This is a genomic window from Peribacillus sp. NPDC096622 (genome assembly GCF_044762665.1).
In the GTDB taxonomy this organism is placed as follows: domain Bacteria; phylum Bacillota; class Bacilli; order Bacillales; family DSM-1321; genus Peribacillus; species Peribacillus frigoritolerans_B.
Genome location: NZ_JBIWES010000002.1, coordinates 357,706 through 415,376 on the forward strand (window position 1 = coordinate 357,706; position 57,671 = coordinate 415,376).

The following is a 57,671-nucleotide window of genomic DNA, read 5'->3' on the forward strand; positions in this document are numbered from 1 at the left end:
CGGCGGTGCATCTCTTGAGTTCATGGAAGGCAAAGAGTTGCCAGGCGTTGTGGCCTTGAACGATAAATAAGATTAAACCGTTACATATTTCAACATTAGAAGGGATGAGAAACCAAATGCGTAAACCGATTATTGCAGGAAACTGGAAAATGAATAAAACACTATCTGAAGCGACTGCCTTTTTAGAAGAAGTGAGCAATTTGATTCCGAAGCAAGATGTAATCGATACGGTTGTATGTGCTCCAGCTTTATTTTTGGATCAGCTCGTTCAAGCAGCCAAAGGAACCGATGTGAAAATCGGGGCGCAGAACATGCACTTTGAAGAAAGCGGCGCTTTTACAGGAGAAATCAGCCCAATCGCATTAGCTGATATTGGGGTATCCTACGTCATACTTGGTCATTCTGAGCGCAGGGAAATGTTCAACGAAACGGATGATGCCGTTAATAAAAAAGCCCATGCAGCTTTTGCCCACGGGTTGACTCCGATTGTTTGCTGCGGTGAGACACTTGAGCAAAGGGAAGCTGGCGTAACGAATGATTTCGTAGGCAGCCAGATTGAAAAAGGCCTAGCAGGACTATCTGATGATCAATTGAAACAAGCCGTTATTGCTTATGAGCCGATTTGGGCGATTGGAACAGGAAAATCTTCATCTGCTCAAGATGCTAATGAAGTTTGTGCGCATATCCGCTCAGTTGTTGCCGATAAATTTTCAAATGAAGCAGCTGCAGCCATCCGGATTCAGTACGGTGGCAGTGTAAAACCTGAGAATATTAAAGAGTATATGGCACAACCTGATATTGACGGTGCGTTGGTCGGCGGTGCAAGCTTGAAATCCGATTCATTTTTACAATTGCTGGAGGCTGGTCACTATGAGTAAGTCGCCTGTGGCACTTATCATCTTAGACGGTTTTGGCTGCCGTAACGAAGAAAAGGGAAATGCTGTTTTTCATGCGAAAAAACCGAACTTTGACCGTTATTGGGATCAGTATCCGCACTCCCATTTAACGGCAAGCGGGGAAGCGGTCGGCTTACCTGCCGGTCAAATGGGGAACTCTGAAGTGGGCCATTTGAATATCGGGGCAGGACGGATCGTTTATCAAAGCCTGACCCGTGTGAACCTGGCTATCCGTGAAGGTGAGTTTGCACAAAACCCAACTTTGGTCGATGCCATGAGCCATACCAAGAAAAAAGGCACGGACCTTCATCTTTTCGGTCTTCTTTCAGATGGCGGCGTCCATAGTCATATTGATCATATGTATGCCCTTTTGAAATTGGCCGCTGAAGAAGGAGTTAAAAATGTATATGTACATGCATTTTTAGATGGTCGTGATGTCGGCCCGAAAACGGCGCAAGGTTATATTAAGGAAGCGGAAGCGAAAATGAAGGAAATCGGTGTTGGCCAGTTTGCCACCATCTCCGGTAGATATTATTCGATGGACCGTGATAAGCGCTGGGAACGTGTGGAGAAATCCTACCGTTCGATGGTGTATGGTGATGGCCCTGCTTACTCTTCTGCTATGGAATGTGTCGAGGATTCATACGAACATGGTATTTTTGACGAGTTCGTGATACCTTCAGTCATAACGGCGGAAGACGGTAAACCGGTGGCAACGATTAAAGATGATGATGCGGTAATCTTTTATAATTTCCGTCCAGACCGGGCGATCCAGATTTCAAATACGTTCACGAATGAGGATTTTCGCTCATTTGACCGCGGTCCTGGACATCCGAAGCATCTCCATTTTGTCTGCTTGACACATTTTTCAGAAACAGTTGACGGATATGTTGCATTTAATCCGACAAATCTTGATAATACATTAGGGGAAGTACTTTCCCAAAACCAGCTTACCCAGCTTCGTATCGCTGAAACTGAAAAATATCCGCATGTGACGTTTTTCATGAGCGGCGGACGTGAAGAGAAGTTTCCTGGTGAAGAGAGGATTTTAATTAATTCTCCGAAAGTAGCTACATATGATTTAAAACCGGAAATGAGTGCTTATGAAGTTACGGATGCATTGGTGGAACAAATTGAGGCTGACCGCTTTGATGCCATTCTCTTGAATTTTGCCAACCCGGACATGGTTGGTCATTCAGGGATGCTTGAGCCTACCATTAAAGCGATTGAAACAGTGGATGAATGCCTAGGCAGGATTGTCGATTTAATCGTCTCAAAAGGCGGCACAGCAATCATCACAGCTGACCATGGGAATGCTGATGAAGTCGTAACGCTAGAAGGCAACCCGATGACAGCCCATACTACGAATCCCGTGCCTGTCATTATCACTAAAAATCAGGTAACATTAAGATCAGGTGGTATCTTAGGCGATTTAGCTCCAACGATGCTTGATTTGCTTGGAGTCGAAAAACCTGTTGAAATGACAGGGAAATCCCTATTATCTAAATAAAATTGTGAATAGGAAAAGGAGAGATTTATAATGCCGTACATCGAACATGTATATGCACGCGAAGTGCTAGATTCCCGTGGTAACCCAACAATAGAAGTAGAAATCCAAACAGAGTCCGGATACTTCGGACGTGCAATCGTACCATCAGGTGCTTCAACAGGAGAACACGAAGCGGTTGAGCTTCGTGACGGGGATAAATCTCGCTACCTGGGTAAAGGGGTACAAAAAGCAGTCGATAATGTAAATGATATCATTGCTGAAGCTGTCATCGGTTTGGATGTAACGAACCAAGCAGGCCTTGACCTTACTATGATTGAATTGGATGGCACTGAAAACAAAGGAAACTTGGGAGCTAATGCAATCCTTGGCGTATCAATGGCTGCTGCCCATGCCGCTGCGGAATTTTCAGGTTTACCATTGTATCGTTACCTTGGAGGGTTCAATGCGAAACAACTTCCGACTCCAATGATGAACATCATTAACGGCGGATCGCATGCCGATAACAATGTTGACTTCCAGGAATTCATGATCCTTCCTGTAGGAGCTCCTAGCTTCAAAGAAGCAGTTCGTATGGGTGCAGAAGTATTCCATGCATTGAAATCTGTCCTTTCTGCCAAAGGCCTGAATACGGCAGTCGGCGATGAAGGCGGCTTTGCGCCAAACCTTGGTTCAAACCGTGAAGCGCTTCAAGTCATCATCGAGGCAATTGAAAAAGCTGGCTACAAAGCAGGCGAAGATATCTACCTTGGCATGGACGTGGCTTCTTCTGAATTCTATAACAAAGAAACAGGCAAATATGATCTTGCAGGCGAAGGCCGCAATGGTGTTACATCCGAAGAAATGGTTGCTTTCTATGAAGAGTTAGTGAATGAATTCCCTATTATCTCCATCGAAGACGGCCTGGATGAAAATGACTGGGATGGCCACAAGCTATTAACGGAACGCATCGGTTCTAAAGTTCAACTTGTTGGTGACGATCTTTTCGTAACGAACACGAAAAAATTGGCGGAAGGCATCGAAAAAGGCATCGGTAACTCCATCCTGATCAAAGTGAACCAAATTGGTACACTGACTGAAACGTTTGATGCAATCGAAATGGCTAAACGCGCAGGCTACACTGCAGTCGTTTCCCACCGTTCCGGTGAAACGGAAGATGCAACGATCGCTGATATCGCCGTTGCAACAAACGCAGGACAAATCAAAACCGGTTCCATGTCCCGTACAGACCGTATCGCTAAATACAACCAACTTCTTCGCATCGAAGACCAGCTTGGTGACTTGGCTGTATATGGCGGCTTGAAATCTTTCTATAACTTGAAGAAGTAATCTTTGCTGGAAGTTCGATTACAGTGATTTCCCCTCCTATTCAATGTGGCCATCCACATTGAATAGGAGGTTTTTTATGCCCATAAACCAGTCACTGCTTCCAACAGAAGGATTTAATCAAACGTTTGATTAATAAAAAAAAGGTGCCGCATCCGGGCACCTTTTTTTTATTTATTCGACACAGCTTCCACTGGTACGGCATTATAGTATTCTTCTAATGTAATTTTCGCTTCATAGATTTCAGTTGCGGTATCAACACCAACATAGCGGATATGCCATGGTTCGTATTTATAGCCTGTGATGTTTTCTTTGCCTTCAGGGTAGCGGATGATAAATCCGTATTCATGTGCATGTTCAGCTAGCCAGGCCGCTTCATTCGTATCACCGAAGCAGTCTTGGGCAGCGCATGCCCCATCGTGGGTCGTGACATCAATCGCCAGGCCTGTTTCATGCTCGCTTGTCCCAGGCATTGCACTGTAGGTTTTCGCTTTTTCTTCCCCGTCCTTAGCCACATAGTTATTAAAGACCGTGATTTGTGTTTGGTGTGAGCGGTACGCGGAAACGCCGGCAAAGTGCATATTGTCTTTTTCGGCAGCTTGGAACATTGCTTCAAGAGCCTTTCCCGCTTCTTCGCGCATCATTCTTTTTTCGATTTTATCTTCAAAGATGAAATCCACATTTGGGTAGATGAGGTCATCGGGTTTGTAATCTTCAGGCAGGCTGTATTGTTTATTGACAAGTACAGGTATGCTTTCCGGATGGGCTAACGTCTGAAGGCCAGCCTGTGCGGGTTTAGCCGTTTCATCAACCTCCACCTGGCGTTGGGCAGACTCCTTTGGATCATTATTCTTTTCAGTCTCCGTCTCAGTCTCCGTCTCCTGGGAGCTCGGTTGTTCTTCTTTTTGCTCTTTTTCATGCTCGCTTGTCAGGTCGGATGAACAGCCAGCCATCAAAATGAAAGATGATAGAGCGGTTGCTGCAAATATAGGTTTTAACATATGAAAGGCCCCTTGCTTTTAATATAAGATTTCCAATAAAAGTAGTTTTGAAAAATTATCGTGATAAGTAATCCCTTGTTAATTCACTTTGATATTTATCAAGAAATAAGCCAATCCAGACGACCATCAATAAAAATGGATAATCGTTACGGACTGCGGTTTCCACGACGGGATCAGACCAAAAGCCCGAAAGGAAACCAGATGACATCCTGATTGTCTCGAATGTGACAAGGGTGTGAAGCGATAACCAAAGAATCGTAAGAGTATTGGTCCCAAACCCAATGACCGCCGCTATGACGCTCAGCAAGGCGGCTGCAGCCCCGATCAGGAGGACATTGAAGCTTGATTGGAAAAAGTCGATACCGCTATTGGAAAGTCCATTATAAATAATAGCAGTAAAATAAACGGTTGTCGTGATATATGCAGCAAATAATAAGTATCGATTTCCGTGATACTTTGCCAGCAGCAATAAAAGCGGTGATAGGATGATTAATAGGACGCTGATAAAATTGCTTCCGCCTGTCCATAAAGAATAGCCGGCAACCGCCGAGAATAGGATGGTCAGGAGATCAAGAATCCGTAGTATGGACTTAAACATGTTGACACCTCTTCCTCTATTTATGCAAATTATCTCAAACTTTGATTCAAAAAGAAATGAATGTCCATCGGTTTTTAGGAATTCTTACCATCATAGTATAACAAAGATTGTGGATATTTATTGGGTGTGGTAAAGTTAAAGTAATTGTTTATTGGTTCTTCAGGAGGTGTAATTGCATGCATGCATTTCTCATAACGCTTTTAGTGATTGTCAGTATCGCCCTCATTGTGACGGTATTGCTTCAATCAGGTAAGAGTGCAGGTTTATCAGGTGCGATTGCCGGCGGTGCTGAGCAGTTATTCGGAAAGCAAAAGGCACGCGGTTTGGACCTGGTTTTACATCGTGCGACAATAGTATTGGCGATTTTATTCTTTGCTTTAACTTTACTTGTTGCATACTTTGATGTGTAATGGATCAAAAATGAGTCTAGCTAAATAGCTAGACTTTTTTCTTTGCACAATAGTTGCATGAATAGATATAGTGATTTTAGTACTTAATTATAGGATAGGGATTTTTTTAAAATCTATTTACTGATAAAGGAGCTTAAGATCATGAAAATAAAGCTGCAGCAGCCCTTTACTTTTGAAGGCGGAAAAAGGGCTGTCTTACTTTTACATGGATTCACGGGGAATTCAGCGGATGTACGGATGCTGGGCCGTTACTTGGAGAAACAGGGATACACCTGCCATGCCCCGCACTATGAAGGGCATGGCGTTCCCCCAGAGGAGCTGGTGAAAACGGGTCCGGAAGATTGGTGGAAAGATGTCATGATGGCCTACGATTTCCTGAAAAGCAAAGGCCATGAAGAAATTGCTGTTGCCGGACTCTCATTAGGAGGCGTATTTTCTCTTAAATTAGGTTACACTGTACCTATAAAGGGTATCGTATCAATGTGTGCGCCTATGTATATCAAAAGTGAAGAAATGATGTTTAAAGGAGTATTGGAGTACGCCAGAGAATTTAAGAAGTATGAAGGAAAAACTCAAGAGCAAATAGAGCTTGAAATGGACCTCCTTGCCGATAAACCGATGAATACATTGAAAGCCCTTCAGGAATTGATAACGGATGTACGAGAGCACGTCGACCTTATTTACGCTCCGACATTTGTCGTGCAGGGCCGGCATGATGATGTTATCAATCCAAAAAGTGCCGATATTATTATTGATTCCATTGAATCACCGGTCAAAAAAATCAAGTGGTATGAAGAATCCGGCCATGTCATAACCCTTGATAAAGAAAAAGACCAGCTACATGAAGATGTATTGGGATTTTTAGAAAGCCTGGATTGGTCCGAATAACAAAAATATACCCTGAATAGGAGGGTTTTCATGGAAGATAACATTCAAGAACATATTAATAAGCTTCTGACATACATGACGGATGAAGCGTATAAGCCGTTAACGGTACAAGAACTGGAAGAGGCTTTGAAAATCGAAGACTCGGCAGATTTCAAGAATTTCGTTAAGGCTTTAGTAAAGATGGAAGAAAAGGGATTGGTGGTCAGAACGAGGAGCAATCGTTACGGCCTGCCGCAAAAAATGAATTTGTTCCGCGGTAAATTAACGGGGCATGCAAAGGGATTTGCCTTTGTCACACCTGAAGATAACCCGGGAATGGATGATATTTTCATTCCGCCAAATGAAACGGGCACAGCGATGCATGGAGATGTCGTCATGGTACGAGTATCTTCGGAAACATCGGGCTCAAGGCAAGAAGGCACGGTCATCAGAATACTTGAACGCGGAATTACACAAGTGGTCGGTACATACTCCGAAAGTAAAAGTTTTGGTTTCGTCATCCCTGATGATAAAAAGATCGCAAACGATATCTTCATTCCACAGCATGCTTCACATGGAGCGGTAGAGGGACATAAGGTTGTCGTCAAGCTTACTTCTTATCCTGAAGGACGGATAAGTGCTGAAGGTGAAGTCATTGAGATTCTTGGCCATAAAAATGATCCTGGTGTAGATATTCTTTCAGTGATCCATAAATATGGTTTGCCGATGGAGTTTCCGGATGACGTCATGGAGCAAGCCAATGCCGTTTCGGATACCATTCAAGAAAGTGAAATTGGCAACCGCAGGGATTTGCGCAATGATGTTTTGGTCACGATTGATGGAGCGGATGCAAAGGACCTTGATGATGCCGTCACTGTTTCCAAACTTGAAAATGGCAATTACAAGCTGGGTGTTCATATTGCTGATGTCAGCCATTATGTGAAGGAAGGATCTCCAATCGATAAGGAAGCCTTGGAAAGAGGGACGAGCGTTTATTTGGTGGACAGGGTCATCCCGATGATTCCGCATCGTTTATCGAATGGCATTTGCTCCTTGAACCCACAAGTCGATCGTTTTACACTCTCATGTGAAATGGAAATCACGCCAGATGGAAAAGTCGTCAACCATGAGATTTTTGAAAGTGTCATTAAGACGACGGAACGTATGACATATGGCAATGTGAACAAAATCCTTGTCGATAAAGATGAAGAACAGCTCGAACGTTACGAAGCGTTGGTGCCGATGTTCCAGGACATGGAGAAGTTAGCGGCCATCCTTCGTAAAAACAGGATGAACCGCGGTGCGATTGACTTTGATTTCAATGAAGCGAGAGTCATCGTTGATGAAGAGGGCCATCCGACTGATGTGGTTTTACGTGAAAGGTCGGTTGCGGAAAAACTGATTGAAGAGTTCATGCTTGCAGCTAATGAAACCGTTGCTGAGCATTTCCACCGTCTTGAGGTTCCGTTCATTTACCGTATTCATGAAGATCCCAAGCCGGAAAAACTGCAGCGTTTCTTCGAATTCATTACGAACTTCGGATATATTGTACGGGGATCGGCGAATGACGTTCATCCTAAGGCGTTACAGGAAATCATTGAGGCGGTTGCCGGTAAACCGGAAGAAACGGTCATATCCACGGTCATGCTTCGTTCCATGCAACAGGCGAAATATGATCCGGAGAGCTTAGGTCACTTTGGTTTATCTGCTGAGTTTTATACACATTTCACATCGCCGATTCGCCGTTACCCGGATTTGATCGTGCACAGGTTGATCAGGACCTACTTGGTGGAAGGTAAACTGGATGAAGCTACGAAGGAGAAATGGAATGCCAATTTACCTGAGATTGCCGATCATACATCGAAACGTGAACGTCGCTCAGTCGATGCTGAACGGGAAACGGATGATCTGAAGAAAGCGGAATATATGCTGGATAAAATCGGCGAAGAGTATACCGGGATCATTGGTTCGGTCACGAATTTCGGGATGTTCGTCGAGCTGCCGAACACGATTGAAGGACTTGTCCATGTCAGCTTCATGACGGATGATTATTACCGCTTCGATGAGCGTCAGCTTGCAATGATAGGGGAACGTACCGGTAATGTGTTCCGGATTGGCGATGAGATTGACGTACGTGTTTCCAACGTCAATAAAGAGGAACGCGCAATCGATTTTGAAATTATCGGCATGAAGGTAAGCCGTCCGCGTCCATCCGGCGAGAAGAAAATATTCAAAGCCAATTCAGGTGAACGCAAACGTGGCCGAGATGGCAATGGTGGACGTAAGGAAGGAAAAGGCGGCGGCCGTAATGGAGATTCGCCTTCTACTGGGAGAAAACCGAAAAAGAAGAAAAAATTCTTTGAAAATGCGCCAGCAGCGAAGCGCAAGAGAAAACCAAAAAAGAGATAAAGATTGAGGCGGGGGATGATCATTTCATCCTCTTGCCGCGATTGGATGTAAAAAGGGGAGAGTTAGATGCCAAAAGGCTCAGGTAAACAACTAGCACAAAATAAAAAAGCTTATCATGATTTCTTTATTGAACAAACGTTTGAAGCGGGAATCGTTTTGAAGGGGACCGAAATCAAGGCCATCCGTGCGGCCCGAGTGAATTTGAAGGATGCCTTCGCTAAAATAGAAAATGGGGAAATCTATCTTTATAATATGCATGTAAGCCCTTATGAGCAGGGAAACCAGTTTAACCATGACCCGTTGCGGACACGGAAGCTTCTTTTGCATAAGAAGGAAATCAGCAAACTGATCGGTGTAACAAAGGAAACAGGTTACACGATCGTTCCGTTGAAAATGTATTTGAAAAATGGCTTTGCCAAGGTTTTAATCGGTCTGGGTAAAGGGAAGAAACAATATGATAAGCGTGAAGACCTGAAGAAGAAGGAAGCGAAGCGTGATATCGAACGTGCTTTCCGTGATCGGCAGAAAATGTAGAACTGCCAAGACCTTACAATTGATTTTTTGAACCAATCTGTTATAATTAATCCTGTACCGATGACAATTGAATATCAGCCAACTTGCTGACTATTCTTCTCTCGTACGCTCCATTTCCATCATGGGGACGTTACGGATTCGACAGGGATAGTTCGAGCTTAAGTTGCGAGTCGAGGGGATCGGCCTCGTTAAAACGTCAACGCCTATAACTGGCAAACAAAACAACAACCTAGCTTTCGCTGCTTAATAACAGTCGATAGCTGTTCCTCCCTCCATGGCCCACGTGGTAGGGTAAGGGACTCACTCTAAGTGGGATACGCCGGAATCCACCGTCTGAGGATGAAGGAAGAGACCAATCAGACTAGCTGCTCTGCCGCCTGTCGATAGGCTAATGAGTTCGCGAAATGCGAATATATCGACTACACTCGTAGAAGCTTAAGTGCCGTTATGTCTGGACGTGGGTTCGACTCCCACCGTCTCCACCAATACATATATTGGTGGTTTTTTATTTGTTTTTTTAGTTGTTTTTGTCGAAAAATCGATAAATCGTATAATTCGCAGATAAATCAGGAGTTATCGCTGATATATCTCCATTTTCGAAGATATATTCCCGATTTCGCAGATAAACTGTACAATTTCCATCATTTAATGTAGAATCCTTTTGGAGAAACTAGGATTGGAGCGATGAAATTGATTGTAAAAGAGCGAAAAGTTCCTCTTGCCATCCGCAAATTACGTGCATTAGCGTGCAGGCTTCCTCCGAATCACCCTAAAACGTCTTTAATCATGAACGATCTCAAAAAAAGGGAAGCGGGCTATAAAGGGGAATGCTCCATTGATTTTCCATTAAGCTTTCTTGAACCAAAAAGCTATTTCATCCTTCACGATTTAAGGCTGCAGGTTCAATCACGATTTTTTCAGCTGGACACCTTATTAATCTCCAAGAAATATGCGCTTATCATTGAAGTGAAGAACATTGCAGGGGCGATCTATTTTGATCCGCATTTCAATCAGCTCATTCGAACGATAGAAGGAAAAGAAACGGCATTTCCTGATCCCATCATACAAGTCAGCCGCCAGGAATCACAATTGACCAATTGGTTCTTGAAAAACGGTTTTCCCTCACTGCCCATCCTTTCATTGATTGTCATCAGTAATCCCCAAACAATCATCCGTACAGCTCCTGAAAACCATGAACTCCACTATAAAGTTATCCATCGCGATGCACTTCCCGCTAAAATTGATCAAATCGAGCATTCCATAACAGAATCCTGTTTTAGTGAAAAACATTTGAAGAAAGCAGTTCGCGTATTGAATAAAAACCATATCGATGCGGACTTTTCCATCCTGGAACGATATAATCTTACCGAAAAGGACCTAATAAAAGGAGTGATATGTGAGAATTGCAAGGGCAATCAGCTATTTAGAAGGCATGGCACATGGCATTGCAATCAATGCCAACAATCCAGTAAAACTGCACATATCCAGGCTATACGAGATTATTTTTATCTAATTGGCTCGACTATAACGAATCGGCAGTTGAGGGATTTTTTAAGCATTTCCTCTTCATCCAGTGCAACACGGATTTTGCAATCATTGAATCTAGCAAGCAGTGGTGCGAATAAAGGAAGGGTGTACAGCCTTTATTTTGATGAGTGATCTTAAATCATTTTTCACTGGAAAAACACCATCAGCTTGATAAGCTAATAAGATTTTTTTACTGAGGCAATATGTAATTCTTCAATTTTTTATATCCGCCATATTATCCACTCCAATACTAATCTTATCCAATACGCTGCACTTTCAGCAGCTTTGCAGCAACAGAGACTTAATGATAGAACAAAGACTCAAAAGAAGCTTCTCTTGAGTCTTTGTTCCGATCCTATTCTTTTAATTCCTTGCCCATTCCCTTCAGGAAGTGGACGCCAAAGCCGATTGCCCGGTTTATGTCTGGATCATTCAATGTTTTCATTAAATCCAAAACGCCGATCTTCTTATCGGCTTGAAGGAATTTGTTTCCTTCATCGATTCCTGCAAGTGCACTGTTCAGCAGTTTCGTGGATTGTGCGGCATCGGCGTTCATCAAGGCACCTGTTGCCCCCATAAGGGTATTGATCAGGTTTGTGACAGGTTGCCTTGTGATTTGTTGAAGGGCGATTTTCGCAATTTGTTCTTTTCCTTGAAGCATGGAGGTCGCGGCTTCGAATATTCCCGAGTCATTCAGTTCATTGACGATTTTAAACATATTGTTCAATGCATCTTCATTATCGGTGATCAACGTTTTCAGTTCTTCCAGTTTTTGTAGCTTTATTTCTTCCTCAGTAATGGGATTATGGATTTCCGTTATAGGAGCTGCCATGATCTTCACCCTCCTTGTTTATTTATCCGTTAAGTGAACATACCCTGGACGGGCCCACTTACGTTCGACCTCGACACCATTTTGAGGATGACGTTTTTTGTTCCGTGGATTGGTACCCGGTAATGGAATGTCTCCGCTTGCGCTTAATACTTCCATGCGGACCATCGTCTGTTTGTAAGCAGGCGTGCTTGTGCGTCGATCATAGATGGGACCGGTCAGGAAGTTGATGGCAGAGTCTTTATCGACGGAGTTCATCGGTAAAAATAGCTCATTATTTTTAACGCGGTCTGTGATCAGGGCTTTTAACTTAACTGCCCCAAAAGGAGACACTAAGCGAACGAGACCGCCATCACTGACTTTTCGTTCTTTGGCAAGTTCCGGTGAAACCTCAACGAAAATATCAGGTACTTTCGATTGGATTCCGTTGGATTTGTTCGTCATATTGCCTTCATGGAAATGCTCCAGCATGCGTCCATTATTGATATGAAGGTCATATTCTTCCGGGAATTTATGAGGTTCCACCCAGTCCGCCAGTGCAAAGCGCGCTTTCTTATCAGGGAAGTTGAAGCCATCCACATAAAGTAGCGGCGTACTTGATCCATCATGGTTTCCCCAAAGGAAGCTGTTCCATCCTTCCAGCACTTCGTAATTCGCTTGGCTGAATATTGGTGACAGACTTGCCATTTCGTCATAGATTTCACTAGGGTGAGTGTAATTCCAATTCGCACCTAAGCGGTTGGCGATCTCTTGAGTGATCTCCCAGTCCGCTTTAGAATCTCCCATAGTGGGAAGAGCTTTATATAAACGCTGTACACGGCGCTCTGTATTGGTGAACGTTCCGTCTTTTTCAAGAGATGGAGCGCCGGGCAATACCACGTCGGCATACTGGGCTGTCCTTGAAAGGAAAATATCCTGGACAACAAAGAAATCCAATCCGGATAACACTTTATCGACATGGTTTGCATCCGCATCAACAAGTGCCATATCTTCACCTACAAGATACATTGCCTTCATGTCGCCTTTTTCTATCGCTTTAAGCATTTCAATATTGTTCAAGCCTGGTTTGGCGTCGATTTTCACTCCATAGGCTTTTTCGAATTTAGCACGTGCGACGTCATCGGTAACATGCTGATATCCCGGAAGCCATGTTGGAAGGGTACCCATATCGCAAGCGCCCTGTACATTGTTATGGCCGCGGAGCGGATAAGCTCCAGCTCCTGGGCGACGGTAGTTACCTGTAGCTAATAACAGGTTGGAAATTGCAGCCGAAGTATCGGAAGCGCCGGTGTTTTGTGTAACGCCCATTCCCCAGAGAATGCATGTTCCGTCAGCATCACGAATGGTCTCAGCTATTTGGATCAATGTTTCTTTTGAAATACCTGTGTGTGTTTCTGCATATTCCAGGGTATATTTCTCAAGTACTTCTTTATAATCGTCGAAGAAGTTAACATTTTCATTGATGAAACCTTGATCATGCCAGCCTTGATCGATCATATATTTTGTAACCGCCATCAACCAAACTTGGTCTGTTCCTTGTTTTGGACTGATATGGATATCGGAACGCTCGGCCATTTCGTTTTTGCGAATGTCAGCTACGATCAGTTTTTGTCCTTGAAGCTTGTGTGCCCGTTTAACGCGTGTCGCCAGTACGGGATGTCCTTCTGCCGGGTTAGCCCCAACGATGATGACAAGACCTGCTGCGGCGATATCCTTGATCGTACCAGCGTCTCCGCCCATGCCGACTGTACGGAACAGTCCGTCTGTTGCCGGGGATTGACAGTAACGCGAGCAATTGTCGACGTTATTCGTTTCGAACATTTGCCGTGCCAGTTTTTGAATTACATAGTTTTCTTCATTCGTGATCTTGGAAGAGGAAATGAAACCTACTGAATTTCCGCCGTATTGCTGTTTGATCGAACCCAGTCTGGATGCAACCAAATCAAGTGCTTCATCCCAGCTTGATTCAACGAATCTTCCATTTTTTCGAATCAGGGGCTTTGTCAAACGTTTTTCAGAGTTTACGAAGTCCCAACCGAATTTCCCTTTGACACATGTGGAAATCGCATTGACGGGTGCTTCATGAGTAGGTTGGATTTTAAGGATTTTACGGCCTTTTGTCCAGACTTCGAATGTGCATCCTACCCCACAGAACGTACAGGCCGTTTTTGTCTTCTTCGTCCGTGTCTCACGCATTGCCGCTTCAATCTCCGAAATGGCAAAAATCCCGCTGTATCCAGGTTCCACTTCTTTGACAAGGTCGATCATTGGCTCAAGCATATCGTTTTTCAAACCTGACATGAAACCAGCCTCGCCAAGCATCGATTTTTCCATTAATGCATTACATGGACAAATGGTTACACACTGTCCGCAGCCTACACAAGATGAGTTATTGATTTCCGTTCCTTCATCCCAGATTACCCGAGGCCGTTCTGCTTCCCAGTCGATGGACAGCGTCTCGTTGACCTGAAGGTTTTGGCAGACTTCGACACATTGCCCGCAGGCGATGCATTGATTGGCATCATAGCGGTAAAATGGATGGGACATATCGACGGCACCCAATTCCACTTTCGGTGTGTAAGGATATTTTTGGTGTTCAATTTCCATTAATTCTGCTGTGTTATGCAGTTTGCAATTTCCGTTATTATTATCACATACAGTGCAGTATAAAGAATGGTTTTCCAGGATCCGGTCCATGGCCTCGGTTTGGGCTTCTTTGGCCTTCCTTGAGTCCAAGGCTATATCCATGCCGCTCACTGCTTTTGTCGAACATGACCGGACGAGTTTCCCATTAACTTCGACGATGCATGTGTCGCATGTTTGGATCGGGTCCACCTCAGGAACATAACAAATCTGTGGATGAGCTATCTCATTTTGGTTGATGACCTCCAGTATTGTAGCTCCTTCATTAGCGGTATAATCCTTCCCGTTGATTTTGATGGTGATGTTTGAATCGATCATTATATTTCCCCCTTTTATAGCCAAAAAGACGCAAAAAAACCACCATGATTACACCTCCGGCTCTTAACGGAAATGTAGGTCATGGTGGAATAGTTTAATAGCAAAGCTTGCCAATATACCAATCCATACCATAATGGATAATGTTAAAAAAGATAGGACACAACAGTACACTATTATGCTCCCAACTTTCATCAATGATATTATACCTTTAATTATTAAAAGAAACAATCCTGGAAAGAGGATATCATTCCCAAATTCCTTTCGTTTTTCTTCGCGTTGATTTATGATAAGAAAATTGAGAACTTAATTTTCTTGAATTGGAGTGACGCAACGGTGTCTAAAGTTATCCATGAATTCAATGATATGATTCGTAAGCTTCGCAAGGAACTATTCGGCAAAGGACCGGAACGCATACACACGGTTTTCGTGGAAAATATGGCCGTTTCCACGTTATATGGGAATTTGACTCCTACGGAAATGTTCATATCAAGATCAGAGGAAGGACGGGATATGGTCCATTCTGCACGAACCAAAATGGTTCAGGATGTATATTCGGAGAGTCCTCCTGATGGAATGGAAGAACTGGTCGGAGCTAAACTGCTCCATTTGTTTTCAGACATAAAAATCAAAGAAAACATAGCGATTTCCGTATTCGTATTTGATAAGAATATAGCGGACAAACTCAACGGGCATTGACCATGTTCCTTACATATTGGTCAATTGGCTCCTGGATATTAAAAGGAGTGGGAACATGAAAGCGATTGAAATCAAGAGGGACATCATCCGGATAACCAAAGGTAACATCGAGCGGACGGAAGATGCGATCGTAACGGAGCATCCCGTTACTGTCAAAATAAATGGCCCAGAATTCGTCACGATGGTTTGTACACCTGAATACATCGAGGATATGGTGATTGGTTATTTGGCTTCGGAAGGAATCATCAAAAAATATGATGAGATAAAAGAAATCTGGGTCCAGGAAAAAGAAGGCTTTGTTCATGTGAAGACGGATAAAGTGAATCCCTATTTCCAGGAATTTCAAAATAAGCGGTATATTACATCTTGCTGCGGAATGAGCAGACAAGGTTTCGTCTTTGTAAATGATGCATTGACTGCCAAGAAAATGGATCATGTTTCGGTGAAACTGACTCCTGATGACTGCTTCCGCTTGATGAAGGATTTACAAAATTCTGCCGTCACCTTCCAGAACACGGGCGGAGTCCACAATGCCGCTTTATGTGATGTCGATGGCCTCGTCTTAAGCAGGATGGACATCGGACGGCATAATGCCTTGGACAAAATATACGGCCATTGCTTGAAAAATGGTATTTCGATAAAAGGGAAGGCTATCGTTTTCAGCGGCCGGATATCATCGGAAATTCTCTTGAAGGTGGCGAAAATCGGCTGTGAACTGATACTCTCGAAATCCGCTCCAACTGAATTGGCCTTGGAGTTGGCTGAAGGATTGGGAATCACGACGGTCGGGTTCATTCGTAATGATTCACTGAATATCTACACATGCCCTGAAAGAATTCAATTGAATGACTGAGCGTCCTCCGCTAGAAAGATGCTTATCGGAAAGTCCTGCCGGTTTGGCCTGGGCTTTTTTTGTATTTGTAAAAGGATATATCCAACATGCCATTTATGGTACAGTTTTTATAAAACATTCAAGGGAATGCGTATCGGGGGAAGGTTTATGAACGAAAGGGATTGGCATATCTTAAAGGTGTTGCATGAACACAAGAATATTACTAAAACGGCGCAAAGTTTATATATCTCACAACCTTCTTTAACGAAACGGATTCAACAAATAGAGAAGGAATTCAATCTAAAGATTGTGGAGCGGGGAACAAGGGGGGTGCAGTTCACCCCTCAAGGGGAATATTTGGCCATCTGTGCAGATGAGATGCTGATCAGGCTCCGGCAGATAAAAGAGACAGCATTCAATATGGGTCAGGAAATCAGTGGAACATTACGGCTGGGTGTTTCCAACTATATTACGCTGCATAAATTGCCAGGCCTGCTGAAATTATTTCGTGAGCGATTTCCTAAAGTGGATTTCCATGTGACAACTGGATGGAGTAAAGAAGTGCTGAACCTCATTTATAACGAAGAAGTGCATGTCGGGATTGTTCGGGGGGACTATCAATGGTCAGGATCAAGGCATCATCTTTTTGAGGAAACGATTTGTATTGCTTCCAAGGAAGAAATCGAAGTCCAAAACCTGCCTTTCCTGCCGAGGATCGATTATGGGACAGATGCTCTTTTGAAAACAATGATCGATAACTGGTGGAGAGACAATTTTTCTGGACCTCCTTTGGTGGGGATGGAAGTGGACAAAGGTGATACATGCAAGGAAATGGTCAGGAATGGCCTGGGATATGGCATCCTCCCCAGTGTTTTATTGGAGAAAGACCAACATCTCCGTCAAATGGACATTAAGGATAAGCAAGGTAATCCCCTTATCAGGAATACGTGGATGTTATATCATGAAAAGTCGCTGGAATTAAAGCTGGTCAAGGAGTTTGTCAAATTTGTCAAAGGCGTCGATTTCATGAGGGATATTTAACTGGAAGCGCAGAAACCTCTGTGCTTTTTTTGTCATTCCTTTTTCGAATGGATAACGATAATTTATTGGTATTTTAATTATGGTTATTACGGCATTATGATAGATGGGAGATGTAAATCATCAGGAATTTGCCTAAGGAATGGAGAGGAAGTCAAGTGAGTGTCCTGTTTCTGATCGTATTGAATGTCATTGTACCGGTTTTTTTCCTTATAGGGGCGGGGGCCATCCTTCATCGTAAATTCAAGCTGGATATGAATACACTGTCTAAATTGAATCACTTCCTGCTCATGCCCGCCATTAGTTTTGTCAATATCTATCAAAGCAAAATGGGCGGGGGGATGATCGTTCAGATATTCAGCTTCCTTGCTCTTCAAGCAGTAAGCCTCATCATAGTTAGTACAGTGATTGCTAAACTAGCCAGGTTTGATCAAAGCCTTTCGGCCACGTTTAAAAATAGTGTAGTCCTGAATAACTCGGCCAATTTCGGGTTACCGGTCAGTCAGATGGTTTTTAATGGAAATCCTCTTGGCCTGTCGATCCAAGTCATCGTGATCATTTTTCAAAACCTGCTGACCTATACCTATGGATTGATGAATTCCGTTTCCGTCCATACAAAAAGTGCAAAGGGTGCCATTCGCGAGTTCTTGAAGAACCCCGTCATTTATGCTTTATTGCTCGGTTTAATATTACAGGCAGCTTCTTTCGAAATCCCTCTGTTCTTATGGACCCCGATTGATAATATCGCGAGTGCCTTCATAGCCATCGCCCTGATTACATTGGGTGCACAGAGTGCCTATTTGAAAATGACGCATTTCCCGCTTCCGCTTATCCTAAGCTTGGTGGGGCGATTAATACTCTCACCATCCATCGCCTTCCTGATCATCCTCATCTTGGGCTTGGAAGGGACTGTCGCTCAAGGGTTATTTATCGCAAGCTCATTTCCCACATCAAGAAACAGCGCATTATTCGCTTTGGAATATGACAATCATCCGGAGTATGCAGCACAGGCAGTCTTGATGTCGACTTTATTCAGCAGCATAACGGTAACGATGGTCGTATATCTATCAAAAATACTATTCTAGCAGGGCTACTTAAAAGTGCAGTCTCTGACTGTAGACAAACTCGATGAAAATCAAGTTTGTCTACAGTTTAAAGTGTTTGTAAAATCGAACCGTGATTGGAACGTAGGGCACTCGCTTTCCGCGGGCGGTCCGGGAGCCTTCTCGGCGTTCTTTACGCCTGCGGGGTCTCCCTTGGACACGCATTTCCCGCAGGAGTCTCGCACCTTCCGTTCCAATCACTTTGTTTAATTTAGATAGAACCCCTTTTGTCTACAAACTGGGACTGCTCTGAAGGAGCAGTCTTTTTCCCCTTTTCCTTCGAGAAAAACTTTATGGACAATATGGAGGTTTTGGAATTTATGCATTTTAGTTGGGCAATCAGTGAAAACGAAGATATTTTTGTAGAATTAAGAAAACGCTTTCAAAAGGGGGATTATTACTATGTTTTCTTGTAAAAAGATTTCAGCGTTACTATTGGCAGGTTCGTTAGCTTTAAGTTTAGGTGCATGCAGCAGTTCGGGTACATCAGGAGAAAAGAAAGAAGATACAGGTTATCCGAAAAAAGCGATAACAATCGTTGCTCCATCGGGCGCAGGCGGAGGATGGGATTTAACCGCCCGTTCATTTACAAAGGTTTTGGGCGAGACAAAACTGGTGAACCAGCCATTGACCGTCGAAAACAAACCCGGTGGCGGGGGCGCTGTCTTCATGGCGGATTATGCAACACAGCAAGCGGATAACAATGACATGCTGTTCGTGAATTCACCGCCTGTCATCATCAATAACCTTAAAAAAGAAGGCAACAGTCCTTATGGATATAAAAACACGACTCCTTTGGCGCAGCTGACAAAGGATTATGGGGCGATAGTGGTAAAGGCGGATTCTGAATTCAAGGATTTGAAATCAGTGCTCGAAGCGGTAAAGAAAGACCCGCGTAAGTTGACCTTTGCAGGGGGATCGGCTCCGGGATCCATGGATCATTTGATTTCCATTCTTCCAGCCTATGAATATGGCCTGAATCCAACTGAACTTAAATACGTCTCGTACGACGGCGGCGGGGAAGCAATTACGGCATTGCTTGGCGGAAATGCGGATGTGATCGGAACGGATGCATCCAGTGTCAGGGAATTTTTAAAAGCAGGAAAGATTAGAGTGTTGGCCGTTACCTCGAATGAACGTTTAGGTGGAGATCTAAAGGACATACCGACGGCAAAGGAACAGGGTGTTGATGCTGAATTCACGATTTGGAGAGGCGTTTTTGGACCCCAGAATATGTCTGGTGAAGCGAAAACCTTTTGGGACGGAACCATTGAGAAGCTAGTTGAAACTTCTGAATGGAAAAAGGAAGTGGAAGTGCAAGGATGGGAACAAGAATATAAAAATAGTGAAGAATTCAGCAAGTTTTTAGAAGAACAGGAGAAACAGGTGCAGCAATTGTTAGAAGCTTTGGGCATGGAAAAATAAAGAGAAGAAGGAGGTGCATTCACCTTCTTCTTATTTTCTGAAATGGAGGGATTATGATGGATGTTAAATTTGATCGCTTTGCTTCTGTAGCCTTTCTGGCTGTCGGAGTGCTGTTCATGATAGGAAGCAGGAAACTGGACACTTCTTCTTATGGAAGTTCGGTAGGACCGGACATTTTCCCTTTTGTATTGGGGCTCGTTCTTTCTCTTTTAAGTGTTCGCCTGTTCTATGAGGCATTTCGGGGCAAGGGGCAGGAATCACATAAGGAAAAGCTGCAATATAAATCCTTTATCATCATTCTGCTCTCCACCTTGATTTATATTTTGACATTGGAAACGATAGGATATGTCATTACGACCTTTTTGTTTTTATTTGTTTGCTTTCAAACGATGGAACGAAATAAGTGGGTGAAATCGCTCATCATTTCCGCAGGGTTTTCCGGGATCATTTATTATTTATTCGTGAATGTACTAAAGGGAACACTGCCGGGTTGGCCAATCTGGTTTTCATAAAAGGAAGGGGGATGTGAAGTGGGCACTTTTGATTATTTAATGCATGGATTTGAAACGGCACTAACTTGGTATAACATACTTTTTGCATTTGTCGGAGTATTGATCGGTACGGCTGTCGGTGTTTTGCCGGGGATCGGGCCGATGAGCGGTGTGGCTCTTTTAATTCCGGTAACCGCTTCGATTACAGGTGGGCTTCCTCCAGAGCAAGCGGCCACAAGCGCCATCATTTTACTTGCAGGTGTTTATTATGGAGCGATGTATGGAGGGTCGACAACTTCGATCCTATTGAATACACCTGGGGAATCTTCTTCAGTCGTCACCACATTGGATGGCTACCAAATGGCGAAGAAGGGAAGAGCCGGGAGTGCTTTATCCATTTCGGCAATCGGTTCCTTCGTCGGAGGGATAGTCACCCTTATCGCCATGATTGCCTTGGCTCAGCCATTATCGACGATTGCCATCAAGTTCGGTCCGGCGGAGTATTTTTCGCTCATGCTTCTAGGGTTGGCTGCAGTCAGCGGCCTCGCTGGAAAATCCGTAACCAAGGCACTGATCATGACGGTTTGCGGTTTGTTGATCGGGACGATAGGCATCGATAATGTTTCCGGGATCGCCCGATTTACATTCGACATTCCTTGGCTGTATCAAGGGGTCGAATTCCTGACGATCGCCGTTGGTCTGTTCGCCCTTGGAGAAGTATTCAAGACAATCTTGGAAAAGGACGAGGATGATGGGGAAATTGCAAAAATCAATAATTTGATTCCTTCCAAAGAAGAATTCAAGGAATCCGCGGGGCCGATTGCGAGGGGGTCGCTCTTAGGTTTCTTTGTAGGAATCCTGCCGGGTGCAGGGGCCACTCTTGCTTCTTTCTTCTCATACCTTATGGAAAAACGGATTTCAAAAAAACCTGGGAGATTCGGTACAGGGGCGATCGCTGGTGTGGCCGGTCCTGAAACGGCCAATAACGCGGCTTCTGGCGGAGCGATGATACCACTATTGACGCTGGGAATTCCAGGTTCCGGTACAACGGCGATTTTAATGGGTGCGCTCATGATGTACAATGTTCAGCCAGGTCCATTATTATTCGAGGACCATCCCCAGGTGGCTTGGGGACTTATCGCCAGTATGTTCATCGGGAATCTGATGCTCCTGATCCTTAATCTCCCACTCGTTAAGGTTTTTGCGAAAATCATTGAAACGCCAAAGAAGTATTTGATTCCGATCATTATCGCGATTTCGATTTTTGGTGTTTATGCGGTACAAGTATCGACTTATGATTTATTGCTATTACTAGGATGCGGGATCTTGGGATATTTCTTAAGTAAAAATGATTATCCAATCGCCCCGTTGGTATTAGGACTGGTTTTAGGACCGATGATAGAAAACAATATGCGCAGGGCACTGACGATATCCGATGGGGATTACAGTTTGTTTTTCACTCGGCCGCTTTCGCTGACATTCCTGATCGTAACGGCATTATGGCTGCTCATTCCGGTTTTACTTAAGAAGAGAGGGAAGGATGTTGTCATCAATATTGAAGGTTAATCGATATTTTCTGAATGTTGTGAAATAACCCCTTTTTTAAAGGGGTTATTTTTTATATGATGTAAGTAGAGGTGATTGAATGCGTTTACACACCAAGTTGATGCTCGGCATTTGTACGTTAATCATCTTAATGGGTGGAATCTTTGAAGTTATTTTCATAAATATCCTGGAAAATAATCTGAAGCAGGAAACAGGGGAAAAAGCATTGTCGGTTGCCCAGACCATTTCTTTGCTGCCTGAAATTAAACAAGCTTTTCGAACGGATAATCCTTCTGTAATCATCCAGCCCATCGCGGAAAGAATTCGCAGGCAGATCGATGCGGAATTCATAGTAATAGGTGATGAGAACGAAACACGGCTGTCCCATCCAGATCCCGGCTTGATCGGAAAGAAAATGGTTGGGGGAGATAACGCCGAGGTTTGGGATGGGAAATCCATCATCACGGAGTCCACTGGCACATTGGGACCTTCCATAAGGGGGAAATCCCCGATAATCGCCAATGAAAAGGTCATTGGTGTCGTCTCAGTTGGCTACCTACAGGATGATATTGAAAAAGAAGTGTCCAGTATACAAAGAAAAATCGTCTTGATCATCTCTTTTATATTAATCGGCGGTTTGTTGGTAGCCTTTTTCATTTCATTCAATATAAAAAAAGCGATATTGGGTCTGGAGCCGAAAGAGATCGCCTGGATGTTTCAAGAGAAGCAGGCCATTTTGGAATCCATTCATGAAGGCATCATTGCCATTGATGTTCATGGGAAAATCACGGTCGTCAATGAAACGGCGCATAAAATCCTTCATATCCCTAAAGATGTCAAACTTCGCGGGCAAAAAATCGAAGAAGTCATAACGCATACACATTTGCTTGATGTAGTAAGCACGGCGCGGGCCGAATATGACCAGGAATTCATGATTGACGGTGAAGTTTTTTTGGCAAGCCGGATCCCCATCTTGAATGGACAGGGTGAAATCATCGGTGCAGTTGCAAGTTTGAGAAATAAATCGGAACTATCCAATCTCCTTCAAGAACTGTCACATGTAAAGGCGTATGCAGAAGGACTGAGGGCCCAGACGCATGAATATTCCAATCGGCTTTATACACTGCTAGGCTTGATTCAACTCGGTTCATATAAAGAAGCAATGGAGTTCATATCGAAGGAAGTCGATGTCACCCAAGGCTTCATTCACTTTCTGATGAAGGAAGTACCTGATCCGGTTATTGCCGGGTTCATCTTAGGGAAGGTAAGTTTAGCAAGCGAGCTGAAAATTGACTTTACCATCGATAGAGAAAGCAGCTTTAAAGATATTCCGTCCGAAATAGATCGGGATTTATTAGTGACGATCATCGGCAATCTCATCAATAATGCCTTCGAAGCTGTACGGGAAAACGAGAGGGAGGAAAAAAGGGTATCGTTGTTCGTCACGGACTTGGGTAAAGAGTTGATCATAGAGGTTGAAGATAATGGAAAAGGGATGAACTCAGATGTTACCGAACTGATATTCCGGAACGGTTTTACGACGAAAAGCCATCAAACCAATTCAGGTATAGGCTTGAGCCTTGTTCAGGAAGCAATTGATGGATTAGGGGGGTATATCACTTTTTCGACGAAAGAAGGGGAATATACGATCTTTACCGTAGCTATACCAAAAAACAGAGGGGGATTAAATGATGGCCAATCGCGATATAGAAGTTCTGATCGTCGAAGATGACCTGCGGATTGCCGAGATACAAAAGCTATTCATCGAAAAGCTTGAGGGATTTCAAACGATCGGAATCGCGTCAAGCTATGACGAGGCTAAAAGCTTCATTGAAATCATTCAGCCGGATCTATTGCTGCTCGATATGTATTTTCCGGATATGAATGGGCTCGATATCCTGAAAGAAATCAAGCAGCAAAGCAAACAAATGGATGTCATCATGATAACGGCGGCTAAAGAAATCGAAAAAGTCCAGGAAGCCATCAAGATCGGCATATTTGATTATATAATCAAGCCTGTAGCATTTGAACGTTTCAAGCAGTCCTTACGCCGATATCAAGAATATCACATTAAACTGTCTGAATTGGAAAAGGGCAATTTCCCCGTAACGCAGCAACAGGTGGATAAGCTTTTGCGAAAGGAAATGAAAGAAAAAGAGAGGGAACAAACTTCACTGCCAAAAGGAATCGATCGGATGACTTTGGAGAAGGTGATGGTTGTGTTGGGGAAATCCTCCCCGGGGTTAACTGCAGAAATAGTGGCGAAGGAAATCGGGGTGAGCAGGACAACGGCAAGGCGGTATCTGGAGCACTTGATGTCAGAGGAAAAAATTGATGCCGATTTAACATATGGCACAGTAGGACGTCCTGAACGGGTTTATGCCATCAAGACATAATGGGTTCGCCAAGCGGCGGATCTTTTTTAATGTGTTTGATCGAACGACTGGTTCTCACCACGAACATCATCTTATTCCAAGTTCAAAAACAAATAAAAAATGAATGTACAAGTCTTCAAAAAAATAAAAGGTTCACCAAAAAAACAGTCAATTCCCATTGGATGGTTTTTTGATGAAACTCCTTAGTATATACTAGGATAAAAAGAAATAGAGGCGGCGCCATGCAAAGTTGGTATCATATCTTTCCGAAAAACACAGGGCTGAGCCCTTATGTCTGGATCATTTTTTGTATCCTTCCTTTTTATTTCATCTTCAAATCCTCTTCGATGTTGGAGATAGTCTTTGGAATCGTCATGATCATTTTGTTTTTCATATCATATGGTCTCTCATTCGTTTCGAAGGGATGGCCCGTATACGTATGGACGGCGATACAAATAATCATATCCATATCGATGACCATATTTTTCAGCTACATTTACTTTTCACTTTTTTTAGCATTCTTTATTGGGAATGTTCAAAATAAGGTTGGCTTTTTCGTCTTATATTCGATCCAGCTATTGGCTACCATCGTGTCTGTCAATATTGGCTTCATCATGAAAGACCCTACCTTCTTTTCTCAATTTCCCTTTATGCTCATTTGTGTGGTAGGCGTGATCCTTCTTCCATTCAACACGTATAATCGGAACAAACGGGGCATGCTGGAAGAACAATTGGAGGACGCTCATAAAAGAATATCAGAGCTTGGCAAAATGGAAGAACGTCAGCGGATTGCCCGTGACTTACATGATACACTTGGCCAAAAGCTGTCTTTGATTGGCTTGAAAAGTGACCTTACAGGGAAATTGATCGATTTGAATCCGGAGATGGCCAAGAAGGAAATCAAGGATATCCGTCAAACGGCGAGGACGGCACTCAAGGAAGTACGTGAAATGGTGTCGGAAATGCGTGGGGCCAAGCTAAGCGATGAAATCATCCGGGTCAAGCAAATATTGAAAGCGGCAGAGATAGAATTCAAATTGGAAGGCACCACGGAATTGCAAGATACCCCATTGCTTGTTGAAACGGTTTTGAGCATGTGCTTGAAGGAAGCCGTGACCAATATCGTCAAACATAGCGGTGCCGACTGCTGTAATATCGTCATCGAAGAATTACAAACAGGAGTGACCATCACCGTACAGGATAATGGAGTGGGTCTTTCGCATAGATCAGAGTATATTAAAGGCAATGGGCTTCAAGGTATGAAAGAAAGGCTCGAATTCGTTAATGGCAGCCTGGATATTAAATCAACAGATGGAACGACACTTTATATAAGGGTTCCGAATGCTATAAAAAATAATGGATAGGTGGGATTAACTTGATTCGAATCGTAATTGCCGAAGATCAACGGATGCTGCTTGGCGCGCTAGGTTCCATCCTTGATTTGGAAAGTGACATGGAAGTTGTAGGAAAAGCGAGCAATGGGGAAGAAGCAATGAATCTCGTCAATCAATTAAAGCCGGATATCTGCATAACCGATATTGAAATGCCAGTTAAAACCGGGCTCGATGTAGCGGAGGAGATCAAGGATCAGGGCCACCAATGCAAAGTCATCATTTTGACCACCTTTGCACGTCCTGGGTATTTTGAAAGAGCAAGAAAGGCCGAGGTAGGCGGATATCTTCTGAAGGATAGCCCCAGTGAGGAACTGGCGAACTCGATCCGTGTCATCATGGATGGGCGGCGCATTTATGCTCCTGAGCTGGTGGATATGGCTTTCGAAGAAGAAAACCCTTTGACTGAACGAGAGTGCCAAGTGCTCAAATTGATCGCAGATGGTAAGACCACAAAGGAAATCGCAAGCCAGCTTTACCTGTCCAATGGAACGGTCCGTAATTATATATCAGTCATCCTTGATAAATTGGATGTAAGCAACCGCGTTGAAGCGATTGTAAGATTCAAGGAAAAGGGCTGGTCAAAGGATTGATCAAAATGTAAATCCTGGCCGCTTCGCAAATCAAAAAAGCACAGCGTCACGATTGTAATATGGTATATTAATTTTTATTACATAGTAGGAAGGGGATGACCATTATGCAAAAGGCTACATTTGCTGGAGGCTGTTTCTGGTGCATGGTGACACCATTTGAAGAACAACCGGGGATTGGGGGAATCGTATCCGGTTATACGGGAGGACATGTTGAAAACCCGACTTACGAGGAAGTGAAGACGGGAACTACGGGGCATTATGAAGTCGTTGAAATCACTTTCGATCCTCAGTTATTTCCTTATGAAAGATTGCTGGAACTATATTGGCAGCAAATCGATCCAACCGACGATGGCGGTCAATTCCATGACAGAGGAAGCCAATATCGGACGGCCATCTTCTATCATGATGAAGCTCAAGAGAAACTGGCCCTTGAAGCGAAAGAAAAGGTGGCAGCCAGCGGGAAGTTCCAGAAACCGATCGTAACGGAAATCCTTCCGGCCCAAACCTTTTATCCTGCCGAAGAATATCATCAAGGCTATCATAAAAAAAACAAAGATGATTATAAAGCGGACCGTGCGAAATCGGGACGCGATGAATTCATTGGCCAGCATTGGAACGGTGAATGAACTGGATCATTATAAAAAATATTGGACCGGCATGAGTGTCACAAATTTCTTCATCAAATGAGGTTTCATTAAACAATGAAAAACCCAAAGTGTAACCATTTCTTAATCAAAGTTAGGGATGAGCCAGCCTACAGTTTTTTTAAAAAACAATCCAGTTGATTGGAACGGAAGGTATGAGACTCCTGCGGGAAAAGCGTGTCCAAGGGAGACCCAGCAGGCGCAAAGAGCGCCGAGGAGGCTCCCAGACCGCCCGCGGAAAGCGAGTGCCTGGAGAGGAAATCAACGTTCGGGCTGTTATAAAAAAAATCCGCTCCCTTTCCGCCGACTGTCTGCCAAGCCACATTAAAGCAAGCGGCAGTATGGTCCCAGGCAAGCCAGTTATTCGGGGTGAGAACGTTCCAACCCCCATTTTGTCGACAAACTGTGACTATGGAAATATTCCATAGTCTTTTTATTATGGTTAACCATTATTTAGATATAGGGCATCTCTGTATGAGTCCGGCATGAACTTTACACATCCGTTTTTTTTTGACCTTTTAAAAGCACAGAAATTTAATTCATTATTTCTTGGGATTTTTAAACGGAGGGGTCAATTTCTCATGATATTTTCATATTTCTTCAGTACACTAAGGGGTAGGTGGTGATGATCATGAATAAAAGAATTTTAATAATAGAAGATGAAGAAAAAATTGCGAGGGTTCTCCAGCTGGAACTTAATCATGAGGGTTATCAGACTGAATCGGCTTTTACCGGAAAGACAGGTCTGGAAAGGGCAGAAGCCGAAGAGTGGGATTTAATCTTATTGGATGTGATGCTGCCCGAGTTGAATGGCATAGAAGTACTTAGGCGTTATCGGAAAAAGAATGTATCGACACCGGTCATCCTTCTGACCGCTAGGGATGCTGTGCCAGACAAGGTGAATGGCCTGGACCATGGTGCGAACGATTATGTAACGAAACCGTTTGAAATTGAAGAGCTGTTGGCACGGATCCGTGCTTGTTTCCGTACCAATGTACGGGAGAGCCAATCAGAAGGGGAAGTGGATGAACTAAAGATCCATGATCTGAAGTTGAACCTTGGTACTAGGGACATTCAAAGGCAAGGCAAAAGGATTGAGCTGACTTCCCGCGAGTTCGATTTGCTGGTTTATCTTTTGCAAAATAAAAATCAAGTACTATCAAGGGAGCAAATCCTGACACATGTATGGGGTTATGACTTTGCAGGGGATACGAATGTGGTTGATGTGTATATCCGTTATTTGCGCAAAAAGATAGATTATCCCTTTGAGCTGCAGCTCATCCATACTTACCGCGGTGTAGGTTACAGCTTGAAGGAGCCAGCATGAAGATTCGGACGAAAATCCAATCGTATTCCAGTCTTTTTTTAAGCGTCATGCTTATATTGTTGAGTATCATCGTTTTAATCGCCTTCCTTTGGATATCGTTAGAGAGGGAACGGGACCTGCTTGAAGATCAAGCTTCATTAATCGAAGAAAATATCGTGACGAAAGATTTGAATTCCGGTGATTCCGATTTAATGGAGCCGTATATCCCGGACGATGGAATGGTGCGGATATTCGACACTGATGGAAGGCTGGTAAAATCATTTACGGATGAAGAGGACCTTAAGGGGCTTGCGTTTAAAGCCATTAACGAGAAAGGATATGATTTTGCCAAAGCTGACGGTGAATATGTATTGACCTACCGTTATCCTTATCCTGATGAAGGGAAGAAGCTAGGGATGATCGAGGTCACACAGCCTCAGGATACCCTCCTTGATAATTTATCGACGCTTGCCCTCGTTTTGGGCGGTGCATCCCTTTTTGTCATTCTGTTATCCATTCTTGCCGGTAAGTGGCTGGCCAACCTGATCCTCAAACCGATATCGATCATGAGCGGAACGATGAAGGATATTGAGAAAAGCGGGGAATTCAAACGGATACCGCTATCGGATCAATCAAAGGACGAGCTGCAGGTGATGGGAGCGGCATTCAACAGGATGATGGAAAGGCTGGAGCGGAATTATAACCAACAGCAGCAATTCCTTTCAGATGCTTCACATGAATTGAAAACACCGATTACGGTCATCGAAAGCTATTCCTCCCTATTGAAACGCTGGGGAATGAAGGATGAGGCGATTCAGGAAGAGGCAGTGGAGGCAATCCATCATGAAGCCGTCCGGATGAAAAAGCTGACGGAACATCTTTTGCAGTCAGCTTCCCAAATGGAACCTTCAGAAGATGTGGAAGGGAAAATAGAACTCATTTCGTTTTGTGAAGGGATTGCCCAAACATTCAGAAGGACGGGAAATCGTGAAATAACGATAGAATCAGAGTTTAAGGAAATATATGCAATGACCATTTCCAGTAAGCTTGAACAGGTGATCGTCATCCTATTGGACAATGCAATGAAATACAGTGAATCAAGTATACAAATCATGATAAAGCGGCAAGGCGATGAGATTCTCATCGGTGTGAAAGATCATGGCGCAGGGATATCACCAGAACATCTCCCACATGTATTTGACCGTTTTTATCGCGTCGATTCATCGAGGGCTAGGAAAACGGGAGGCAATGGACTCGGGCTATCCATCGCCCGCACGCTTGTCGAGTCATTCAACGGTAAATTGGAGATTCAAAGCGAAGTGGGTGAGGGAACGTTGGTGACTCTTACTCTTTCTCATCAAATTCTAATCTAACGCTCATGTTCATTTCATGAAGGGTGCTTATTATTAAGGTAACAACTTAAAGGAGGAATTCATTCATGAAAAAACAGTGGAGTACGATTAAAGAAGGCATCATTCAAAGGAAAAAGGTAATCATGACAGTATCCATAGCTTCCGTATTGCTTTTCGGCGGTGCTGCTGGAACGGCGGTATATGCAGTCAATAAGGGTAACCTATCCGAAGATGAGGCTGTCAAAATGATTTCAGAAAAACTAGGCGGGGAAGTTACTCAATTTGAAAAGGATTGGGACCAGCCGATGACTTATGAAATGACCGTAAAAACGAAAGAAGGCTATCAAGACGTTGACGTTGATGCTGAAAAAGGAGAGATTCTTTCTCAGGAGATGGAAGACGGTGACGATGAGGATATGAGCACACAACAAGCCGTGGAAACTGCAAAAGTAAGCAGTGATCAAGCTGAAAAAATTGCCTTGAAAGCGGTGGATGGTCAAGTGACGGATGTGGAGCTGGATTCAGAGAATGGCACCCTTGTGTACGAGCTGGAAATAAAACAAGGACAAAAGGAATATGATGTAGTGGTGGATGCCACCACGGGAAAAGTATTGAAAAACTAGTTGGATGATTAATCAATATGTCATATCGATAGTAAACTGTGATATATGAATGATTTTGAACTGAAGTATATGAAAGGATTTGCCAAGTGGCAGATCCTTTTTTAATTCCCAAGACAGTTGGGAAGTGAAGATTCCTCACATTCATCCTTTACAATCATGCATAAACTAATTGAAATTCCACCCATCAAATCACCTCCAGTAACAGCATATTAGTTCCTGCCAGCAGTAGTGTTTGGAGATGTTGCTTAAAGATATAAATGATTAAGAAGGAATTAAAAAGAGGAATAACGAATAGGGGCAATAGGAATCTTATTCAATGGAGGAAATGCAATGGGAAATTTGGAAATGGCACTATCATTAAGGGGAAAGAAAGAATTCGAAAAATCCACTCGATTATTGATGGATCTTGCAAAGCAAAATCCCGGCGATGCAGTCATACAGTATCAGTGTGCCTGGAGTTTGGATATTCTTGGACTTGAGGTAAAGGCGGTGCCCTATTATGAAGCGGCACTCATATTAGGTTTGCCGGAGGAGGATGAAAAAGGGGCCTACCTAGGTTTGGGGAGCACATATCGCACCATAGGGGAATATGAAAAATCAAGAAAGACATTGGAATCTGGGCTGGCGAAGTTTCCTGAGGATAAGGCTTTATTAGTATTCAGGGCCATTGCATTTTATAATTTGGGCCAACATGATCTTGCAATGGAATCTCTATTGAAGATAATTGCCGAAACCTCTAAGGATCGAGAAATACAATCTTATGCTAAGGCCATAGAATTCTATAGTGATAAACTGGATAAAGTTTTCACATAATAGTGATCATCCCCAAACTATCCACAAAGCCTGTATAAAACAAGTCATTCTTACATATCCGAAATGAATTAATCAACCAATATAACGGGGAATTTCTTGTATTTAGCACTTTTACGGATAAATGAATGTGGATAACCTCGGATTGTGGATAACTTTCCGGTGTTATTCACTACTTTTCCACAGGTAATCCACATATTCACCTTTATATGATAAAAAATACTGGAGATTAAGCCTTCAGGAATTTTTTATTGTAATGACTCAATGCTAAAAGGGGATAAATATAGCGATAGCCATGATAATGGATATACAAAAAATCTGCCATTCCCTGGCCTGCAGGATAATCATTGGTCCAGCTTTCTTGTTGACCTGCACGGATGAGATAGGCAATGCCTTTTTCGATTTCGGCTGTCGGCTTTTCGGATGCCGATATCAAAGCATCCACAGCCCAAGCTGTATGTGTCAGTGTACTTTCTCCGAGGGGGATATATCGTTGCTTGATATCACTGTAACAAGATTCACCCCAGCCGCCATCTTCATTTTGAATTTTCTTCAACCAAGTTAAGGCTTTTTGGATGGATGGATGTCCAGTGGCTTGCCCTGCTGCCTTCATGCCGGTCAGTGCAGCCCTTGTGCCATATAGATAACAGATGCCCCAGCGCCCATACCAGGAGCCATCACGCTTCTGGTCTTCCAATAGCCAATTCACCGCTCTTTTACTGACTTCTTCCGGCTTCTTCATATTTGTATAGTTCCCCAGAAATTCCAGCGTTCTTCCTGTCAGATCAGCAGTAGAAGGGTCAGTCAGGAGGTATTTTGAACCCTCTATAGGAAGAAGGTGCAGCCATTTATGGTCGTTATTCCGTTCGAAGGCTGGAAATCCGCCATCATCATTTTGCATGGAAATCGTGAAGGAGACACCGCGTTGCCAGCTGTCCCGATTATCCGGTTTTGCTTGCAATTGCTTAGCCAGCGCCCGCAGTGAGGCGGTCGTATCATCGACATCCGGATTCATGGTATTTAAATCCGAGAACCCCCAGCCGCCAGGAATTGTGTCAGGATTATGGATCAGCCAGTCTCCATACATATAATGCTGACGTGACAGTAAGTACTGATTGGCAGCCTTGACGGTTGGGTCATTGAAAGGGATGCCCGCTTCTTGAAGGGCGTAGCTTATTAATGAGGTATTCCAAACATGGGGCGTCGTGAACTGGATATGTGTGTGTCCCTCAATGGAACAGGCCATCCCCTTCAGACCGGCAATGGCCTTAAGAATCACTGGATCCCTTTTCGAATATCCAATTGAAAGGAGGGCAAAGATCATGAAAAAGGTAGAGCCGAAATAATTGTACAGTGTCCCGTCTGGTTCCAGCCTGTCGAGCATGAACCTTTTCGTTGAATCCAAGGCCAAGGAATGCAAATAATCCGGATAACCAATCAAGGTTTTGACGCCTGTTTGAAGTTTGGAGAAGAAAGAACGATATTCTTCGGTACGGTACTCTTCCCACACTTGCTCTTCGGAACTGTCCTCCCTTGTTTGAAATAAATCTTTTAAACTTGGCGTGTCCGGGGTCTTGATCTGAAACCTTTTATGGCCAAGCAATAGCAATGGAATCATGTTGACCCGCCCGTATACGGAAAGATCATAAATGCTGACGAAAAAGGTCGGGGGCAGTAAGATCACTTCGAGAGGAATGGGGAATAGGCGCGGCCATTGATATTGTCCGGTGACAGTAAGCATCATTTTCGTTAACAGTTTGGCCTGTTTGATGCCACCCTTGGAAAGAATGAATTGTTTGGCTTTCCTCATATGGGGATGATTCTTATTGCGGAGTCCGCTAAAAAGAAGGCCATAATAAGCCTCGATCGTAACCGTAACATTGCCGTCCTTCTCGTCTTGGAAAAGTTTCCATGAACCGTTTTCAGATTGCTTGCTTTCGATTCTTTTTACCAAAGCCTCTATAAGTGGAGTATCTTCCATATCTAAAATTTTCAATAATATGATCATATAGGCATCTGCCGTTATCCCGGTGTCAAAGGGATAATTCCACGAACCATCAGCGGATTGGTCTTGTTTCAAGCGATGAACAAGGCGATTGATTTCCAATTGTACATGTTGGTTCAATGACTTTCCTCCTCTAAAAACACATTTCCGTTTATATGTATATTCAAAACTTGTCGTTGCATTCAAGAAATCATGTCAGGCGCATCGTCCCACATGAAAAGGAGGGGGGGAACTGAAAACGCTTTGGCAATGAAAGCTGGATTTTTGTGGTTGGTTATGCGGAGCTTCTTAATAAGCAAAATAAGAAATGGTTCGCTCAGGCAGCCCGTATTGTCCTTAATAAAATCGTTCCATTTTTTGAGGAAGAGCAGCAAATTGTACCTCCTAAAAGGATGCTGTTTAATCATGAGAGCAGTGTGTACGCTTTGAATTAGATTTTGAGATGCAATTCTAGGGTAGTCATCATAGTTTTATAGACTGGGTTCTTTTAAATGTTATCCTTTTTTAGATTTATAGCCTTTAGGCTATTCTTATCCTTTAGGGTTTTATTGACATGGTAGCACTTCCTTAAAGGTACAGAAAAATGAATTCACCTAAGCCTAGCTCTTGTTGATAATGTACAGTTAAATATAAATTGTGACGTATTTTGTTACTTTTCATCATGATTTCGCATTTTAGATACACTGATACGTATATGCCTTTTAATATAGTATTTCTTTCATATGGAAGGATATTATTGGAGATGAAATGAAAGAGGGGTATCCCCGCTTTTGGGTCAGAAAGGAATGCGCCTTTAAAGGTATCGAACCCAGAATTATTTTGGCAATATTTCGAGAACAAGACATCTCCGAAAGAAGTAGTGAATAAATGGAACAGGCATAGATCACGGCCTAAGTGTCCGGTATCAGTAGGGTTCATTTTGGAAAGTTGTAGGGTTTGATCAAAGAGGGTATGTTTTAAATCACCCAACCCGAACTATGCGAGGAATTCGGGTTGGTATTGCTACCAAATATACTGATCTTCTTCTAGTTCTCATGTTCATTAACAAGGACGATCATTAATACCAAATGGATAGATCATTTCCGGTTCTATACCTAAATTTCCATAAAAATGCTGTTCTATAAAATTTTTAATATTTATTAATTCTGAAGGAGTGGGAAAGCACGATACTTGAATGGTAGGGATATGCTCAATTAGCATATTTGTATTATCACCAACATCGGTAGAAATGAGCAAATCAAACTCCTCATATTTGAAGAGCAAATCAATACTGGATGGATCCAATGTTGAGATAGCCACTTTATTACCGTAGTGATATTTTAAAACTTCCCTAATATAATCTTTTTCGTTATAAGTTCTACACATTAACGCAACCTGTATTTTATGTTGATTCCATTTTCGCAGAACGACAGACTGCAGAAGTGAAAATATCTCTAAAACATCAAGTTTCTTAATCGTTAAAGGCACTGAAGAAAAACTTTCAATTGCCATTTCCTCAATTACCTGGAAAATTGGATTTGTTTCAAAATATGGAAGGAACTGCAACATTGAATTTCCTGAACTTTCCGTTTCAAATTCAGTTTCAACTTGTATCCTTTTGAATGTTTGGGATAAATGAAATAAAAAAATATCATCTTGTGATAGATTAAACCCAACATATTTAGAAAGACATTTTAAAAATATATCCAACGGAAAACCTTTTTTACTCCTCATTCTTTTTTTAATATAATTAATGTATTTTGATCTATTTAATGGTCGTTCCTCACTCATGATATAAATAGCAAAGAAGAGGATTTCTTGCAGTTGAATATCTCTTGATGGGCATTTGGCCATATAGTTTACCAATTCTTTCGAGAGCTCAAAATATTTACTACCCTCGTAATTATTTAAAAGATTTTTAGGAAATGAGATATAATGCCCCATGGAGACACGAAAGTTTGATATAGATAAAATCATTGTTAATCGCTGTAAGGCACCTGTTCTGCAAGACATTGAATATTTTGAAAACAGCTGTAATAAATCTGTTTGAAATTTTATCGTATCGATTGAATCATCTTTAATGGTATTAGTTCCAACTGACATAAAGTCCAAATATTGCATGATAAATCTTCTAATCTTTTTTTCATCCCCCATGACTTTAAAGGGGCTTGCAGTTAATGTAACACCTGCCTCACTAACAACTTCTTGTAATTTTTCAAGGTGACGGTATGCAGTGGAACGACTAATATAAACCGCTTGGGATATCTGGGGAATATCAACACCATCGTTCAAAAGAATTAATTTTAATGTGTTTAAATAGGAATTCTTTTCTCTTATTTGTGTTAATAAACTTTCTAATGTACCATTTTCAGGTTTAATTAGACGAACTCCAAGGTTTTCATTTTTTTTTAATATCCATCCGTCAGGGAAAATAGACTCCAGGATTTCTAAATCACGCCAAATAGTACTTCTTGAATATTCTGTTTTATCGGATAATTCAGCTATGCTAATCCATTTGTTATTATTAAGTAAATGAAAGATCAAGTCTGAATAACGTTTATAAAATCGATTCATATTATCACCTATTTCGTAATCGGATATATTCTATCCTAAACCTAAACCTAAGACTACAAAAGAATTCTCACTTTATTTCCATTCTTAACTTAGAATATTTACATCGATTCTATTATTGAGAGTAACTAAGTCCCGTTTTTTAATAGCACCTTTTCTTTCTTGAGATATTATCCTTAGAATCGGAAATTATTGTCTCGCTTTAAAGTATTTTTCTTTCTCATTAATAACTTTAAGTATGAATAATCCCCAACTTTTAAGAAGATTGTGATTATGACTGAATATGAACCAAAAAGCACTTACATAAAGTAAGTGCATAAAACGGATTTTATCTTTTTTGTGACCTGTTAAAGGATAGGCAGGTGATTGTTACTTTCTTTCAACCATTAACTTTCGTATTTAAAAGTCCTGATCTATTATCAAATTTTGACCCAGTTATTTTTAATCGCATGGATAACTGCTTGAGTGCGGTCATTTACTTTTATTTTTTGGAGTATTCTGCAGACATGATTTCTTACTGTCTTTTCACTGATGAAAAGTATTTCACCGATCTGGGAATTGTTTTTTCCATCTGTAAGCAATTGGAGGACTTCACATTCGCGGCTTGTTAACAGGTGGAGAGGGCGACAAAGCTTTAGAGATTGCTCAAAAGCTTCATCTTCTCTTAAGTGTTTTCCAGCTAATTTTCGATATTCATTTAGTATATTGTTGATTACCTTTGGATGTAAATAAGAACCACCCTCCGCAACAAAATGCACAGCATCAATAAGTTCACTTGCGCTCATCTCTTTAAGCAGATAACCTATTGCACCGCTTTGAAGTGCTTCGGTTACATGATTTTCATCTTCACTTATGGATAAGATCATTACTTTTGCATTGGGGTTATTTTCGATTAGCCTGCGTGTTGCTTCGATTCCATTCATTTGTGGCATACTGATATCGATTATGAAAACGTCTGGCTTATATGCTTTTTCAATAGAAGCTACTTCGTTACCATCTACACCTTCGGCAATAACTTGAAAAGATTTTTCAAGTTCAAGGATTCGTTTAACCCCTTCTCGGAAAAGTTGATGATCGTCTATAATAGCAATTGTGGTAGTCATTTAGTCAGCTTCTCCTAACCCTCTAATTTTCTATATTATTAAATCGTTTATTAAACCTATTCGTAACAATGAAATGAAGCAAGTATTTAAACTCAGGATTTCTACCTGCGAATTGTCCTAAGATAGTAATTGATGAAACCTTTTCATTTATATATTTATGGAGCATCAATTAGATGCCAATTAATTTTCCCGGTATAATCACCTATATAAACAAAAGGATCAATTTTTAACAGTATACCTTTATCTGATTCCCAGTTAATGGACACGTTTTGTTCATCTTGTGTAATCATTTCATAAACATTCGTCTCAACTCCAAGGGCCATTGTTGTTTCAATTCCATCCTCATTAACAAACTTTAATGCATCTCTCAATAAATGCCCTTGACTATCAGAGAATTCACCCGTTAATGTTGCTGTGAGGCGCCATGAACTTCCCACTCTACGGGTATCCTTCACAAGGATGTCCCAATCATTATTTCTTTTTGAATAGGTCGGTTGATTTGGTATTTGCATATTTTCAAAACTAACATTTTCAGTTACACTCATGAAACTTAATTTTCCCGTGACATTGACGGTCACTACTTCAATATTTGACTTTCGACCCGTATCATCTACAACATAGACTGCAACTTGATGCATGCCTAAAGACAATTGATCTGCCGGAATACTGTGTTGATAGTCAATGTCCTCACCTTTGTTAGTTGAATTTGAAACATTAGAAGCAAATTTTACAGGAGTATTACTATCCACTGCATAATATAAATCGACTAGATTACTATCAAGATCGTTCCAACTGCCACTAATTGTATACTCAGTGCCAAAATCAACGGGAAATTCTCGATTAGCATCCGTTAACGAAATGGCTGGGGGACTTTCAACAATGATTTTTATTGTAGCATCTGAATAAGCTCCTCCATTATCTCTTGCTATGACATGAAAGTTATTTTCTCCTAATTTTAACTGATCTGACGTTATAGGATAGCTCCAATCTACCGGTTCAGTAGAACCTCCATTGTCTAGTACTTCGGATTTCAGTAACTCGCCATCTAAGTCATAAGATAAGGTATTTGTGTAATCATCAGAATCCATCCAAGTTCCTTTTACTTGATAATCTTCACCAACAGCTAAATGAATAGGACCTTCTTCATTTATGGTCACTTCAGGTGCATTGTTAGCTTGAATGACATAATCTACTGGCTTCGTATTCGTTATATAGTTACTCCCCTCAAATTTAACTGACTCAGTAACTTGCGTATTTACCTTTACTTGATTAACTTTCGCTTTAAAGGAAATGGTCACATCGTTCCTATTAGTATTCATATTAGGAATACTAGCTGCTAAAGATTGTCCCGTCCAAAAACTATCATCCAATTCTTCTGAGCCGTCTCCTGCTGATATTGTCATTGAGCCAGGAACATAGGAAACATGATCATTTAAAACAGTCTTCACTATAATATTGGTCCAATCTTGTTTGCCGGAAAGATACTTCGCATTTATCGTATAGGTTAATTCCTCACCCTTTTTAGCCAGAGCACCACCGTCAACAACAGTACCATCTTTTCTTGTTATTGTTTCTTTCACTTCTGTGTTTACTAGCCCCGGTACTTCGTCAAATGCAACACGATTATTCTGATATCTAGATCCTGTTGAACCAGTGAAGCCCCAATAGACTTGATCTGCACCAAAGATATTTTGTATATTTATTGGGACAGAAACAGGATCTAAACCTTCTAATTGATACGTAAGTGTTGATGTAGTTGCATTCCAATTAATGGTGAATTTACGCCAGGTATCATTTGATAAATTACCAGGATATTGAACACTACTAGATGGACCATCAATGTTATTGTGTTTCATCGTTCTTCTATACTCAAAAAGTGTGAAGTAATCGATATAAGTTTCAGCTAATCCTGGGTAGCTCCAAGCAACATGGGTCCCTTTGGTTGTATTTGTATCAAAATAACCATCGAATCCATTATTGTTAATATAGGTATCAAACTCAACAGCAAAGCTTTTTTGAATGCCGTCCGTTTTGGATGACCCATGTTTCTGCCCGGCATAAACTCCAAGACCTGAACCACTGTGAGGAGATAAGGCATTTGTGCCTCTTGAGTCATTATGCATAACAAAGGCCATACCATCTGCTGCGTTAGCTCCTTGATTCCCGAAATAGATATACATTGACGCATTAAAATCTTTTGTTAGGTCCATTTTATTAGCTTCAGTCGACCAGATACCACCCTTTTGATTCGGAGAATTAGGGGTTATTTGAACGATATTACCTCCTATAACGGAACTATTTGAACCACCGGTAGTGGGAGGAATGAATATACCAGTCAAATCAATTTTAGATGGTGGATTGTTTTCATTCGCAGCTTTAACATGCACAGGGGCCAACCAGCCGGAACTTGGCAGAATTAACCCCATTACTAACATCAAGGAAAGGGTAGCACGAGGAAATTTCCTGTTATTCTTCTCCATTGTCTTCCCCTCTTTTTTTCTTTTTCAGTAAAATAATGATAATGATGATCAATGCTAAAATAAACACAGCAAGTCCAATGAAAAGGAACGTATAATCTTTTTCAACTTCAACTGCTGCTTTATTTATCGCTTTTGCATCTGCGCCTTTAATTTCAAACATTTTATCAAATTTCCAGGTTTGATTACCGTCTGTAATTGTTAAATATAAATGATATTTACCTGGTTCCAACTTTTGATTATCCCAGGTAATAGGAAAATCAAAATTAGAATTCGGTGCCATGGATAACTTACTTTTCTTCGTTGAGTGGAGCTTCTCTTTTTTTCCTTCCTTCGTAATACGCGCATATACATCCAAGTTATTTATTATGACAGCTTCGGTATTTTGCAAATTCGCAGTAACAACCGTACGATAGTTCATCAACCCTGCTTGAACTTTATTTAACTTTAGTTTCGGCTTAACAACTTCATCCGTTCCCGTTAATTTCACGCCAATTACATATGAAAATTCATTTTTGATTTGAACTTTATTATTTACTTTCTTTTTGTCCTCTTTATTTATTTCGTGAACATAGAATCCACCCAAAATAATTCCATCAAATGACTCTTTGGGCATTTGAATAGTAAAGGGCACTTTTTTTGTTTCGTTTCCTTTTATTACAATTTCTTGCCTTGGAGATATCAGGTCAGAAAAAGCATACTTTAATGAGCTGTCTTTTTTGTGTCCGGATTTGCTATAGTCAATCACTCCATTTTGATTGGTAATAGCTGTATTGGGTTCGATCATTATCTTTTTTTCTTCACTAGAAGTGTTTTTAACGGATAAAGATATCGTTTGTTTTGAACCTGGAGCCATCTTCAAATCAAAATAGGTGAGCTTTTCATTAATTTGGTTTTTGGGAATATTGGCTTTGACTGAATACTCCATAGTACCGGCAAAGGCCACTTCATTATTCGAAACAATTCCTAATCCAATCGATAATATTAAAACCATAATAGATAACATATTTTTCATTTTTTCTATCCCTCACATCTCTAATTACATGATGTCATTTTTCAAAAAAAACTTGGCTAAAATAATTAATTAAGCCAAGTTTTTTAATTTGAATTTATTTCGGTGCGTCAGATAATTCCCATGTCATAGTAGCTGTGTAGTTTTGAGCATCAGCCGATCCCGCCAAAACATTTAATTTTACGTTACTATTATCGCCTTCGGTACCTGAAAAAACATCAAGCCATGTTCCTCGACCCGCATCTACTTCAGCTAACATGAATACTTTTGAATCTGTATTATCAAATACAACATCATTAGCAGTCGGTGGTGTGGAAACATTACTGGTTTGTGATTTTACTTGTCCATTTTTGAATGATAAAATAGCTCCTGTTAAGACTTCTCCAGTATCGCTTTTAAATTCTGAAGCCTTTGCTGTCAAAGACCATCCTTCGCCCGTTCCACGTTTATCTGAAACCTGTACAAAGGGATCTTTATTTTTAGCATTATAAGTCGTGTTTCCACTCATGATCTTTTGTGTTCCAAATTGGATATTTGAGGCATGGTCCAGAGTTAAAGCCCCAGCATTTCCAGTACCGCCATTTCCTGGATCCTCAGGATCAATTGGACTTGGTGGATTAGGATTGTCCGGATTTGTAGGATCTAATGGATTAGTTGGCCCCTCATCTGCAATAAAGCCAATATGATTATTAGAAGTTGCGTTATTTATGACAGCTGCCTCTGCTGAACTTGTTGAAAGAAGTGTTCCGGCCAAAATAATGCCGCCTACTGCTGATAAACTAAATACTTTCATTTTTCTAATCTCCTATTTCGTTTATTTATTATTGTGGAGCGTCCACTAGACTCCAAGTTAAAGTCGATACATAATCTCCTGCTAAGTTTCCTGATGGAACAGAAATTTTAATGCTGCTTGGATCAAGTTTATCTACCCAAGTCCCTAATCCTGTGTTCACATCAGCTTTCATAAGGATTTGGGGATTAGTTGTTCCACTATCCGTACCTAATTGTACTTCCCTTAGTTCAGGTGCAGGAGAAACATTTCCAGGATTTGTCTCGGTAGTCCCGATTGGTAATGTTACAATTGCACCTTTCAAAATTTTAGTGCCATCTGTTTGATCCGTAAATGGTGATGTTGCAACTTGCAAAGCCCAACCTACACCTGTACCACGCTTATCCGTTACTTGTACGTTAGGATCTATGGTTGTAGTTGTATATTCTACGGCACCACTCGCTAATTGGTGGGTATCAAATTCTAAAGGTGAAACATTATCAATCGTTAATGAACCTTCGTTACCTGTTTCACCACCTGGTTCACTTGGGAAAATTGGATCAGTTGGTCCTGTAGTTCCATCTCCTGGTGTTATCGTAATATGACCATGAGAAGTTGCTCCAAGGCCATCTGTACTTCCTGTCACTGCATTGGGATCGATTGCTGCGAATGTAGGTGTCGCGAATAACAGTAATGCTGCTGAGGGCATTAATCCTTTAATTAAAACTTTTTTGAAACTCATTTTGTATTTCCCCTTTTTAATTTTTAATATATGATGCTCATGACCACGCCTTGAATTTGGATGGAAAATCCAGTGCGCCGATTAAACGCTGTTACAAATTCTACTGAGAATTCCTCTTTTTCCCGTTGCTTTTCCCTCCCTGCAGTTATTTATGTTCAATAAAGAAATGAGAGAAATGAGTAGTTTGTAATATAAAAGGTATGTCATGTGTTAATTACATTCTATAAAATAAATCGTTAGACCTAATTTCAAAAATGGGTTGTGAGGGTTCATGTAAGAAACTCAATGCCATAAACATGTAATTGGAATGACTAAAGACTGTTGTAATTTGTCGGATGATGTAAATTTAACGCTAGAAGGATAATTACTTTTGTAAAGAGGGATTAAGAAGCATAATTGATTTATTAAAATGAAACTTAATATGATCAATGAGAAGAATGAAATTATTGTTTCAAAAAAGTTATATTTCAAGAGGAGGAAACACTATTGGAAGTTATGAAAAGGGGTTTTGCATAAAATAATCAAAAAGGCTCATAGTTTCGATAAACGGCATATACTCTATTCTAAATAAACTTATTGGGCTGTTTTTGTAAACGGGAATTTGTTGAAGTTGTTTTTGAGTTTTCTCTATGAAAATGCCATTCGTATTGTGAATACATGTAAATAGCCTCGTTTTTTGAAAAGGGTAATTCGATACCTTATGAGAATGTTGAACAGGGCTATAAAACAAAAGTTTTGAGATCATACTTGTTTGCTTAGGAACAGCCAGAAAGATTTGTAGTAGTTACAGCTGAAGGGGGTGGGGTGAAACACCTTTTTCAATTAGCATAAGAATAATCGGACAAAAGGACATAAGAGGACAATTGATTTAGGACAGTAAACTATCTTTCAAAATATATATATAATATGAAGTTGTAAGCTTCAATAAAGAAATACTGTAGGTATTTTCTTGTTTTATAATAGCAATGTAAGTAGTCTTATTTCCAAATCCCCTGTATCTTATCTATTTTTTTAGAGGTTTTAACTATGTTGGAGTATATTGTATTTTAGTATTAAATCAGAATAGCAGAAACTTAACCAAAACTTCTCTACTGTATATGTAGATATTTTTTTGAGGTCTTGTTAGTGCTATCCCATAAACAGTTGGATTTTTGGATTAGTTCTATTTTACTTCTTCTGCAAATAGATACGTCCCAAGTTTAATTTATTTGGTTTCAAAAAAGATATATTGCCTGGATATCGAAGAGGTATTCATAAAAAGTGATAAATAGAATTGATGCATTACTTAATAACATTTATTAAATAACATTCAATTATTCACAACTAGGTTTATGAGGTCCATCTATTTCATATTTAGATTATTAAAAAGGAGAGTAGGGAAATGATAGAAACTACACTAGCATTAATATGTAATTTATATAAACACTTTAAAATGACAACTTGCCATTCATTTAGGATGGGGAATGATTTATGAGGTTTCGGACGTTATTTGGGAATTGAAAATCATCAAGAATTTCTTTTTATTTTAGGAGCTCTTCATGATATTGGTAAATTAGAAATTCCTCAACAATTATTAAAATAAAAAGGCTGTTTTCACATACTTTGTTGCTATTTACCAAGTAGTGCGGTGTGGTTGATTTCCCCTCCAGATGCTCGCTTTCCGCGGGGCGGGCGGTGAGCCTCCTCGGCGTAAACGCCTGTGGGGTCTCACCTGTCCCGCTGCTCCCGCAGGAGTCTCACACTTCCGCTCCAATCAACCTTAAATAGTTTCGTTTTAAAAACAACAATCTTTAGGAAAAGAGCCAATAAAAAAGAAAGACTAATCTCTGAAGATTAGCTTTGGGGTGTTTGTAATCGCGTAAAGAAAAGAATAAGAATACTTAAACACGCTGAAATGCGTGTTTTTTCTGTAAATAAGCAATATTGAAAAGTGAAATTACCAAAGTGACAATTAAATAATGTTATTTATTGCATTGAATCGCCAAGCAATCCAATGTTAGTGTTTCGACTGATACGATGGCAGGAATGATTTTTTTCATGGACGTCCTCTTGTCTATCTTTTTCATGAATTCTCATATTTTAAGCCATTTATACAGTGAAAACGTATGAAATATTGAAAAACAGGAAGTAACGACTAGCTCAATCCGCAATTCCTTTTAATAGATGTTCATGACCTGTATTCTTTATAATTACAGGTGGAAAGTCAAAATGATACGGATCAAGCAATTTGCTTGGCCCGTATCATTTCAATTCATCATGTAACTTATTTAAAAGATCCTGTGAATCTTCGCCACTCATCATCTGGCCGTTCACTCTCGCATAGGGGGTTTTCTTACAAAGCGTACACTCACTCAAACATTCATATTCCTTATATTGAATCCTTGGATTCGCTAAGAACTTACCATAATCGGCAACTGTTTGTTCATTAAGGAAGCGGTCAAGATTATTTTGGCAAAATTCAATCTGGATTTTCGCCTTTTTTGAGAACACTTTGGATAACAAATTTTTCATCATATCGCTTCTTTCATTGGAAGAGTAAATATTTGTTATTTTGATTTTAACACTTCCTGTAACGAAATGCATGATTGGTTCATCCAAATTCATTACAATTTGACTATCGGGAGAATATCAAAGCATTTCCCTTGTATATATTGACACATGTCCAAGAAATGATAGAATAAGAATGGATGATAATGAATCTCATTATCATAAATGGAAGAACCTTGTAACTATTGCAAACTCATGAGTCCCATTTCAATAGGTGACTTTGCGATAGTCTTTATTAAAATATACTTAATTAAAAATATTTTCGCTGTATTAAAGTGAGATAGGAAGAGTAGGAAATGTAGATGAAGATAAGATATTTAGTCATGGCGTTGATTGTTTTATCATTTACGTCATTATTCATTGGTGTAAAAGATATTACCCCCCTGGATTTAATGAATCTAAGTGATGATAAAGTGCAAATCATGCTGCAAAGCCGTTTCCCCAGAATGGTGACCATAGTCATTGCCGGTATTGTGATGAGTATAAGCGGGCTGATCATGCAGCAATTGAGCCGCAATAAATTTGTATCCCCGACGACTGCCGGTACCATGGACTCTGCAAGGCTGGGACTTCTTCTTGCCATTATCATTTTTCCATCGGCAGCACTTATTGAGAAAATGGCATTCGCTTTCATATTCGCTTTGGCAGGTACGTTCTTGTTCATGAAAATTCTTGATCAAGTGAAATATAAGGATACGATTTTCATTCCATTGGTTGGTTTGATGTTTGGTAATATCGTAGGATCCATCTCGACTTTCTTTGCCTATAAATATGATTTGATTCAAAGCCTCAACACATGGATGAATGGTGATTTCTCGATGATCATGTCGGGAAGGTACGAACTTATATATGTAAGTATCCCTCTGGTCATTCTCGCATACTTCTTTGCCAATAAATTCACTGTGGCAGGGATGGGTGAGGAGTTTGCTATCAATCTAGGACTCAATTATAAGCTTATAGTCAATTTTGGATTGATCATCGTGGCATTATCCTCCACTGTCGTTTTGTTAACGGTGGGAACGATTCCTTTCATAGGATTGATCGTACCAAATATTGTATCCCTTTACCTTGGTGACAATTTGAAAAAGAGTCTTTCTCATACAGCATTGCTAGGGGCAGTATTCCTATTGATCTGCGATATTCTGGGCAGGATCCTCATATATCCATTTGAAATCCCGATTGGACTGGTGGTTGGTGTGATAGGAAGCGCCGTATTTATCTATTTGATAATGAGGAGAAAGGCATATGAATAATAAAAGTAGGATCATTATATTGGCTGTTGTTGCAGCAGCTTTAACGGCAGGTTATATCTTTTGGGACCTTGGCCCGAATTGGGATTATGCACTGCCGAGAAGGGTTATAAAAATCATCGCCATCATCGTGGTTGGTTGTGCAATAGCTTTTTCAACAGTGATTTTCCAGACGGTCACGAATAATAAAATCCTGACACCAAGCATTTTAGGGTTGGACTCCATGTATATGCTGATCCAAACGGGAGTGATCTTCATCTTCGGTTCAACGCATATCATGATCATGAATAAAAATCTCAATTTCCTGATTACACTTGCGGCCATGCTTATTTTTGCAAGCCTGCTGTTCAAGTTCATGTTCAAGAAAAACCGCAATATTTACTTCCTATTGCTGATCGGTATCATCTTCGGAACCTTATTCGGCAGCATGTCTTCATTCATGCAGGTATTGATTGACCCGAATGAATTTCAAATCATTCAAAATAAAATGTTCGCCAGCTTCAATAATGTCAATACAGACCTGTTAACGTTAGCTATTATCCTCATGATAGCAGCAATGATATATTTCATGAGATTTTTGAAGTATTTGGATGTCATGTCCCTTGGGAGGGACCAAGCCATAAACTTGGGTGTGGATTATGATTTTGTCACGAAGCGGGTTTTAATCGTCGTGACGGTTTTAATCTCCATTTCGACTGCCCTGATCGGTCCGATCACGTTCCTCGGATTGCTTGTTGCAAATGTGGCTTATCAATTCATTAAGTCCTATCAGCATAAACATATCATCCCGGGTGCAATGCTGATCAGTGTGATTGCCTTGGTCGGCGGCCAATTCATTGTAGAGAGGATCTTTACGTTCTCCACGACCTTAAGTGTCATCATCAACTTTGTCGGCGGTGTCTATTTCATCTATCTTCTATTAAAGGAGAATAAATCATGGTAGAAGTGAAAAATTTATTCAAAAAATATAATAATAAAACGGTTGTCGAGGATGTTTCCATTGAAATAGTGAAAGGGAAAATCACATCCTTCATCGGTCCCAATGGAGCGGGAAAAAGTACCGTCCTTTCGATGATCAGCCGTCTCATTACCCGGGATTCAGGAGAAGTCCTGATCGAGGGTAAGGATATGGGGAAATTCAATAGCAATGAACTTGCGAAAAAGATTGCCATCTTAAAGCAGGCTAACCACATCAATATCCGTTTAACGATTCGTGAACTCGTCGCCTTTGGCCGTTTTCCTTATTCACAAGGAAAGCTGACTAAAGAGGATTGGAAATACGTCGATGAAGCGATTGAATATATGGAACTTGCTGACATGCAAGATAAGTTTCTTGACCAGCTTAGCGGCGGCCAGCAACAGCGGGCCTTCATTGCCATGGTTATTGCCCAGAACACGGAGTATGTACTTCTTGATGAACCCCTGAACAATCTTGATATGAAGCATTCCGTCCAAATCATGAAGGTATTGAGGAGATTGGCTGATGAATTGGGGAAAACGGTCATTATCGTCATTCATGACATTAATTTTGCTTCCTGTTATTCCGACTATATTGTCGCATTGAAGGATGGCAGGGTTGTTCATAATGGACCTACCGAACAAGTCATCAATTCCAATGTATTAAAGGAAATTTATGATATGGATATTGAAATCCAAAGTATCAATGACAATAAGATCTGTGTGTACTTCACATAAGACAATTCCATTTGGTTTTAAATTACTTCAGTATTCGTAACCGTCCAGGAATCACCTACTACGCTCTTAGGCAGTTAAGAGTTGGCGGGCGCCCAAGACTTTAGCCGCCTCCTGTTCATCTGGCAGGGAAAGTGTTGAGATGACACTCTGTGATGGTGAGGATTCAATATGTAATTTTAAATAAAAAATTTTTCGAGGTGACCATAATGATTAAGAAATTATCCTTACTGCTTTTGGTTGCAATGCTGGCTGTAGTGGCTGTAGCTTGTGGATCAGATAAGGAAAAAGAAGAATCAAGCGCGAAAAAAGAAAGTGCTAAAAGCGAAGAAATTACGGTTAAGCACCAACTAGGCGAAACGAAAGTGAAAACAAACCCTGAAAAAGTCGTTGTATTCGATATGGGTACTCTTGATACTCTTGATAAATTGGGTGTCGAAGTAGCAGCTGTTCCACATGATGGTCTTCCAGAATACCTTTCTAAATATGAAGGTACAACTGAAAATGCCGGTGGATTAAAAGAGCCTGACTTCGAAAAAATCAACGAAATTGCTCCTGACTTAATCCTTATTTCTGGCCGTCAATCTGAGGCATATAAAGAATTAAGCAAAATTGCCCCTACTGTTTTTGTGGGTGTAGATACAACAAAGTATATGGAATCCTTTGAAGAAAACGTAACACTTTTGGGTAAAATCTTCGATAAAAAAGACGAAGCAGCTAAAGAATTGGCAAGTGTAGAAGAAAACATTAATGCTTTGAAAGAAAAAGCCCCAACTGATAAAACTGGTTTAATCGTTCTTGCCAGCGGCGGAAAAGTAAGTGCTTACGGACCGGATTCAAGATTTGGAATCATCCATGATGTATTCGGAGTACCTGCAGTAGATGATAAATTGGAAGTATCGACACATGGTCAAAGTATTTCTTTCGAATACATTGCTGAAAAAAATCCTGACTACCTATTCGTTGTAGATAGAGATGCGGTTGCTGGTGATGGAGCTGCAGCGAAAGAAACGATTGAAAATGACATTGTAAAAAATACAAAGGCATTTAAAGAAGGTAACATCATTTATCTAGACCCTAACTACTGGTACTTATCAGGCGGCGGTTTAGAGTCTGTTGACGCTATGGTTAAAGAAGTATCAGAAGGAATTAAGTAATATAAATATGATTAATGAAAATCCTGTCCTCGATCGAGTGGCAGGATTTTTTTATTTTTATAATAAAGCTGGATGAAACAAATATACTAACAAAGGGGACGGAAGAACTCCTGCAAAACACAGGTAAGCTTATAATAAGGCGCCCACAATCCAATTAAGGGAATGGGGAAAGGACAAGGTCTATATTCCACCTGTTGCCGCTGCTATGGCTTATATAGGCTGCAATCGTAGAAATATGGCCCTTCAGCCAAAATGAAAAAATTCAGTTTCTTCCTATTATAAAGTCTTTTTCATCCTTTCCGGTTCCAGGAGGGATTTTGAAATCGTAATTTATGTTAATTTTGGTAAATTGAATCTTTTATGGATGATAAAAATAATATGATCTTCACTTCAAATTGTAGGGAAGAATTCGGTTTCATTAATTTTCAGGAAAAATTATTTGAAAAAAGCTGATCAAAAAAGCCGGAGGGGAATGATGTCGATACTACGCGTAATCCATTTGTTATTTTATGGAATTCAAGTGCGACAGGACGTAATAATGAACGGGTAAAACTTTTACTGGTACGGGGTTTCGAAGTCGGTTGAGAAAAGCATCCATGTAACCGGCAATCCATTTTCAACTGTCGAATTATCGGGAAAAAATCCTGGATATATCCATAGCTTTCAATAATTGAAGATTTATATTTTTACATATTTTGTAATGCACTGGTTTTTTTATAAAGAGTCGTTTATAATGGTAAAAGCCTGAAGGACGTGAAAATATTTAGTGACTGTCATCTGCAGTCACACCCAAAAATTACGGTAATATTTATTGGAATAAGACATGGAGTTCCTATATATTTGTTATAGGTGCGCTAAACATTCGAGACGGGCGAAACTCTGTTATTTTTTCGAAGGCTTGTTCATAGGCTAAAGAAGTGTTCTGGATAGGTTATGGATGTGACAAAAGGTGGTTTTTCACAATCTTGACTATCCAAGTGAAAGAATGCTATTATAAGGTTTCCGATTTTCCGTCTTTTGTAAGTTTGTAAAAATTTATATAAATAAACCACTAGATTAATAGAGGTGAAAGCATGAATAATTTTCTTAAAAAAAGCCGGCATTTATTTGCAGATAACATACTAGGCTTTTTCTTTATTGCGGTAGTCTTGTTTTGGATAAAAACTTATATTGGATATCGAATTGAATTTAACTTAGGTCTTGAAAATGGCCTGCAACAGTTCTTACTGTTCATAAATCCGATTAGTTCAGCCATTTTATTCTTTGCCTTGGCACTATTGGCTAGAGGCAAAAAATCGTTTAAATGGATCATCAGGTTGAACCTATTGATGTCCTTATGGTTATTCTTCAATATTGTATACTACCGGTCATTTACCGATTTCATTACATTGCCAACCTTGACGCAAGTGCAAAATGCCGGGGATTTGGGACCGAGTATTTTAGAATTATTTAAAGGCCATGATGTATTTTATTTCCTTGATACGGTTCTTTTGATCGTGTTGTACAGATTCAAAGACTTTAAAGTGGAAGACTTCAAAGTCAAACGCCGTACAGTTGGAATGGTCTACCTAGCGGGACTAGCAATTTTCGCCATCAATTTGGGACTTGCTGAAAAGGATCGCCCGCAATTATTATCAAGAACATTCGACCGGAACTATATCGTCAAATACTTGGGAATGTTCAACTATACGGTTTATGATGCCGTTCAGAATACTAAAACATACGCTCAGCGTGCGACTGCAAACAGCACGGATATCGCCGAAGTCGTCAACTATACGAAGGCAACAAGCGCTGAACCGAATCCTAAGTATTTTGGTGCAGCCAAAGGCAAGAATGTCATTTACCTGCATTTGGAATCGATGCAGAATTTCCTTATCGATTATAAGTTGAATGGGGAAGAAGTAACTCCATTTTTGAACTCACTTGCAGCAGATAAGTCAGATTTCATGCACTTTGATAATTTCTTCCATCAAGTAGGCCAAGGTAAAACAGCGGATGCCGAATTCATGCTTGAAAATTCCCTGTTCGGTTTACCACAGGGGGCAGCATTCACAAACCGTTCCCAAAATACGTATCAAGCAGCACCAGCTATTTTAGGACAACAAGGATACACATCTGCTGTGTTCCATGGTAATTACAAATCTTTCTGGAACCGGGATAATATGTATAAGTCTCTTGGTTTTAATCAGTTCTTCGATGCAAACCATTATAATATGGAAAATAAAGAGGAAGTACTAAGTTATGGATTGATGGATAAGCCTTTCTTTAAGGAATCGATTCCGATGTTAGAAACGCTTAAACAGCCTTTCTATACCAAATTCATAACGGTATCCCATCATTTCCCATATTCAATGGACCAGGAAAAAGCAACAATCGGTAAGCATACGACAGGCGATGCTTCCGTTGATAGTTACTTCCAAACTGCACGCTATGCCGATGAGGCGCTTAAAGAGTTTTTCGATTATCTGAAGGAATCCGGTCTATATGATAACTCGGTAATCGTTATGTATGGTGATCACTATGGTATTTCCGAAAACCATAAAGAAGCCATGTCAAAAGTTCTTGGCAAGGATGTTGGCGCATTTGAGAATGCCCAATTGCAACGTGTACCATTATTGATTCATGTTCCAGGTGTTGAAGGCGGGGAAATGCACCAATACGGAGGACAGATTGACCTTCTCCCGACTTTATTGCATCTGTTAGGAATTGAATCTAAAGATTATGTACAATTCGGTTCCGATTTATTGTCAAAAGATCATAGTGAAGTGGTACCTTTCAGGAATGGTGATTTTGTAACACCGGATGTCACTTCCATTAAAGGGAAATACTACGATACTAAAACAGGAGAATTGGTCGAGGAAAATGATGACATCCTCAATTATAAAACGAGAGCTGAAACGATGCTCAATTTATCCGACCAAGTAGTGAACGGCGACTTACTCCGTTTCTATACTCCAAATGGCTTTAAACCGATTGATCCTTCTGATTATGATTACACATATGATGAAGAAGGTTCTGAGGAAGATAAGACCGATAAATAAGGCTAATGAAAGAACAGGCAGGAAGCCATCGCTTCCTGCCTGTTTTTTATATGTGTCATCCTTTATTGGTCATCATGGCAATATACTTTCTGATTTCATCAGGCTTCCCTGTATATTTTTCAGCACGTTGTTCGTCTTTCAGGATTTTATCCTTTGCTTTGACCAGGATTTCTTCACCCTTGGCTTGCGGCACGGCCACGACTCCATCTATGTCCCCTATGATGATGTCCCCTGGAAATACGGTGACACCTCCACAGGAAATGGGCACATTGGTTTCGCCTACACCTGCCTTGCCGCTAGCGGCAATAGCAGTCCCTTTGCTGAACACAGGAAAATTCAATTCTTTAATGGCTTCAAGATCGCGAATGACCCCATCGACTACGAGGCCGCCAATTTCCATGGTCTGCATCATGCCGACAACAAAGTCTCCTGCTATAGCCCGGTATGTATCCCCCTTGCAGTCAACGACTATTATATCCCCAGGCTTGGCTTCGCCGATTGCTTTTAACACGGCTGAATTATCACCGACGGGAATCCGTACGGTCAAAGCTCGTCCGGCCATACGAAATTCTTCCTTTAAGGGTTTTATTGCCGAATCCAGATTGCTCAAACCTTCCATTGCATCTGAAATCGCCGTGGTGGGCAAATTCCTGAACTGTGGAATAAGATTATCCATGACTATGATTCCTCCTTAAGAGTTAATGAATATAGCCTAATTATACACAAATTTTGTAATTTTCTAATAGTTTCCCGTTTGATAAAATGGTAAATGTAGTGTAATCAATATCTGAAGGGGGAGGGAAGTTCAGTGTCACAAGGGGGTTCAAATCAAATTCCGTTTTAATCAATCGATTGATTAAACTTTATAGATCTTCGTTATGAAGAGGTTGAAATACCTGCATAGGAGCAGTCCTAGCAAAATTAATGGTAGGGTCTCCATGGCAGTTTGATGTTGCATATCTTTGGTGTTTTCCTGATCTGGATGGGGATGCCAGCGAAGAAATCCATATTACTCAGCCAGTGTGCGGGAGGTCAATAACGATCTTCAAAGCAGGAGCAGAATCAAGACGGATGTTGCCAATGTAAGCCAAAGGGGGCTGAAAACTTCTGGATGAATGATTAAAAAAATGATTCCTGCAATAGTGGCAGCCTGCTGTATGGTCATATGTCTAATGAAGTGGATTCCAGCTTTAAAACAGGCTTTAAGCAGAGGCATTTGATTCATTTTCATTCCTCCTTTTACTTTCAATAATATGACCAGGCATAAAAGAAAATACATGGGGATTCGTTTTCTGCTCAATTATTACGGGTATAGTAAAGGTAAAATAAAAGGAGGAATCTAGGTGGTCATTGTATATATTAGTCTTGCCCTCTTTATCGGATCGATTATTTATTTAGCGTTTTTTGCTTTTAAAACATTTAAGGATTCCAAACCGACAATTGAAAATGTGACTGAAACCGTTACACGCCTCCAGGCAAAAACGGACCAGATTAAATCGGAAACGGACCAACTCGCCATGACACAGCAAGAAATCACTGATGATGTTCAGTATAAAAAAGAGGCCGTACAATATACGGTTGAGGCGGCTAAAGAAATACCTGAACCCTTTAAAAATATTTGGTTTACAATAAAAGGTGACAAGTGGAAGCATAGAAACAGAAGCGATGCATAACTGTTTGACCGATCTGAAATGAACATGATATAGTATGGAAATAATATGTTTCTAGGGTTCCTCGGTTGAACGTTACCGGAATGGTCCAAGAGAAACGCGCAGGAATCTGCGTACACGGAGGGAAAAAAGCCCGGGAGGTTATGATTTATGACCTCCCGGGCTTTTTCTGTAATTGGAGGGGAAAAGATGGCTTGGATTCATTTGGTGATTGCAGGATTATTTGAAGTGGTATGGGCGACAAGTTTAAAGTATACCGAGGGTTTTACGAAATTATTACCTTCTGTCATAACGATCGCTGGCATGGTTATTAGTTTTTATTTTTTGTCCTCGGCGATAAAAACCCTGCCAATGGGAACAGCGTATGCAATTTGGACCGGAATAGGGGCTCTTGGGGCTGTTCTGGTAGGCATCATCGTATTTAACGAGCCTAAGGATGCGATGCGATTGGTATTCGTCGGTTTTATTTTGGTTGGAATTATCGGCTTGAAGGTCACTTCTTCTGAATAATCTACCCACTCCTCGCAAATAGTAATGTTAAATGATTTTTGAGGAGTGAAGAATATGAACTATAAAGCGATAGTATCAAGTGTGATGTTGGCTTTAGTGATTACAGGTTGTGCAACTAATGATAACGAAGGTGCCAATGAAAATCTTGGCCTGAATCGTACAAATCAGGATAATTTAGATAATCCGATGAATGTAAATGACACAAGGCAAAATGTTAATAATGTTAATAATGATAATGGCATAAACGGTATGAAGGTCTCCGAGGATATCTCAAATCGAGTTGAAACCTTGAAGGAAGTTAGTAACGCAAATGTCATCGTGACTGAAAATAATGCCTATGTAGGGGCAGTATTAAAAGACGGCGGGGAAAAGGATATCTCGAATGACCTTAAAGAAAGGGTTGCTGATACAGTAAGGGAAGCCGATCCATCTGTAGACCAAGTTTATGTATCGGCAAATCCGGACTTTGTTCAAAGAATGGAAGGGTATGCGAATGATATCGAGAATGGAAAACCCGTTGAAGGATTTGCTGAAGAGTTCCGTGAACTTGTAACACGGATTTTTCCAAGTCCGAGGTAATTGGTAATCATCAAAGAATTAAGATGTAAAGACTTATCCGGTGGATTCCGGATAGGTCTTTTCCTATTTTAAAGAGATCTGTGGATCATGACTAACTTTAAATAGGGTGGTTACAATAATCGAATGAACTAAAAATTTTGTAATGGGGGTGGGATGGTGAGGTTATTTAAGGGCAGGAGGGAAATGGATCAAGTATCCTTCCAGGTTACTTCCAAGGATTTTAAGGAACTCCTTAAAAAGTTTAAAGCATCTAATGATTTTCTTACCTTCCAATTCCCGAATGATGATGGCTATATCATCTCCTACTTCAATTCACTGGTTAGTGCACAACAGCTCCATGAACAAGTATTGGCAGTCATGTCGAATCAACCAAAGAAGGTCCTTAAGCAACTAAAAGGCGATATTCCGATGGAAGATATGAAATTGACGGCTGATCTAAAAGACATTCAAAGGTTGGTTTTGGCAGGATCGATCATGATTCAATACAAGCAAGATGATGAAATGTGTTTGCTCATTCCATGTGTTCACAGTATGAAAAGGCAAATTTCCACACCCGAGTCGGAGTATACTGTCGTTGGGTCCAAGGAGGCCTTTGTTGAATCGCTTGATTCGAATTTGAATCTGATTCGCAACCGGTTGCCCACTCCTGATTTGCAGTCCAAGGAATTTAGGGTCGGGAGCATCTCGCAAACAAGGATAGCGGTACTCTACATAGATGGGGTGGTAAATCAACAGATCATTAAGACAGTCATACAGAGAATAGAAGATATAGAATATGATACGATCGTCGATATATCGTTTGTAAGCCAGATGATCACGGATAATCGGAATTCGATGTTTCCGCAACTGATTGATACGGAGCGGCCAGATCATCTGGCCAGTGTATTATCGGAAGGGAAAATAGGCATCATGCTGGATGGATCTCCTCATGCATTGGTTGGTCCCAATACCATCATCTCATTCTTCTCATCATTTGAAGATTATTTTCAAATTTGGAATCTCGGTACTTCATTCCGTTTGATTCGGCTTTTCGCCGTGCTGTTTTCCGTTTTGTCTTCCCCTCTGTATGTTGCCGTTTTAACCTATCATTATCAAGTGATTCCAACGGATTTGCTGCCAATCTTAATATCATCCAGGGGAGTGATTCCTTTTCCGCCAATCTTGGAAGCAATTGTGCTGGAAGGGACGATCGAATTGCTGAGGGAAGCGGCGGTCAGGCTGCCTGCTAAGGTTGGCTCTACCATCGGCATTGTTGGCGGTATAGTCATCGGTACAGCCGCTGTGGAAGCGGGATTTGTCAGTAATGTCTTGCTGATGCTTGTCGCTTTGGCCGCCTTGGCTTCATTTACAGTGCCGATATACCAAATCAGCAATACGATTCGCCTTATCCGCTTTCCTTTTCTAATTGCAGCCCAGTTATACGGGCTATTTGGAATAGCTTTATGCAGTGCATTCATATTAAGTCATTTATTGAAATTGACTTCGCTTGGCAGTCCTTATTTAGACCCGCTTTACCCGTTAAGAATTCATGACTTTAAAGATAGTCTGATTCGCCTCCCTTTTTCAAAGCAGAAAAAACGCCCGCAATTTCTGCGGACGGAAAATTCACTAAGGATAAGGAAGGAGGCAAAAATGCGAAACTCCCATAATGATATTGATGAATAAGGTGTAGAAAGCGGTGAGATGGCATGGAAGTCAAACCAAATGAAACTAAACTAATATCTCCATTTTTTGTTTTTTTCCTCATGCCAGGCATGCAGATAGGAGTAGGGATATTGGGGTTTGAACGGATCATAGCGAAAGAGGCTGGCCAAGACGCATGGATAGCGGTCCTGATATCAGGGTTGATCATAAATGTTCTGCTTTGGATGTGTTTCAAGCTTTTAGGCAGGGGCCCCCAAACACTTGATTTGGTTGCCATCCATAAGGATTTGTTTGGCAAATGGGTCGGAAATGCTTTCAATATTTTATTCATCCTCTACTTTATAATGATTTCCATCATTCTTATCAGGACTTATTTAGAAGTCATTCAGGTTTGGATGTTCCCTGGTGTCAATGTCCTGATGCTAATAACCATCATTCTTATTCTTGTGTATAACTTTGTGGAGGGAGGTTTCAGGGTCATTACCGGTTTTTGCATAATCGGGCTTATTATCGGATCGTCATTATTCCTTTTGAATTATTTTCCGTTGAAGTACGCCCACTTTGAAAATTTGGGTCCGTTTCTTGATCATTCCTTTTTGGAAATCATGAAGGCCTGTAAGAAAATGACCCTGAATTACCTTGGTTTTGAATTACTCCTCATTTATTATCCTTTCATTAAAAATCGTGAAAAATCTCAAAAATGGGCCCACTTAGGGGCGTTGTTTACTATGGTGATATATTTAGTATCCATAATTGTTTCGTTGGCCTACTATCATCAAGATCAGCTGAAAGATGTAATTTGGGCAACTTTGACGTTATGGAAAATTGTAGACCTTCCATTCATTGAAAGGTTCGAATACATAGGGATTTCCGTTTGGCTGTTCATGGTGCTGCCGAATGTTTGCATAGGGGTTTGGGCAGCAAGCAGGACAGCGAAAAGAGTATTCGGATTCAGACAGAAAAAGATGGTGGTTCTCATTCTGATTATCATCTTAGTTTCCTGCATTTTTTTGGATAACCGCTATAGAATCGATAAGTTTAACACGATCAGTTCGCAAATTGGTTTTTATATCGTTTATTTGTATCTTCCTCTCTTATTCATATGGCAGTCGATCGTCTATAAAGTTAGGGGGCATAAATCATGAAAATCAAACTTCTCTTGATAACATTAGCGAGCTTTTTGGTGGCGGCGTGCGGCGTGGAAAAGCAAATATTGGAAGATATATTAATTGCTGAAGTCGTAGGTTATGATGATGCCGAAGGCAAAAAAATCAAAGGTACGGTCGTTGTCAGCGTTCCTCAGCCTGGGGAGGAAGCAGATCTGGGTAAAGAAGTATATGAAGCGAACTCCCATGATATAAAGGCGGCCCGCCAGCAAGAAAATGCAAAAACACCATACCCGATTGTCGGCGGGAGACTGACAGTCATTCTATATGGTGAAGGATTGGCAAGTAAGGGGTTGAATGATTATGTCGATACATATAGGCGTGACCCAATGGTGGGAAGGGATTTGTATTTAGCGGTCGTTCATGGCAAAGCGGAGGATGTAGTTAAAATGGAGCCAAAGTTGATTAAAACTCCAGGGGTTCAAGTGAAAGAGCTGATCGAACAGAATATAAGGACCAATTTGCCTGATGTAGATCTTCACAGGTATTTATATGCGTGCCATGGTAAAGGAATCGATCCGGTCTTGCCCTTATTGGAAACAGCAGGAGACCAAATACGGGTAAGAGGGATCGCTTTGTTTAAAAAGGATCGTTATATAGGTAAATATATCCCTTATGAAGACGGCTTTTTATATAAAGTCCTTAGTGAAAACTTTAAGCTTGGGAGT

Annotated in this window: 51 protein-coding genes, 1 other RNA gene and 1 riboswitch (2 of these 53 only partly in view); of the genes, 38 read left to right on the plus strand and 14 right to left on the minus strand. The window is 41.0% G+C overall.

Annotation, left to right across the window (positions count from 1 at the left end; translation table 11 throughout):
- The 4 genes in view from ACIQYG_RS05095 to eno are tightly spaced (at most 46 nt apart) and all read left to right on the plus strand, a layout consistent with a single transcriptional unit that may run on beyond the window.
- A protein-coding gene (locus ACIQYG_RS05095) for a phosphoglycerate kinase (protein WP_402835942.1) crosses the window boundary here: on the plus strand, positions 1 to 70 show its 3' end. It extends 1,115 nt beyond the left edge of the window; the window shows 70 of its 1,185 coding nt (coding positions 1,116-1,185); the start codon falls outside the window, past its left edge; it ends in the stop codon at positions 68 to 70.
- 46 nt (positions 71 to 116) lie between these two features.
- Entirely contained in the window at positions 117 to 878 is a 762-nt protein-coding gene (tpiA, locus tag ACIQYG_RS05100) for a triose-phosphate isomerase (RefSeq protein ID WP_402835944.1), read from the plus strand.
- Positions 871 to 2,406 carry a 2,3-bisphosphoglycerate-independent phosphoglycerate mutase gene (gene gpmI / locus ACIQYG_RS05105; protein WP_402835946.1) on the plus strand — a complete coding sequence of 512 codons (1,536 nt, stop codon included), beginning with the start codon at positions 871 to 873 and terminating at the stop codon, positions 2,404 to 2,406. Before tpiA ends, gpmI begins: the two co-directional genes overlap by 8 nt.
- 30 nt (positions 2,407 to 2,436) lie before the next feature.
- Positions 2,437 to 3,732: a phosphopyruvate hydratase gene (gene eno / locus ACIQYG_RS05110; protein ID WP_034309992.1), complete on the plus strand. Its 1,296-nt coding sequence runs from the start codon at positions 2,437 to 2,439 to the stop codon at positions 3,730 to 3,732.
- Positions 3,733 to 3,899: 167 nt separating this feature from the next.
- Here eno and ACIQYG_RS05115 read toward each other — a convergent pair whose 3' ends face one another.
- Both ACIQYG_RS05115 and ACIQYG_RS05120 read right to left on the minus strand, forming a co-directional pair.
- Entirely contained in the window at positions 3,900 to 4,730 is an 831-nt protein-coding gene (locus tag ACIQYG_RS05115) for a M15 family metallopeptidase (protein WP_402835948.1), read from the minus strand.
- 55 nt (positions 4,731 to 4,785) lie between these two features.
- Positions 4,786 to 5,328, minus strand: coding sequence for a hypothetical protein (locus ACIQYG_RS05120; protein ID WP_402835950.1), 543 nt, complete (start codon positions 5,326 to 5,328; stop codon positions 4,786 to 4,788).
- Between the two features lie 176 nt (positions 5,329 to 5,504).
- Here ACIQYG_RS05120 and secG point away from each other — a divergent pair, with 176 nt between their 5' ends.
- The 6 genes from secG (at position 5,505) to ACIQYG_RS05150 (ending at position 11,207) form a co-directional block, all read left to right on the plus strand.
- Positions 5,505 to 5,738 (plus strand): preprotein translocase subunit SecG, encoded by a 234-nt coding sequence (secG, locus tag ACIQYG_RS05125; RefSeq protein WP_034309999.1) that lies wholly within the window; start codon positions 5,505 to 5,507, stop codon positions 5,736 to 5,738.
- Between the two features lie 141 nt (positions 5,739 to 5,879).
- Positions 5,880 to 6,626 (plus strand): alpha/beta hydrolase, encoded by a 747-nt coding sequence (locus ACIQYG_RS05130; protein WP_402835952.1) that lies wholly within the window; start codon positions 5,880 to 5,882, stop codon positions 6,624 to 6,626.
- 30 nt (positions 6,627 to 6,656) lie between these two features.
- Entirely contained in the window at positions 6,657 to 9,014 is a 2,358-nt protein-coding gene (gene rnr, locus ACIQYG_RS05135) for a ribonuclease R (protein WP_402835954.1), read from the plus strand.
- A gap of 66 nt (positions 9,015 to 9,080) precedes the next feature.
- Positions 9,081 to 9,548 (plus strand): SsrA-binding protein SmpB, encoded by a 468-nt coding sequence (gene smpB, locus ACIQYG_RS05140; RefSeq protein WP_101223703.1) that lies wholly within the window; start codon positions 9,081 to 9,083, stop codon positions 9,546 to 9,548.
- 123 nt (positions 9,549 to 9,671) lie between these two features.
- Positions 9,672 to 10,033: a transfer-messenger RNA gene (gene ssrA / locus ACIQYG_RS05145) on the plus strand.
- Between the two features lie 199 nt (positions 10,034 to 10,232).
- The gene (locus ACIQYG_RS05150; RefSeq protein ID WP_402835957.1) at positions 10,233 to 11,207 is read left to right on the plus strand and encodes a nuclease-related domain-containing protein; all 975 of its coding nucleotides are present in this window, start codon (positions 10,233 to 10,235) and stop codon (positions 11,205 to 11,207) included.
- A gap of 223 nt (positions 11,208 to 11,430) precedes the next feature.
- Here the strand turns inward: ACIQYG_RS05150 and ACIQYG_RS05155 are convergent, their stop codons facing one another.
- On the minus strand, positions 11,431 to 11,907 hold the full coding sequence (locus tag ACIQYG_RS05155) for a helical membrane plugin domain-containing protein (RefSeq protein WP_402835959.1): 477 nt from the start codon (positions 11,905 to 11,907) through the stop codon (positions 11,431 to 11,433).
- A gap of 18 nt (positions 11,908 to 11,925) precedes the next feature.
- Complete coding sequence (gene fdhF / locus ACIQYG_RS05160) at positions 11,926 to 14,865, minus strand: formate dehydrogenase subunit alpha (protein ID WP_402835961.1); 2,940 nt, start codon at positions 14,863 to 14,865, stop codon at positions 11,926 to 11,928.
- A 333-nt stretch (positions 14,866 to 15,198) separates the two neighbouring features.
- Here fdhF and ACIQYG_RS05165 point away from each other — a divergent pair, with 333 nt between their 5' ends.
- From ACIQYG_RS05165 to ACIQYG_RS05240, 16 genes are all read left to right on the plus strand, one after another.
- Positions 15,199 to 15,561, plus strand: a complete 363-nt coding sequence (locus tag ACIQYG_RS05165) for a Na-translocating system protein MpsC family protein (protein WP_095390832.1) — start codon at positions 15,199 to 15,201, stop codon at positions 15,559 to 15,561.
- A gap of 55 nt (positions 15,562 to 15,616) precedes the next feature.
- On the plus strand, positions 15,617 to 16,414 hold the full coding sequence (fdhD, locus tag ACIQYG_RS05170; protein ID WP_402835963.1) for a formate dehydrogenase accessory sulfurtransferase FdhD: 798 nt from the start codon (positions 15,617 to 15,619) through the stop codon (positions 16,412 to 16,414).
- 147 nt (positions 16,415 to 16,561) lie between these two features.
- Entirely contained in the window at positions 16,562 to 17,434 is an 873-nt protein-coding gene (locus ACIQYG_RS05175) for a LysR family transcriptional regulator (protein WP_402835965.1), read from the plus strand.
- A 155-nt stretch (positions 17,435 to 17,589) separates the two neighbouring features.
- Positions 17,590 to 18,516 carry an AEC family transporter gene (locus ACIQYG_RS05180; protein WP_402835967.1) on the plus strand — a complete coding sequence of 309 codons (927 nt, stop codon included), beginning with the start codon at positions 17,590 to 17,592 and terminating at the stop codon, positions 18,514 to 18,516.
- Between the two features lie 420 nt (positions 18,517 to 18,936).
- A complete protein-coding gene (locus ACIQYG_RS05185) occupies positions 18,937 to 19,959 on the plus strand; it encodes a tripartite tricarboxylate transporter substrate binding protein (protein WP_402835969.1) in 1,023 nt (340 codons plus the stop codon).
- Positions 19,960 to 20,015: 56 nt separating this feature from the next.
- Positions 20,016 to 20,471 carry a tripartite tricarboxylate transporter TctB family protein gene (locus ACIQYG_RS05190; RefSeq protein ID WP_402836349.1) on the plus strand — a complete coding sequence of 152 codons (456 nt, stop codon included), beginning with the start codon at positions 20,016 to 20,018 and terminating at the stop codon, positions 20,469 to 20,471.
- 18 nt (positions 20,472 to 20,489) lie between these two features.
- Entirely contained in the window at positions 20,490 to 22,016 is a 1,527-nt protein-coding gene (locus tag ACIQYG_RS05195) for a tripartite tricarboxylate transporter permease (RefSeq protein ID WP_402835971.1), read from the plus strand.
- 79 nt (positions 22,017 to 22,095) lie between these two features.
- The gene (locus ACIQYG_RS05200; RefSeq protein WP_402835973.1) at positions 22,096 to 23,727 is read left to right on the plus strand and encodes an ATP-binding protein; all 1,632 of its coding nucleotides are present in this window, start codon (positions 22,096 to 22,098) and stop codon (positions 23,725 to 23,727) included.
- Positions 23,684 to 24,391 carry a response regulator gene (locus tag ACIQYG_RS05205; protein WP_402835975.1) on the plus strand — a complete coding sequence of 236 codons (708 nt, stop codon included), beginning with the start codon at positions 23,684 to 23,686 and terminating at the stop codon, positions 24,389 to 24,391. Before ACIQYG_RS05200 ends, ACIQYG_RS05205 begins: the two co-directional genes overlap by 44 nt.
- Before the next feature lie 221 nt (positions 24,392 to 24,612).
- The gene (locus ACIQYG_RS05210) at positions 24,613 to 25,734 is read left to right on the plus strand and encodes a sensor histidine kinase (protein WP_402835977.1); all 1,122 of its coding nucleotides are present in this window, start codon (positions 24,613 to 24,615) and stop codon (positions 25,732 to 25,734) included.
- An 11-nt stretch (positions 25,735 to 25,745) separates the two neighbouring features.
- A complete protein-coding gene (locus ACIQYG_RS05215) occupies positions 25,746 to 26,354 on the plus strand; it encodes a response regulator (protein ID WP_402835979.1) in 609 nt (202 codons plus the stop codon).
- A gap of 104 nt (positions 26,355 to 26,458) precedes the next feature.
- Positions 26,459 to 26,980: a peptide-methionine (S)-S-oxide reductase MsrA gene (gene msrA / locus ACIQYG_RS05220; RefSeq protein ID WP_053536794.1), complete on the plus strand. Its 522-nt coding sequence runs from the start codon at positions 26,459 to 26,461 to the stop codon at positions 26,978 to 26,980.
- A gap of 649 nt (positions 26,981 to 27,629) precedes the next feature.
- A complete protein-coding gene (locus tag ACIQYG_RS05225) occupies positions 27,630 to 28,325 on the plus strand; it encodes a response regulator transcription factor (RefSeq protein WP_402835981.1) in 696 nt (231 codons plus the stop codon).
- Positions 28,322 to 29,677 (plus strand): sensor histidine kinase, encoded by a 1,356-nt coding sequence (locus tag ACIQYG_RS05230; protein WP_402835983.1) that lies wholly within the window; start codon positions 28,322 to 28,324, stop codon positions 29,675 to 29,677. Before ACIQYG_RS05225 ends, ACIQYG_RS05230 begins: the two co-directional genes overlap by 4 nt.
- A gap of 65 nt (positions 29,678 to 29,742) precedes the next feature.
- On the plus strand, positions 29,743 to 30,279 hold the full coding sequence (locus tag ACIQYG_RS05235; RefSeq protein WP_402835985.1) for a PepSY domain-containing protein: 537 nt from the start codon (positions 29,743 to 29,745) through the stop codon (positions 30,277 to 30,279).
- Positions 30,280 to 30,609: 330 nt separating this feature from the next.
- Complete coding sequence (locus ACIQYG_RS05240; protein WP_402835987.1) at positions 30,610 to 31,092, plus strand: tetratricopeptide repeat protein; 483 nt, start codon at positions 30,610 to 30,612, stop codon at positions 31,090 to 31,092.
- 226 nt (positions 31,093 to 31,318) lie between these two features.
- Here the strand turns inward: ACIQYG_RS05240 and shc are convergent, their stop codons facing one another.
- A complete protein-coding gene (shc, locus tag ACIQYG_RS05245) occupies positions 31,319 to 33,214 on the minus strand; it encodes a squalene--hopene cyclase (protein WP_402835989.1) in 1,896 nt (631 codons plus the stop codon).
- Positions 33,215 to 33,360: 146 nt separating this feature from the next.
- Between shc and ACIQYG_RS05250 the strand changes: the two genes are divergently transcribed.
- A complete protein-coding gene (locus ACIQYG_RS05250; RefSeq protein ID WP_402835991.1) occupies positions 33,361 to 33,528 on the plus strand; it encodes a hypothetical protein in 168 nt (55 codons plus the stop codon).
- A 607-nt stretch (positions 33,529 to 34,135) separates the two neighbouring features.
- Here the strand turns inward: ACIQYG_RS05250 and ACIQYG_RS05255 are convergent.
- The 7 genes from ACIQYG_RS05255 to ACIQYG_RS05285 all read right to left on the minus strand — a co-directional run bounded on the left by ACIQYG_RS05255 (position 34,136) and on the right by ACIQYG_RS05285 (position 44,330).
- Positions 34,136 to 35,647, minus strand: a complete 1,512-nt coding sequence (locus tag ACIQYG_RS05255; RefSeq protein WP_402835993.1) for an AcpB/EbpR/MafR family transcriptional regulator — start codon at positions 35,645 to 35,647, stop codon at positions 34,136 to 34,138.
- A 416-nt stretch (positions 35,648 to 36,063) separates the two neighbouring features.
- Positions 36,064 to 36,747: a response regulator gene (locus tag ACIQYG_RS05260; protein ID WP_402835995.1), complete on the minus strand. Its 684-nt coding sequence runs from the start codon at positions 36,745 to 36,747 to the stop codon at positions 36,064 to 36,066.
- A gap of 155 nt (positions 36,748 to 36,902) precedes the next feature.
- Positions 36,903 to 39,227 (minus strand): L-type lectin-domain containing protein, encoded by a 2,325-nt coding sequence (locus tag ACIQYG_RS05265; RefSeq protein WP_402835997.1) that lies wholly within the window; start codon positions 39,225 to 39,227, stop codon positions 36,903 to 36,905.
- Positions 39,214 to 40,239: a WxLIP family cell surface protein gene (locus ACIQYG_RS05270; protein ID WP_402835999.1), complete on the minus strand. Its 1,026-nt coding sequence runs from the start codon at positions 40,237 to 40,239 to the stop codon at positions 39,214 to 39,216. Before ACIQYG_RS05270 ends, ACIQYG_RS05265 begins: the two co-directional genes overlap by 14 nt.
- Positions 40,240 to 40,333: 94 nt before the next feature.
- Positions 40,334 to 41,029, minus strand: coding sequence for a WxL domain-containing protein (locus ACIQYG_RS05275; RefSeq protein WP_402836000.1), 696 nt, complete (start codon positions 41,027 to 41,029; stop codon positions 40,334 to 40,336).
- A 28-nt stretch (positions 41,030 to 41,057) separates the two neighbouring features.
- Entirely contained in the window at positions 41,058 to 41,714 is a 657-nt protein-coding gene (locus ACIQYG_RS05280; protein WP_402836002.1) for a WxL domain-containing protein, read from the minus strand.
- A gap of 2,274 nt (positions 41,715 to 43,988) precedes the next feature.
- On the minus strand, positions 43,989 to 44,330 hold the full coding sequence (locus tag ACIQYG_RS05285) for a DUF1450 domain-containing protein (RefSeq protein WP_402836004.1): 342 nt from the start codon (positions 44,328 to 44,330) through the stop codon (positions 43,989 to 43,991).
- Positions 44,331 to 44,596: 266 nt separating this feature from the next.
- Between ACIQYG_RS05285 and ACIQYG_RS05290 the strand changes: the two genes are divergently transcribed.
- The 5 genes from ACIQYG_RS05290 (at position 44,597) to ltaS (ending at position 51,434) form a co-directional block, all read left to right on the plus strand.
- The gene (locus tag ACIQYG_RS05290) at positions 44,597 to 45,547 is read left to right on the plus strand and encodes an ABC transporter permease (RefSeq protein WP_402836006.1); all 951 of its coding nucleotides are present in this window, start codon (positions 44,597 to 44,599) and stop codon (positions 45,545 to 45,547) included.
- The gene (locus tag ACIQYG_RS05295) at positions 45,540 to 46,487 is read left to right on the plus strand and encodes an iron chelate uptake ABC transporter family permease subunit (RefSeq protein ID WP_402836008.1); all 948 of its coding nucleotides are present in this window, start codon (positions 45,540 to 45,542) and stop codon (positions 46,485 to 46,487) included. Before ACIQYG_RS05290 ends, ACIQYG_RS05295 begins: the two co-directional genes overlap by 8 nt.
- Positions 46,481 to 47,239 carry an iron ABC transporter ATP-binding protein gene (locus ACIQYG_RS05300; protein WP_402836009.1) on the plus strand — a complete coding sequence of 253 codons (759 nt, stop codon included), beginning with the start codon at positions 46,481 to 46,483 and terminating at the stop codon, positions 47,237 to 47,239. Before ACIQYG_RS05295 ends, ACIQYG_RS05300 begins: the two co-directional genes overlap by 7 nt.
- Before the next feature lie 209 nt (positions 47,240 to 47,448).
- A complete protein-coding gene (locus tag ACIQYG_RS05305) occupies positions 47,449 to 48,393 on the plus strand; it encodes a siderophore ABC transporter substrate-binding protein (RefSeq protein WP_483878384.1) in 945 nt (314 codons plus the stop codon).
- Between the two features lie 1,073 nt (positions 48,394 to 49,466).
- Entirely contained in the window at positions 49,467 to 51,434 is a 1,968-nt protein-coding gene (gene ltaS / locus ACIQYG_RS05310) for a lipoteichoic acid synthase (protein ID WP_402836013.1), read from the plus strand.
- 55 nt (positions 51,435 to 51,489) lie between these two features.
- Here the strand turns inward: ltaS and ACIQYG_RS05315 are convergent, their stop codons facing one another.
- Together ACIQYG_RS05315 and ACIQYG_RS05320 are read right to left on the minus strand one after the other, a co-directional pair.
- Positions 51,490 to 52,110: an RraA family protein gene (locus ACIQYG_RS05315; protein WP_402836014.1), complete on the minus strand. Its 621-nt coding sequence runs from the start codon at positions 52,108 to 52,110 to the stop codon at positions 51,490 to 51,492.
- A 369-nt stretch (positions 52,111 to 52,479) separates the two neighbouring features.
- Complete coding sequence (locus tag ACIQYG_RS05320) at positions 52,480 to 52,659, minus strand: hypothetical protein (RefSeq protein WP_034310080.1); 180 nt, start codon at positions 52,657 to 52,659, stop codon at positions 52,480 to 52,482.
- Positions 52,660 to 52,777: 118 nt separating this feature from the next.
- Between ACIQYG_RS05320 and ACIQYG_RS05325 the strand changes: the two genes are divergently transcribed.
- The 6 genes from ACIQYG_RS05325 to ACIQYG_RS05350 form a co-directional block, all read left to right on the plus strand.
- Complete coding sequence (locus tag ACIQYG_RS05325; protein ID WP_402836018.1) at positions 52,778 to 53,107, plus strand: DUF948 domain-containing protein; 330 nt, start codon at positions 52,778 to 52,780, stop codon at positions 53,105 to 53,107.
- Between the two features lie 40 nt (positions 53,108 to 53,147).
- Positions 53,148 to 53,246, plus strand: a riboswitch (guanidine-I (ykkC/yxkD leader).
- Between the two features lie 47 nt (positions 53,247 to 53,293).
- Positions 53,294 to 53,614 carry a quaternary ammonium compound efflux SMR transporter SugE gene (gene sugE, locus ACIQYG_RS05330; protein ID WP_402836020.1) on the plus strand — a complete coding sequence of 107 codons (321 nt, stop codon included), beginning with the start codon at positions 53,294 to 53,296 and terminating at the stop codon, positions 53,612 to 53,614.
- Between the two features lie 54 nt (positions 53,615 to 53,668).
- On the plus strand, positions 53,669 to 54,193 hold the full coding sequence (locus ACIQYG_RS05335; RefSeq protein ID WP_402836022.1) for a YhcN/YlaJ family sporulation lipoprotein: 525 nt from the start codon (positions 53,669 to 53,671) through the stop codon (positions 54,191 to 54,193).
- A 183-nt stretch (positions 54,194 to 54,376) separates the two neighbouring features.
- Positions 54,377 to 55,858, plus strand: a complete 1,482-nt coding sequence (locus ACIQYG_RS05340; RefSeq protein ID WP_402836024.1) for a spore germination protein — start codon at positions 54,377 to 54,379, stop codon at positions 55,856 to 55,858.
- A gap of 23 nt (positions 55,859 to 55,881) precedes the next feature.
- A complete protein-coding gene (locus ACIQYG_RS05345) occupies positions 55,882 to 56,982 on the plus strand; it encodes a GerAB/ArcD/ProY family transporter (protein ID WP_402836026.1) in 1,101 nt (366 codons plus the stop codon).
- Positions 56,979 to 57,671 carry the 5' portion of a Ger(x)C family spore germination protein gene (locus ACIQYG_RS05350; RefSeq protein ID WP_402836028.1) on the plus strand. 390 nt of this gene lie beyond the right edge of the window, so only the first 693 of its 1,083 coding nucleotides appear in the window; its start codon is at positions 56,979 to 56,981; the stop codon falls past the right edge of the window. Before ACIQYG_RS05345 ends, ACIQYG_RS05350 begins: the two co-directional genes overlap by 4 nt.

Bases quoted from the DNA above. Each gene is read 5' to 3' on its own strand.
- ACIQYG_RS05280 (WP_402836002.1), bottom strand. From the start codon at position 41,714: ATGCCCTCAGCAGCATTACTGTTATTCGCGACACCTACATTCGCAGCA.
- eno (WP_034309992.1), top strand. From the start codon at position 2,437: ATGCCGTACATCGAACATGTATATGCACGCGAAGTGCTAGATTCCCGT.
- ACIQYG_RS05240 (WP_402835987.1), top strand. From the start codon at position 30,610: ATGGGAAATTTGGAAATGGCACTATCATTAAGGGGAAAGAAAGAATTC.
- sugE (WP_402836020.1), top strand. From the start codon at position 53,294: ATGGCTTGGATTCATTTGGTGATTGCAGGATTATTTGAAGTGGTATGG.
- fdhF (WP_402835961.1), bottom strand. From the start codon at position 14,865: ATGATCGATTCAAACATCACCATCAAAATCAACGGGAAGGATTATACC.
- ACIQYG_RS05185 (WP_402835969.1), top strand. From the start codon at position 18,937: ATGTTTTCTTGTAAAAAGATTTCAGCGTTACTATTGGCAGGTTCGTTA.
- ACIQYG_RS05300 (WP_402836009.1), top strand. From the start codon at position 46,481: ATGGTAGAAGTGAAAAATTTATTCAAAAAATATAATAATAAAACGGTT.
- ltaS (WP_402836013.1), top strand. From the start codon at position 49,467: ATGAATAATTTTCTTAAAAAAAGCCGGCATTTATTTGCAGATAACATA.
- gpmI (WP_402835946.1), top strand. From the start codon at position 871: ATGAGTAAGTCGCCTGTGGCACTTATCATCTTAGACGGTTTTGGCTGC.
- ACIQYG_RS05235 (WP_402835985.1), top strand. From the start codon at position 29,743: ATGAAAAAACAGTGGAGTACGATTAAAGAAGGCATCATTCAAAGGAAA.
- fdhD (WP_402835963.1), top strand. From the start codon at position 15,617: ATGAAAGCGATTGAAATCAAGAGGGACATCATCCGGATAACCAAAGGT.
- ACIQYG_RS05120 (WP_402835950.1), bottom strand. From the start codon at position 5,328: ATGTTTAAGTCCATACTACGGATTCTTGATCTCCTGACCATCCTATTC.
- ACIQYG_RS05260 (WP_402835995.1), bottom strand. From the start codon at position 36,747: ATGACTACCACAATTGCTATTATAGACGATCATCAACTTTTCCGAGAA.
- ACIQYG_RS05335 (WP_402836022.1), top strand. From the start codon at position 53,669: ATGAACTATAAAGCGATAGTATCAAGTGTGATGTTGGCTTTAGTGATT.
- ACIQYG_RS05255 (WP_402835993.1), bottom strand. From the start codon at position 35,647: ATGAATCGATTTTATAAACGTTATTCAGACTTGATCTTTCATTTACTT.
- ACIQYG_RS05295 (WP_402836008.1), top strand. From the start codon at position 45,540: ATGAATAATAAAAGTAGGATCATTATATTGGCTGTTGTTGCAGCAGCT.
- ACIQYG_RS05210 (WP_402835977.1), top strand. From the start codon at position 24,613: ATGCAAAGTTGGTATCATATCTTTCCGAAAAACACAGGGCTGAGCCCT.
- ACIQYG_RS05315 (WP_402836014.1), bottom strand. From the start codon at position 52,110: ATGGATAATCTTATTCCACAGTTCAGGAATTTGCCCACCACGGCGATT.
- ACIQYG_RS05290 (WP_402836006.1), top strand. From the start codon at position 44,597: ATGAAGATAAGATATTTAGTCATGGCGTTGATTGTTTTATCATTTACG.
- ACIQYG_RS05190 (WP_402836349.1), top strand. From the start codon at position 20,016: ATGGATGTTAAATTTGATCGCTTTGCTTCTGTAGCCTTTCTGGCTGTC.
- tpiA (WP_402835944.1), top strand. From the start codon at position 117: ATGCGTAAACCGATTATTGCAGGAAACTGGAAAATGAATAAAACACTA.
- ACIQYG_RS05130 (WP_402835952.1), top strand. From the start codon at position 5,880: ATGAAAATAAAGCTGCAGCAGCCCTTTACTTTTGAAGGCGGAAAAAGG.
- ACIQYG_RS05150 (WP_402835957.1), top strand. From the start codon at position 10,233: ATGAAATTGATTGTAAAAGAGCGAAAAGTTCCTCTTGCCATCCGCAAA.
- ACIQYG_RS05230 (WP_402835983.1), top strand. From the start codon at position 28,322: ATGAAGATTCGGACGAAAATCCAATCGTATTCCAGTCTTTTTTTAAGC.
- ACIQYG_RS05205 (WP_402835975.1), top strand. From the start codon at position 23,684: ATGATGGCCAATCGCGATATAGAAGTTCTGATCGTCGAAGATGACCTG.
- ACIQYG_RS05225 (WP_402835981.1), top strand. From the start codon at position 27,630: ATGAATAAAAGAATTTTAATAATAGAAGATGAAGAAAAAATTGCGAGG.
- ACIQYG_RS05345 (WP_402836026.1), top strand. From the start codon at position 55,882: ATGGAAGTCAAACCAAATGAAACTAAACTAATATCTCCATTTTTTGTT.
- msrA (WP_053536794.1), top strand. From the start codon at position 26,459: ATGCAAAAGGCTACATTTGCTGGAGGCTGTTTCTGGTGCATGGTGACA.
- ACIQYG_RS05115 (WP_402835948.1), bottom strand. From the start codon at position 4,730: ATGTTAAAACCTATATTTGCAGCAACCGCTCTATCATCTTTCATTTTG.
- ACIQYG_RS05175 (WP_402835965.1), top strand. From the start codon at position 16,562: ATGAACGAAAGGGATTGGCATATCTTAAAGGTGTTGCATGAACACAAG.
- ACIQYG_RS05320 (WP_034310080.1), bottom strand. From the start codon at position 52,659: ATGAATCAAATGCCTCTGCTTAAAGCCTGTTTTAAAGCTGGAATCCAC.
- ACIQYG_RS05285 (WP_402836004.1), bottom strand. From the start codon at position 44,330: ATGCATTTCGTTACAGGAAGTGTTAAAATCAAAATAACAAATATTTAC.
- secG (WP_034309999.1), top strand. From the start codon at position 5,505: ATGCATGCATTTCTCATAACGCTTTTAGTGATTGTCAGTATCGCCCTC.
- ACIQYG_RS05200 (WP_402835973.1), top strand. From the start codon at position 22,096: ATGCGTTTACACACCAAGTTGATGCTCGGCATTTGTACGTTAATCATC.
- ACIQYG_RS05340 (WP_402836024.1), top strand. From the start codon at position 54,377: ATGGATCAAGTATCCTTCCAGGTTACTTCCAAGGATTTTAAGGAACTC.
- smpB (WP_101223703.1), top strand. From the start codon at position 9,081: ATGCCAAAAGGCTCAGGTAAACAACTAGCACAAAATAAAAAAGCTTAT.
- ACIQYG_RS05155 (WP_402835959.1), bottom strand. From the start codon at position 11,907: ATGGCAGCTCCTATAACGGAAATCCATAATCCCATTACTGAGGAAGAA.
- ACIQYG_RS05270 (WP_402835999.1), bottom strand. From the start codon at position 40,239: ATGAAAAATATGTTATCTATTATGGTTTTAATATTATCGATTGGATTA.
- ACIQYG_RS05275 (WP_402836000.1), bottom strand. From the start codon at position 41,029: ATGAAAGTATTTAGTTTATCAGCAGTAGGCGGCATTATTTTGGCCGGA.
- ACIQYG_RS05265 (WP_402835997.1), bottom strand. From the start codon at position 39,227: ATGGAGAAGAATAACAGGAAATTTCCTCGTGCTACCCTTTCCTTGATG.
- rnr (WP_402835954.1), top strand. From the start codon at position 6,657: ATGGAAGATAACATTCAAGAACATATTAATAAGCTTCTGACATACATG.